Annotated in this window: 55 protein-coding genes and 1 pseudogene (2 of these 56 only partly in view); 23 read left to right on the forward strand and 33 right to left on the reverse strand. The window is 65.0% G+C overall.

All coding sequences use genetic code 11. The features are described 5' to 3' along the window. On the forward strand, positions 1-1580 hold the 3' portion of the coding sequence (locus ING15_RS01395) for an ABC transporter permease (protein ID WP_206452973.1). Its footprint begins 112 nt before the window's first position; the window shows 1580 of its 1692 coding nt (coding positions 113-1692); the start codon falls outside the window, past its left edge; it ends in the stop codon at positions 1578-1580. Positions 1581-1634: 54 nt separating this feature from the next. Here ING15_RS01395 and chrA read toward each other — a convergent pair whose 3' ends face one another. Then, positions 1635-3044 carry a chromate efflux transporter gene (gene chrA / locus ING15_RS01400; protein ID WP_206452974.1) on the reverse strand — a complete coding sequence of 470 codons (1410 nt, stop codon included), beginning with the start codon at positions 3042-3044 and terminating at the stop codon, positions 1635-1637. A gap of 142 nt (positions 3045-3186) precedes the next feature. Continuing rightward, on the reverse strand, positions 3187-5139 hold the full coding sequence (locus tag ING15_RS01405; RefSeq protein ID WP_206452975.1) for an acetoacetate--CoA ligase: 1953 nt from the start codon (positions 5137-5139) through the stop codon (positions 3187-3189). Between the two features lie 230 nt (positions 5140-5369). On the opposite strand from ING15_RS01405, the gene ING15_RS01410 reads away from it, so the two are divergent. Beyond that, positions 5370-7124 (forward strand): AsmA family protein, encoded by a 1755-nt coding sequence (locus ING15_RS01410; RefSeq protein ID WP_206452976.1) that lies wholly within the window; start codon positions 5370-5372, stop codon positions 7122-7124. 93 nt (positions 7125-7217) lie between these two features. Continuing rightward, complete coding sequence (locus ING15_RS01415; protein WP_206452977.1) at positions 7218-8366, forward strand: hypothetical protein; 1149 nt, start codon at positions 7218-7220, stop codon at positions 8364-8366. A gap of 6 nt (positions 8367-8372) precedes the next feature. Here ING15_RS01415 and ING15_RS01420 read toward each other — a convergent pair whose 3' ends face one another. From ING15_RS01420 to ING15_RS01455, 8 genes are all read right to left on the reverse strand, one after another. Next, on the reverse strand, positions 8373-9191 hold the full coding sequence (locus ING15_RS01420) for an ABC transporter permease (RefSeq protein WP_206452978.1): 819 nt from the start codon (positions 9189-9191) through the stop codon (positions 8373-8375). After that, positions 9191-10132: an ABC transporter permease subunit gene (locus ING15_RS01425; protein WP_232845483.1), complete on the reverse strand. Its 942-nt coding sequence runs from the start codon at positions 10130-10132 to the stop codon at positions 9191-9193. Before ING15_RS01425 ends, ING15_RS01420 begins: the two co-directional genes overlap by 1 nt. Next, complete coding sequence (locus ING15_RS01430; RefSeq protein WP_206452979.1) at positions 10133-11287, reverse strand: ABC transporter ATP-binding protein; 1155 nt, start codon at positions 11285-11287, stop codon at positions 10133-10135. It abuts the gene before it with no gap. Positions 11288-11345: 58 nt separating this feature from the next. Next, the gene (locus tag ING15_RS01435; protein ID WP_206452980.1) at positions 11346-12449 is read right to left on the reverse strand and encodes a polyamine ABC transporter substrate-binding protein; all 1104 of its coding nucleotides are present in this window, start codon (positions 12447-12449) and stop codon (positions 11346-11348) included. 141 nt (positions 12450-12590) lie between these two features. Next, positions 12591-13070: a GNAT family N-acetyltransferase gene (locus ING15_RS01440; protein WP_232845484.1), complete on the reverse strand. Its 480-nt coding sequence runs from the start codon at positions 13068-13070 to the stop codon at positions 12591-12593. Positions 13071-13559: 489 nt separating this feature from the next. Further along, positions 13560-14354, reverse strand: a complete 795-nt coding sequence (locus ING15_RS01445) for an aspartyl/asparaginyl beta-hydroxylase domain-containing protein (RefSeq protein WP_206452982.1) — start codon at positions 14352-14354, stop codon at positions 13560-13562. Positions 14355-14500: 146 nt separating this feature from the next. Continuing rightward, a complete protein-coding gene (locus ING15_RS01450) occupies positions 14501-15922 on the reverse strand; it encodes a helix-turn-helix domain-containing protein (RefSeq protein ID WP_206452983.1) in 1422 nt (473 codons plus the stop codon). 97 nt (positions 15923-16019) lie between these two features. Continuing rightward, on the reverse strand, positions 16020-16169 hold the full coding sequence (locus ING15_RS01455) for a hypothetical protein (protein ID WP_206452984.1): 150 nt from the start codon (positions 16167-16169) through the stop codon (positions 16020-16022). Between the two features lie 391 nt (positions 16170-16560). Here ING15_RS01455 and aceA point away from each other — a divergent pair, with 391 nt between their 5' ends. The 5 genes from aceA (at position 16561) to ING15_RS01480 (ending at position 23447) form a co-directional block, all read left to right on the forward strand. Further along, positions 16561-17865: an isocitrate lyase gene (gene aceA, locus ING15_RS01460; protein WP_206452985.1), complete on the forward strand. Its 1305-nt coding sequence runs from the start codon at positions 16561-16563 to the stop codon at positions 17863-17865. A 111-nt stretch (positions 17866-17976) separates the two neighbouring features. Further along, on the forward strand, positions 17977-18237 hold the full coding sequence (locus ING15_RS01465) for an SMc00767 family acetate metabolism repressor (RefSeq protein ID WP_206452986.1): 261 nt from the start codon (positions 17977-17979) through the stop codon (positions 18235-18237). A 258-nt stretch (positions 18238-18495) separates the two neighbouring features. Then, positions 18496-19926 (forward strand): glutamine synthetase family protein, encoded by a 1431-nt coding sequence (locus ING15_RS01470; protein ID WP_232845517.1) that lies wholly within the window; start codon positions 18496-18498, stop codon positions 19924-19926. A gap of 2 nt (positions 19927-19928) precedes the next feature. Further along, positions 19929-21212: an NAD(P)/FAD-dependent oxidoreductase gene (locus ING15_RS01475; RefSeq protein WP_206452988.1), complete on the forward strand. Its 1284-nt coding sequence runs from the start codon at positions 19929-19931 to the stop codon at positions 21210-21212. 1041 nt (positions 21213-22253) lie between these two features. Further along, the gene (locus ING15_RS01480; RefSeq protein WP_206452989.1) at positions 22254-23447 is read left to right on the forward strand and encodes a D-alanyl-D-alanine carboxypeptidase/D-alanyl-D-alanine-endopeptidase; all 1194 of its coding nucleotides are present in this window, start codon (positions 22254-22256) and stop codon (positions 23445-23447) included. Here the strand turns inward: ING15_RS01480 and ING15_RS01485 are convergent. The 3 genes from ING15_RS01485 to metX all read right to left on the reverse strand — a co-directional run bounded on the left by ING15_RS01485 (position 23444) and on the right by metX (position 27353). Then, positions 23444-24541, reverse strand: a complete 1098-nt coding sequence (locus tag ING15_RS01485; RefSeq protein WP_206452990.1) for a helix-turn-helix transcriptional regulator — start codon at positions 24539-24541, stop codon at positions 23444-23446. The two genes, ING15_RS01480 and ING15_RS01485, sit on opposite strands and share 4 nt — an antisense overlap. A 977-nt stretch (positions 24542-25518) precedes the next feature. Next, entirely contained in the window at positions 25519-26172 is a 654-nt protein-coding gene (gene metW, locus ING15_RS01490) for a methionine biosynthesis protein MetW (protein WP_206452991.1), read from the reverse strand. After that, positions 26172-27353: a homoserine O-acetyltransferase MetX gene (metX, locus tag ING15_RS01495; protein ID WP_206452992.1), complete on the reverse strand. Its 1182-nt coding sequence runs from the start codon at positions 27351-27353 to the stop codon at positions 26172-26174. The genes metW and metX overlap by 1 nt, the downstream gene beginning before the upstream one ends. A 203-nt stretch (positions 27354-27556) precedes the next feature. Between metX and pheA the strand changes: the two genes are divergently transcribed. The 3 genes from pheA to ING15_RS01510 all read left to right on the forward strand — a co-directional run bounded on the left by pheA (position 27557) and on the right by ING15_RS01510 (position 30454). Then, positions 27557-28354: a chorismate mutase gene (gene pheA, locus ING15_RS01500; protein WP_206452993.1), complete on the forward strand. Its 798-nt coding sequence runs from the start codon at positions 27557-27559 to the stop codon at positions 28352-28354. A gap of 64 nt (positions 28355-28418) precedes the next feature. Next, positions 28419-29516, forward strand: coding sequence for a histidinol-phosphate transaminase (hisC, locus tag ING15_RS01505; RefSeq protein ID WP_206452994.1), 1098 nt, complete (start codon positions 28419-28421; stop codon positions 29514-29516). After that, positions 29513-30454: a prephenate/arogenate dehydrogenase family protein gene (locus ING15_RS01510; protein WP_206452995.1), complete on the forward strand. Its 942-nt coding sequence runs from the start codon at positions 29513-29515 to the stop codon at positions 30452-30454. The genes hisC and ING15_RS01510 overlap by 4 nt, the downstream gene beginning before the upstream one ends. 492 nt (positions 30455-30946) lie before the next feature. Here the strand turns inward: ING15_RS01510 and ING15_RS01515 are convergent, their stop codons facing one another. The 3 genes from ING15_RS01515 to ING15_RS01525 form a co-directional block, all read right to left on the reverse strand. After that, positions 30947-31234, reverse strand: a complete 288-nt coding sequence (locus tag ING15_RS01515) for a GIY-YIG nuclease family protein (RefSeq protein WP_206453233.1) — start codon at positions 31232-31234, stop codon at positions 30947-30949. A 120-nt stretch (positions 31235-31354) separates the two neighbouring features. Beyond that, positions 31355-31729, reverse strand: coding sequence for an EAL domain-containing protein (locus ING15_RS01520; RefSeq protein ID WP_332873755.1), 375 nt, complete (start codon positions 31727-31729; stop codon positions 31355-31357). Positions 31730-31756: 27 nt separating this feature from the next. Beyond that, on the reverse strand, positions 31757-32728 hold the full coding sequence (locus ING15_RS01525; protein WP_206452997.1) for a DUF2125 domain-containing protein: 972 nt from the start codon (positions 32726-32728) through the stop codon (positions 31757-31759). Positions 32729-32848: 120 nt separating this feature from the next. Here ING15_RS01525 and ING15_RS01530 point away from each other — a divergent pair, with 120 nt between their 5' ends. After that, positions 32849-33361: a gamma-glutamylcyclotransferase gene (locus tag ING15_RS01530; RefSeq protein WP_206452998.1), complete on the forward strand. Its 513-nt coding sequence runs from the start codon at positions 32849-32851 to the stop codon at positions 33359-33361. Between the two features lie 44 nt (positions 33362-33405). Here the strand turns inward: ING15_RS01530 and ING15_RS01535 are convergent, their stop codons facing one another. The 4 genes from ING15_RS01535 to ftsE form a co-directional block, all read right to left on the reverse strand. Next, on the reverse strand, positions 33406-34200 hold the full coding sequence (locus ING15_RS01535; RefSeq protein ID WP_408628659.1) for a lysophospholipid acyltransferase family protein: 795 nt from the start codon (positions 34198-34200) through the stop codon (positions 33406-33408). Between the two features lie 139 nt (positions 34201-34339). Beyond that, entirely contained in the window at positions 34340-35044 is a 705-nt protein-coding gene (locus ING15_RS01540) for a YdcF family protein (protein WP_232845485.1), read from the reverse strand. A gap of 98 nt (positions 35045-35142) precedes the next feature. Then, positions 35143-36132: a cell division protein FtsX gene (locus ING15_RS01545; protein ID WP_206453001.1), complete on the reverse strand. Its 990-nt coding sequence runs from the start codon at positions 36130-36132 to the stop codon at positions 35143-35145. Next, positions 36125-36784: a cell division ATP-binding protein FtsE gene (ftsE, locus tag ING15_RS01550; protein ID WP_206453002.1), complete on the reverse strand. Its 660-nt coding sequence runs from the start codon at positions 36782-36784 to the stop codon at positions 36125-36127. Before ftsE ends, ING15_RS01545 begins: the two co-directional genes overlap by 8 nt. Before the next feature lie 164 nt (positions 36785-36948). Here ftsE and ING15_RS01555 point away from each other — a divergent pair, with 164 nt between their 5' ends. The 3 genes from ING15_RS01555 to ING15_RS01565 all read left to right on the forward strand — a co-directional run bounded on the left by ING15_RS01555 (position 36949) and on the right by ING15_RS01565 (position 38836). Further along, positions 36949-37752 carry a hypothetical protein gene (locus ING15_RS01555; protein WP_206453003.1) on the forward strand — a complete coding sequence of 268 codons (804 nt, stop codon included), beginning with the start codon at positions 36949-36951 and terminating at the stop codon, positions 37750-37752. After that, positions 37749-38285: a hypoxanthine phosphoribosyltransferase gene (gene hpt / locus ING15_RS01560; RefSeq protein ID WP_206453004.1), complete on the forward strand. Its 537-nt coding sequence runs from the start codon at positions 37749-37751 to the stop codon at positions 38283-38285. The genes ING15_RS01555 and hpt overlap by 4 nt, the downstream gene beginning before the upstream one ends. A 119-nt stretch (positions 38286-38404) precedes the next feature. After that, complete coding sequence (locus ING15_RS01565; RefSeq protein ID WP_206453005.1) at positions 38405-38836, forward strand: response regulator; 432 nt, start codon at positions 38405-38407, stop codon at positions 38834-38836. A 24-nt stretch (positions 38837-38860) separates the two neighbouring features. Here the strand turns inward: ING15_RS01565 and ING15_RS01570 are convergent, their stop codons facing one another. Beyond that, complete coding sequence (locus ING15_RS01570) at positions 38861-39310, reverse strand: MarR family winged helix-turn-helix transcriptional regulator (RefSeq protein ID WP_206453006.1); 450 nt, start codon at positions 39308-39310, stop codon at positions 38861-38863. Positions 39311-39389: 79 nt separating this feature from the next. Here ING15_RS01570 and ING15_RS01575 point away from each other — a divergent pair, with 79 nt between their 5' ends. From ING15_RS01575 to ING15_RS01590, 4 genes are read left to right on the forward strand one after another with little or no spacing between them, the layout of a single operon-like run. Then, positions 39390-39794, forward strand: a complete 405-nt coding sequence (locus tag ING15_RS01575) for a VOC family protein (RefSeq protein ID WP_206453007.1) — start codon at positions 39390-39392, stop codon at positions 39792-39794. Beyond that, the gene (locus ING15_RS01580; protein WP_206453008.1) at positions 39791-40261 is read left to right on the forward strand and encodes a VOC family protein; all 471 of its coding nucleotides are present in this window, start codon (positions 39791-39793) and stop codon (positions 40259-40261) included. The genes ING15_RS01575 and ING15_RS01580 overlap by 4 nt, the downstream gene beginning before the upstream one ends. A gap of 13 nt (positions 40262-40274) precedes the next feature. Beyond that, positions 40275-40760 carry a VOC family protein gene (locus tag ING15_RS01585; protein WP_206453009.1) on the forward strand — a complete coding sequence of 162 codons (486 nt, stop codon included), beginning with the start codon at positions 40275-40277 and terminating at the stop codon, positions 40758-40760. Between the two features lie 25 nt (positions 40761-40785). Then, positions 40786-41139: a DUF1428 domain-containing protein gene (locus tag ING15_RS01590; protein ID WP_206453010.1), complete on the forward strand. Its 354-nt coding sequence runs from the start codon at positions 40786-40788 to the stop codon at positions 41137-41139. Positions 41140-41161: 22 nt separating this feature from the next. Here the strand turns inward: ING15_RS01590 and ING15_RS01595 are convergent, their stop codons facing one another. From ING15_RS01595 to argH, 4 genes are all read right to left on the reverse strand, one after another. Continuing rightward, positions 41162-43768, reverse strand: a complete 2607-nt coding sequence (locus ING15_RS01595) for a TIGR02302 family protein (RefSeq protein WP_206453011.1) — start codon at positions 43766-43768, stop codon at positions 41162-41164. Between the two features lie 96 nt (positions 43769-43864). Further along, on the reverse strand, positions 43865-45139 hold the full coding sequence (lysA, locus tag ING15_RS01600; protein WP_206453012.1) for a diaminopimelate decarboxylase: 1275 nt from the start codon (positions 45137-45139) through the stop codon (positions 43865-43867). 213 nt (positions 45140-45352) lie between these two features. Then, positions 45353-45655 (reverse strand): hypothetical protein, encoded by a 303-nt coding sequence (locus ING15_RS01605; RefSeq protein WP_206453013.1) that lies wholly within the window; start codon positions 45653-45655, stop codon positions 45353-45355. A gap of 88 nt (positions 45656-45743) precedes the next feature. Further along, the gene (argH, locus tag ING15_RS01610) at positions 45744-47183 is read right to left on the reverse strand and encodes an argininosuccinate lyase (RefSeq protein WP_206453014.1); all 1440 of its coding nucleotides are present in this window, start codon (positions 47181-47183) and stop codon (positions 45744-45746) included. Positions 47184-47209: 26 nt separating this feature from the next. Here argH and tlpA point away from each other — a divergent pair, with 26 nt between their 5' ends. The 3 genes from tlpA (at position 47210) to ING15_RS01625 (ending at position 48610) form a co-directional block, all read left to right on the forward strand. Continuing rightward, on the forward strand, positions 47210-47884 hold the full coding sequence (tlpA, locus tag ING15_RS01615; RefSeq protein WP_206453015.1) for a thiol:disulfide interchange protein TlpA: 675 nt from the start codon (positions 47210-47212) through the stop codon (positions 47882-47884). 79 nt (positions 47885-47963) lie between these two features. Next, positions 47964-48218, forward strand: a complete 255-nt coding sequence (locus ING15_RS01620; protein ID WP_206453016.1) for an AbrB/MazE/SpoVT family DNA-binding domain-containing protein — start codon at positions 47964-47966, stop codon at positions 48216-48218. Beyond that, a complete protein-coding gene (locus ING15_RS01625) occupies positions 48215-48610 on the forward strand; it encodes a type II toxin-antitoxin system VapC family toxin (protein WP_332873744.1) in 396 nt (131 codons plus the stop codon). Before ING15_RS01620 ends, ING15_RS01625 begins: the two co-directional genes overlap by 4 nt. Positions 48611-48668: 58 nt before the next feature. Here the strand turns inward: ING15_RS01625 and ING15_RS01630 are convergent, their stop codons facing one another. From ING15_RS01630 to ING15_RS19345, 7 genes and pseudogenes are all read right to left on the reverse strand, one after another. After that, positions 48669-49550 carry a 3-hydroxybutyryl-CoA dehydrogenase gene (locus ING15_RS01630; protein WP_206453017.1) on the reverse strand — a complete coding sequence of 294 codons (882 nt, stop codon included), beginning with the start codon at positions 49548-49550 and terminating at the stop codon, positions 48669-48671. Between the two features lie 84 nt (positions 49551-49634). After that, positions 49635-50564, reverse strand: a complete 930-nt coding sequence (locus tag ING15_RS01635; RefSeq protein ID WP_206453018.1) for an electron transfer flavoprotein subunit alpha/FixB family protein — start codon at positions 50562-50564, stop codon at positions 49635-49637. Positions 50565-50692: 128 nt separating this feature from the next. Next, entirely contained in the window at positions 50693-51442 is a 750-nt protein-coding gene (locus ING15_RS01640) for an electron transfer flavoprotein subunit beta/FixA family protein (protein WP_206453019.1), read from the reverse strand. 197 nt (positions 51443-51639) lie between these two features. Next, positions 51640-52377, reverse strand: coding sequence for a rhomboid family intramembrane serine protease (locus ING15_RS01645; protein ID WP_206453020.1), 738 nt, complete (start codon positions 52375-52377; stop codon positions 51640-51642). A 34-nt stretch (positions 52378-52411) separates the two neighbouring features. After that, positions 52412-52984, reverse strand: a complete 573-nt coding sequence (locus tag ING15_RS01650; protein ID WP_206453021.1) for a cob(I)yrinic acid a,c-diamide adenosyltransferase — start codon at positions 52982-52984, stop codon at positions 52412-52414. A 109-nt stretch (positions 52985-53093) separates the two neighbouring features. Beyond that, a complete protein-coding gene (locus ING15_RS01655) occupies positions 53094-53486 on the reverse strand; it encodes a GFA family protein (RefSeq protein ID WP_206453022.1) in 393 nt (130 codons plus the stop codon). A gap of 74 nt (positions 53487-53560) precedes the next feature. Further along, positions 53561-53659: pseudogene (locus ING15_RS19345) on the reverse strand (cob(I)yrinic acid a,c-diamide adenosyltransferase); the annotation flags it as partial. A 300-nt stretch (positions 53660-53959) separates the two neighbouring features. Here ING15_RS19345 and ING15_RS01660 point away from each other — a divergent pair. Then, positions 53960-56020 (forward strand): ATP-binding protein, encoded by a 2061-nt coding sequence (locus ING15_RS01660; RefSeq protein WP_206453023.1) that lies wholly within the window; start codon positions 53960-53962, stop codon positions 56018-56020. 282 nt (positions 56021-56302) lie between these two features. Here the strand turns inward: ING15_RS01660 and ING15_RS01665 are convergent, their stop codons facing one another. Then, a protein-coding gene (locus ING15_RS01665; RefSeq protein WP_206453024.1) for a hypothetical protein crosses the window boundary here: on the reverse strand, positions 56303-56349 show its 3' portion. 373 nt of this gene lie beyond the right edge of the window; the window shows 47 of its 420 coding nt (coding positions 374-420); the start codon falls outside the window, past its right edge; it ends in the stop codon at positions 56303-56305.

A 56349-nucleotide genomic window follows, 5' to 3' on the forward strand; every position in this document is an offset into this window, starting at 1 on the left:
TCCTGCCGCTGGTCGCGCTGGTGGTCATCGCGGCGTCCGGCACGTCGACCAACTGGCGGCATCTGGCCGAGACGATCCTGCCGGAAGCCAGCCGCGTGACGCTCGCCCTGATGCTGGGGATCGCTCTCGTCGCCGGCTCGATCGGCGTGGTGACGGCTTGGCTCGTCGCCAGCTTCCAGTTTCCCGGAAGGCGGATTTTCGCCTGGGCGCTGGTGCTGCCGCTGGCCGTTCCGACCTATATCGCCGCCTACAGCGTCGTCGAATTCCTGCATTTCGCCGGGCCCGTGCAAACCGCGATCCGCGATCTCTTCGGCTTTCAAAGCGCGCGGGAATACTGGTTTCCGGAGATCCGCTCGCTCGGCGGCGCGATCCTGATCCTGTCCTCGGTGCTCTACCCTTATGTCTTTCTCACCGTGCGGCTGGTGTTCGTCATGCAGGGCCGCAAGGCCGGCGACGTGGCGCGCACGCTCGGCGCCTCACGGACCGCTGTGTTCGTCAAGATCCTGCTGCCGATGGCGCGGCCGGCGATCGCGATCGGCATCGCGCTGGCGCTGATGGAGGCGGTCAACGACATCGGCGCTGTGGAATTCCTCGGCGTCCGCACACTGACCTTCGCCGTCTATTCGACCTGGCTCAACCGCGGCGATCTCTATGGCGCGACGCAGATCGCCCTGTTCATGCTCGCTGTCATCGTCTTTCTTGTCCTGGTCGAGCGCTTCGCCCGGCGCCAGCAGCGTTTCACCATCCATCGCGGCGACCGTCCGCAGGAGGGCCATGAACGACTGCGCGGCTGGCGCGGCTGGCTCGCCGCCCTCGCCTGCGCCGTTCCCATCGCGGTCGGCTTCGGCATTCCGATTCTGGTGCTCGGCGACTTCGCCCTGCGGCGGCTCGACCAGCTGGCCGATCCGCAGCTCTGGCGGGCGCTCCAGCATACCGTCGTCATCGCCACAGCCGCTGGCCTTGCGACCGTCGGCGCCGGTTTCGCGATGGCCTACGGCATCCGTCTCACCGGCAGCCGGCGACTGGCGGCGCTGGTGCGGGTCGCCGCGCTTGGCTACGCCGTGCCGGGCACCGTGCTCGCCATCGGCATCCTGATCCCGCTCGCCGCCTTCGACAACGCCGTCGACGCGGTGATGCGCGACTGGTTCGGGGTCTCGACCGGTCTGCTGCTGTCGGGCTCGGGCTTTGCCATCGTCTATGCCTGCTTCGTGCGGTTCATGGCGATGGGCCACGGCGCCATCGAGAGCGGCCTTTCCAAGCTGTCGCCGCATCTCGACATGGCGGCGCGCACGCTCGGGCGCGGCCCCGGCGGCACGCTCCGGCAAATCCTGCTGCCATTGATGCAGCCGGCGCTGCTCACCGCGTTTCTCCTGGTCTTCGTCGATGCGACCAAGGAACTGTCGGCGACGATCCTGTTGCGCCCCTTCGATTTCGAGACCCTGGCGACTTTCGTCTACGCGCAGACCTCGCGCGCCGCCTTCGAGGACGGTGCCCTGGCGGCAGTGATGATCGTCATGGTCGGAATCCTGCCGGTGATGCTCTTGACCCGCTCGATCCTGAAGGAGACCGATCGGGCATAAGGGCGCGGCCGATCGGTGGCATCGAACCGCGCGGCTTGCCGCATCCCTCTCGCATTAGCCAAGGCCAAACAGAAGATACCACGCGACGCCGGCGACGGAGGATGCGGCGAGCACCTTGATCATCCCGATCCGAAAGCCAAGGACGGCGATGGCGGCGGCCAGCGAAAGGACGAGGGCCGGGCCGTTCACGCTGCTCCACACCGGCAGATCGATCGTCCCGCCCAGGAGAGATATCTCGCGCACCTTGCCGAACAGGACGTGCAGGCCGAACCATACGGCGAGGTTGAGGATCACCCCGACGACGGCCGCGGTGACGGCGGCGAGCGCCGCCGACAGCGCCCGGTTGCTTCGCAGCTTCTCGATGAAAGGCGCGCCGAGGAATATCCACAGGAAGCAGGGCACGAAGGTGACCCAGGTGGTCAGAAGACCGCCCAACGTCCCCGCGACGAACGGGTTCAACGTGCCGGGATCGCGGAAGGCGCCGAGGAAACCGACAAATTGCGTCACCATGATCAGCGGCCCCGGCGTCGTCTCCGCCAGGCCCAATCCGTCGAGCATTTCGCCGGGCGCCAGCCAGCCGTAGCCGTCGACGGCCTGCTGGGCCACGTAGGCAAGAACCGCATAGGCGCCGCCGAAGGTCACGACCGCCATCTGCGAGAAGAACAGGGCGATGTCGGTGAAGACGTTGCCGGCGCCGAGGGTGAAAAAGAGCAAGGCGACAGGCGCGAGCCAGAGCACCAGGAGCACGCCGGCAACGCGGATCACCCAAGCCAGGCTCGGGCGGGCGTGTTTCGGAATCGTCTCCCCCAGCGCCGAGTCGGCATCGGCGAGCACGGCGCCCTTCGTCGTGCCGTGTCCGCCACCGACGAGGAAGGCGCGGTGCCCGGAGCGACCGCCGGCATAGCCAATGGCTCCGGCCGCGAGGATGATCAGCGGAAACGGCACGTCGAAGTGAAAAATCGCGACGAAGGCCGCAGCGGCGATGCCGAGCATCACCCGGTTCTTCAGCGCCCGCCGACCGATCCGCACCACCGCCTCCAGGACGATCGCCAGCACGGCCGCCTTCAGCCCGAAGAACAGCGCCGCGACGATTCCGACATTGCCGAAGGCGGCGTAGATCCAACCGAGGACCATGATGCTGATGAGGCCAGGCAGCACGAACAGCGTGCCGGCGACAAGGCCGCCCTTCGTCCCGTGCAGCAGCCAGCCGACATAGGTGGCCAGCTGCTGCGCCTCCGGGCCAGGCAGAAGCATGCAGTAATTGAGCGCGTGCAGAAAACGGTTCTCGCCGATCCACCGCTTCTCCTCGACCAGGATGCGGTGCATCACGGCGATCTGTCCCGCCGGCCCGCCGAAGGAGAGCGCGGCGATGCGCAGCCAGACCCGTGTGGCCTCGGCGAAGGATATGCCATGGCCCTGCCCCAATGCCGGAGAAGGCGGCTCGCCGCGGAGACTGTCCATCATCTTATGTGTTCCGATCGGCGATTGGCGGGAAGCCGCCGCTTAGAGCGCCGGGCTTCCATTGAGAGGCACAAGGGACGCTCTGGCACTTTGATTGTGCACCGGAATGATCCACAAATCGGATTCCACTTTTTGATCCGATGCTCTAGCTCGCCAGCTCCTTCCGTCCTGCGAACTCGTGCAGCGCTTCTGGATTGGCCAGCGCCTCCTTGTTTTTGACCTCCCGGCCCTCGACCACTTCGCGCACGGCGAGTTCGACGATCTTGCCGGACTTGGTGCGGGGGATATCGGCGACCTGAAGCACCTTTGCCGGCACATGGCGCGGCGAGGCGCCGGCACGGATCCCCGACTTGATGCGCCGGGTCAGGTCCTCGGTCAGCGCGACCCCGTCGGCGAGCCGCACGAACAGGACGACGCGCACGTCGTCGTCCCAGGGTTGGCCGATGCAGATCGCCTCCTGCACCTCGTCCATCTGCTCGACGATGTTGTAGATCTCGGCGGTGCCGATCCTGACCCCTTGCGGGTTGAGCGTGGCATCCGAGCGGCCGTGAATGATGATGCCGCCATGCTCGGTCCATTCGGCGAAGTCGCCATGACACCACACGCCGGGAAACTGGTCGAAATAGGCGTTCTGATAGCGTTCGCCGGTCGGATCGTTCCAGAAGCAGACCGGCATCGCCGGGAACGCTTTCGTGCAGACGAGATCGCCCTTTTCGCCGCGCACCGGCATGCCCGCCGCGTCCCACACGTCGACCGCCATGCCGAGGCCCGGCCCCTGGATCTCGCCCTCATAGACCGGACGCCAGGGAACCCCGAGAACGAAGCAGGACACGATGTCGGTGCCGCCCGAGACCGAGGCGAGATGCACGTCGGACTTGATGCCCGCATAGACGTAGTCGAAGCTTTCCGGCGACAGCGGCGAACCGGTCGAGGCCAGCATCTCGACCGCCGACAGATCATGGGTTTCGATCGGCGTCAGTCCGTGTTTGCGGGCCGTATCGATGAATTTGGCGCTGGTGCCGAAGAACGTCGCCTTCTCCTGGGCCACGTAGTCGAAGATGACGTTCGGATCGGGATGGAAGGGCGAGCCGTCATAGAGCAGCAGCGTCGCGCCGGTGGCGAGCGCCGAGACCAGCCAGTTCCACATCATCCAGCCGCAGGTGGTGAAGTAGAAGACGCGGGAGTCCGGCCCGGCCCCGCAATGCAGGCGGAGCTCCTTCAGGTGCTGGAGCAGCGTGCCGCCGGCCGAGTGGACGATGCATTTGGGGATGCCCGTCGTGCCGGAGGAAAACAGGATGTAGAGCGGATGGGCGCAGGGCAGCCGCTCGAAAGCGATCTTCGCCGGCGCGAAGGGCGCGAGGAAGGCGTCGAGGGCGACGCCGTTGCTTACCTTGGACGCGATCGCTTCGGCTTGGCCGAGATAGGGAACGACGATGGTGCGCAAGGGCCGCAATTCCGCGGTGATCGGGACGAGCTTGTCGGCGATCTCGATGGCCTTGCCGGCATAGTAATAACCGTCGACCGTTACGAACAGCTTCGGCTCGATCTGGCCGAAGCGATCGAGCACGCCGCGTTCGCCGAAATCGGGCGAGCAGGACGACCAGACCGCGCCGATCGACGCGCAGGCGAGCATGGCGGCGACGGTTTCCGGCATGTTTGGCATCATTGCCGCGATCCGGTCGCCGGCGACGACGCCCTCGGCGCGAAAGGCCTGCGCGAGGCGCGAGACGAGGTCGGTGAGCTCAGCCCAGTTCACCCGCCGTTGCACCTTGTCCTCGCCGCGAAAGACGATGGCGTCGCCGGACTGCGGCCGTCCCAGAAGGTTTTCCGCGAAGTTCAGCCGCGCGTCCGGGAAGAAGCGATCCTCACGCATCGAATCACCTTCGGCGAGAATGGTTTCTCCACGCTCCCCGGCAACGCCGCAAAAGTCCCAGACCGCGCCCCAGAAAGCCGACCTGTTGTCCACAGACCATCGATGCAGCGCTTCATAGTCGGCGAATTCGAGGCTCTCGCGCGCTCCGGCCATGGCCGCAAACGCTGTCATCGGATGGCGCGCGACGCGCTCTTTACCGGGTGTCCAGAGCAGTTTGCCGCCCATTGTCTATCCCTCTTCGTGGCGCCTTTGCTGGTGCCATAGCCCTTCCCCGATGGCAACGATCGGCGCGATGTCGATCCTTTGCCCGAGGGACCGCGACCACGACGCCCTTGGCTTTACATTACGCCGGGGTCTAGAAGGGACGAATTGAAGAAGGAAGCTTCGTGACGCCCATTTCTCCCCGGGACAGGCTCGAATCGCAGCCCGAACCCTTGCGCGGAAGATCTCGGTTCATGCGCCTTTCGCGGATGGCGGCCGCGATCATGATCTTCCTCGTCCTGATCGCGCTTGCGGCCACGCTTCCCGGCCTTGCGCTGGGTTCCGACGCGGCGCGGCGCGCCGTCGTTGCCCGGCTGGAACACATGACTGGCGAACCCGTCACCATCGAGGGTGACATCGCGTTCTCGCTGCTTCCCCGAACCCGCATCATTGTCGACCGCGTGCGCATCGGCGCCACGGGCTCGCTCACCATCGGCCAGATCGTCGCCGATCTCGACGCCATGACGGCCTTGACAGGGTCGGCGAACATCTCGCGCATGGTGCTGATCCGGCCCGACATCAAATCGTCGGCGGATCGGCCGAAGGCGAACGCGGCGCCGTCACGGAGCGACGCCAAGCCGCGGCAGCTCGCCAGGATGCTCCTCGGTCGGATCGAGGGATTGCGGCGCATAGAGATCCGCGACGGCGCCATCCATCCCTATCCGAAGGTAGCGGGCGGAGGGATCAGCGATATCAATCTGATCGTCGCACGGGCCTCGAGCGGGGCTGCGCTACGCCTGTCCGGTTCGTTTCTGTGGAACGGGCAGCCAGCCGATGTGGATATCGATATCGGCGCTCCGGACGCGCTTGTGGCCGGCGGATCGAGCGGCGTCGACATCAACCTGTCCTCGGCGCCGTTGACCGCGAATTTCGATGGTACCGCGAGTCTCGACAACAACGCCACGATCAACGGCAGGATCGAGCTGACGGGCGCTTCTCTGCGCAACGGCATCGGGTGGTTTGCCGACCCCGACCTGCGGATACCCGATGTCGGTCCGTTTTCACTGAAGGGCGACCTGCTGCTCGCCGGCCTCCACGCCAATCTGCAGCAGGCCGACATATCGATCGCCGGCAGCCGGGGACATGGCGCGCTTGAGGCGAGTTTCGCCCCGGCTGCGCCCGTCATCGGTGGCACACTGGCCTTCGCAAGCCTCGACTTCAGCCCGTTTGCCCGCGCGGTATTGCCATTACCGGTCGATCCCTTCGACCTCAAACGACCGATCGACATCGACTTCGCCAAGGCAGTGAAGCTCGACATCCGCCTGTCGGCGGCGCAGGCAAACCTGGGTCCGCTACCGTTGAGGGATGTGGCAGCGGTCGTCAGGCTCGGCGATGGCCGGGCGGAGCTCGATATCGGCGATGCAGCCGTCTTCGGCGGCCGTAGCCAGGCCAAGCTCGTCTTCGACGCCAATGCGGCGACGCTCTCCGCAACGGGCCATCTTTCCGCCACCGGGATCGATACCGCCAGCTTGCTGAAAGCCCTGAAGATCGAAGCGGTCACCATGACCGGGCGCTCCAGCCTCTCCGCCGACGTGACAGCGCCCTTCCGCGACTGGGCATCCATTCTCGGCCGTGCCCGTGTCGAGGCCGAATTTGTGTCGCGCGACGGGACGATCCGCGGGTTTTCTCCCAAGGTTTTCGCCTTATCCGGGACGCGGCCACTCGCGGACGGTCTGGCGGGAACCACTGTCTCCTATACGGGCCTGGAGGCAACCATCGCGACAGACGGCGCCGGCGTTCGGTTGAAGGGCATGACGATCGAAAACGGCACCGGCGTCCTCGCAGCCTCCGGAGACCTGTCGCTCATCGCTGGCGACGTCACCATTCGCGGGCGTTACGATCCCCGGGCGCCCAAGACGGCCTCTTCCCAAGCCGCATTCACCACATCGAAACCGATTGCATTCACTATCGGGGGCAAATGGCCCAACCCGGACGTGACGACGCAGTAGGCTGACGACCCGGTCTGACACGTATCGAACGTGATGACCGGACGATCGATCGAGCTTGCGGCCGGCGCCCGACAACCGGATCGAAAACGTCGCATGTCAGGTAAATCCCTCGCCGACGCCCCGCACCGCGCCCGCCGCCGGATTGCGCCGATGCTCGCCGGAGCGTTCATGCTGACGGCGACCGGGACGGCATTCGCCGCACCGTCGACGGCCGAGGCGAGCGCCGATCCGAGCGCATGCGTCAGCCGCTATCACGCCGCGCTCGTCACAATCCGACAGTCCGACTACCCGAAGATCAAGGCGGCCCGCACGATTGCCTTCAAGGGCGACGACAGCCTACCCGGATCGCTGATTTTCGCACCGCCCTCCCGGCCTCGCGATCCGGAAGAGATGGCGGCGCTGCGGCAGGCCGTCGCCCAGGCCCGCGCCCGTGGCCGCGCCGCCTGGCTCGCCAGTTCCGACAAGCGGTGGATCGCCGACCGGATCGTGACCGAGCTCGGCGAATATCTCACCCAGGACGAATCCCCCTATCTGTGCGGCGGCGTGCCCGACTACCTCGCGACGGTGCGCGATTTCGCCCATCGGATCGCGTCCGCGCCGGCCGAGCCGGCGGAGCACCTGACGATTCAGCGCGAGGTGGCGCGGCGCGCGATCCGCCAGGCTTACGCGGCGATGCAGCCGGTGCCGGCGCCACATTTCGCTCCAACGGCGAGAGGCGGCGACCCCATCGCCGAGCTTCGCCCTTCCAAAGGCGCCGAGCGGATGAGTGCGTTCCTCACGCCCGCCGCGTATTCGACCAAAAAGCGCGTTTACGGGCCGGTCATCGATCCCGATCTGCCGCCGCTCGCAATGGCCAAAGTGACGCCGCTGGTGAGCGACCGCGACCGGCTTGCTGCGCTCGATGATCTCACCGAGGCGGCCGAGACGGGCGGATTCACGACCCCGCCAAAACGCGCCGTCGCGGCAACGGGCTCCGTCGGCGAAAAGCGCGATGCTCCGCAAACCCGGACGCGCCCGGTGCTGGCACGGCTGGCCGCGCTGAAACCCCTGGTTGTCGGCAAGCAGGCCACGATCGGCGATCCGCTTGTCCGGCGCGTGCTCCTCGCTGCCTTCGCCGAGATCGAGGCGCTCGACTATCTCGCCCACCGCCCGGCTGGAGGCGACCCGATGCTCGCGACGATCGAAGCCACGCTCGGCGCGATCGAGGCCGCGCACACGAAAGCCTGTGACTGCGCCGATTAACCCCTATCAGCCGCCTGCGGCCAACCGTTCGTCCCGCCGTCTGCGCACCTCCCGGCGTTTGGTAACCAGCGCCGCGGCGATGACGCCCACGGCCACGACCGCGACGAGGAGCGTGCTGACGGCGTTGATCTTCGGCGTGACGCCGAGTCGGACCTGACTGTAGATCTTCATCGGGAGCGTCGTCGCGCCGGGACCGGAGGTGAAGCTGGCGATGACCAGATCGTCGAGCGAAAGGGTGAAGGCGAGCATCCAGCCGGCGGCGACGGCCGGCCAGATCACCGGCAGGGTGATCACGAAGAACGCCCTCCAGGGCGGGCAGCCGAGATCCTGCGCCGCTTCCTCCAGGCTGCGGTCGAAGGTCACCAGCCGCGACTGGACCACCACGGCGACGAAGCACATGGAAAAGGTGATATGGGCGATCGTCACGGTCCAGAAGCCCCGGTCGAAATCGAGCGCCACGAACAAAAGCAGCAGCGACAGGCCGGTGATCACCTCCGGCATCACCAGGGGCGCATAGACCATGCCGGTGAACAACAGACGGCCGCGAAAATCGAAGAACCGCACCAGCGCGGTGGCGGCGAGGGTGCCGAGGATCGTCGCGACGCTCGCCGACAGCAGCGCCACCCGGATGGTGACCCAGGCGGCGTCGAGCAGCGCCTGATCGTTCCACAATTCCCGGTACCAGACCGTCGAGAAGCCTGCCCAGACGGTCACCAGCCGCGAGGCATTGAAGGAATAGATGATCAAGAGCACGATCGGCAGATAGAGGAACGCGAAGCCGAGAACGACCGAGGCGATGTTGAACGGGCTCCAGCTCTTCGACATCACGCGTTTCCGGTGGCTTTTGCCTGCGCCCGCTGGAACCAGACGATCGGCAGCACCAGGGCGAGCAGGAGGAGGATCGCCACCGCCGAGGAGACCGGCCAGTCGCGGTTGGAGAAGAACTCGTTCCACAAGGTCTTGCCGATCATCAGCGTGCGCGAGCCGCCGAGAAGGTCCGGAATGACGAACTCGCCGACGGCCGGAATGAACACCAGCATGATGCCGGCGAGGACGCCCGGTCGCGACAGTGGAAAGGTGATCGTCCAGAACGCCTTCACCGGCGGACAGCCGAGATCGTTCGCCGCCTCGACGAGGCGATGATCCATCCGCTCCAGCGAGGCATAGATCGGCAGCACCATGAAGGGCAGATAGGAATAGACGATGCCGATATAGACGGCGAGATTGGTGTTCATGATCACCAACGGCGAGGAAATCACGCCGAGCCACATCAGGAACTGGTTGAGCAGCCCGTCGGTCTTCAGGATGCCGATCCAGGCGTAGACCCGGATCAGGAAGCTCGTCCAGAACGGCAGGATCGTCAAAAGGACCAGGATCGGCCTGAGACCGCGCGGCGCCTTCGCTATGCCGTAGGCCAGCGGATAGCCGACGAGCAGTGTGACGGCCGTCGCGATCGCGGCGATCTTCAGGCTGGACAGATAGGAATTGATGTAGAGCGGATCGCCGGCCAGCCACCGGTAATTGTCCAGCGACAACTGTTTCAGATTGCTCCAGAATTCCGGCAGGTTCCGCAGCGGGAAGGCCGGCAGATAGGGCGGCTGCGCCAGCGCGATCTGCGACAGCGAAATCTTGAAGACGATGAAGAACGGCGCCAGGAAGAAGACCAGCAGCCAGAGAAACGGGAGGCCAATGACCAGCTTGCGGTAGAGCCGGCCGGTTCTCGTTGGAAACGGCTTCGTCGCGGATGCCGCCTTGACCGACATCATCTAGTTTCCCAGCACTATGCCGGCGTCGGCCGGAAAGGTGAGCCACACCTCCTCGTCATAGCCGATCGGCTCGTCCGAGCCGCGGGCCGCGTTGAGCGTCGCGGTGCGGACGATGTCGCCGCTTGCCAGCTTGACGTTGAACAGGGTCATGTCGCCGAGATAAGCAATGTCCCAGACCTCGCCGCGAAGGGCATTGAGGCTCCGGTCGGCCGGCGCGTGACGGGACAGGCGAAGCTTCTCCGGCCGGATCGCGAAGAACACCGTTTCGCCGGGTGTCACGCCGAGGCTGCTTTCGGCTTCGATCGTCACGCCGGTCTTCGCCGCGATGCGGGTCAACCCGTTGCGGCTATGCTCGACCTCGCCTTCCAGGATGTTCACGCTGCCGATGAAATCGGCGACGTAGCGTGTCGCCGGCGCCTCGTAGATGATCTCCGGTGTCGCGACCTGCACGATCTTGCCGTCGCGCATCACCGAGATGCGGTCGGCCATGGTCATCGCCTCTTCCTGGTCGTGGGTAACGATCAGGAAGGTCAGATGCATCTCCTGCTGAAGGTCCATCAGCTCGAACTGGGTCTCCTCGCGCAGCTTCTTGTCGAGCGCGCCGAGCGGCTCGTCGAGCAGGAGCACCTTCGGCCGCTTGGCCAGCGAGCGGGCCAGTGCCACCCGCTGCTGCTGGCCGCCCGAAAGCTGCTGCGGTTTGCGGGTTGCGAAGCCGTCGAGCTTCACCAGCTTCAGCATCTCGGCGACGCGATCGTCGCGCTCCGACTTCGCCATGCCGTCCTGCTTCAGGCCGAAGGCGATGTTGGCGGCCACATCCATATGCGGAAACAGCGCATAGCTCTGGAACATCATGTTGACCGGCCGGCGGTGCGGCGGCATGCCGAGCAGGCTCTGGCCGTCGAGCCGGACATCGCCCTGGCTCGGTTCCTCGAAGCCCGCCATGATCCGCAGGAGCGTCGACTTGCCGCAGCCGGATGGCCCGAGCAGCGCGTGGAATTCGCGCCGGTAGATCGTCAGCGAAAGATCGTCGACCGCCTTGAATTCGCCGAACCGCTTGGTGACGCCGTCGAACGCGATCAGCGGCGTTGCGGACGGCTCGTTCCAGGGCTCGAAGCTGCGGCGAATATTGCCAAGGGATTTCTGCGCGCTCGCCATCACCGTCCGAACCGAAGCCTCAAGCGCCCCCGGCGGTAAGCGCCCGGGGCGGCCATTGTCACTGACCGGTGGTCACCGTCGTGAACGCGCGATTGACCAGACGCTGAGTCCGCGCGTCGTAGGCCTCCTTGGTATAGAGCTTGGCCAAGGTGGCGTCGTCGGGATAGACGGCCTTGTCGTTCAGAATCGCCGGATCGATGAACTCCTGACTAGCCTTGTTGCCATTGGCGTAGACGACGTAATTCGTCGCCTTGGCGATCACGTCGGGCCGCATCAGATAGTTGATGAAGATGTGGGCGTTACCAGGATGCGGCGCGTCGGCCGGGATCGCCAGCTGGTCGAACCACATGCGGGCGCCCTCCTTGGGGATCGAATACTTGATCTCGACGCCCTGCCCGGCCTCGGCCGCGCGGTCGCGGGCCTGGAAGATGTCGCCGGAATAGCCATAGGCGACGCAGATATCGCCATTGGCGAGCGCGTTGATGTATTCCGAGGAGTGGAATTTGCGCACATAGGGCCGCACCTTGAGCAGCGCGTCCTCGGCAGCCTGAATATCCTCGGGCTTGGTCGAATCCGGATCGAGGCCGAGATAGTTCAACGCGGCCGGGATCACCTCTGTCGCCCCATCCAGCATCATGATGCCGCAATCGGCAAGCTTCTCGGCATATTGCGGATCGAAAATTAGGTCCCAGGAGTCGGTCGGCGCGTTCGGAAGACGCTCGTCAACCATTTTTTGGTTATACCCGATTCCCGTGGTCCCCCACATGTAATTAACTGAATAATCGTTGACCTTATCATATTCAGCGACGCGATCGGAAATGACATCCCACATATTGTCCAGATTGCTCAGCTTCGACTTGTCGAGCGGCTGCATCAGCCCGGCCTCGATCTGGCGCACCAGAAACTCGGTCGATGGCACCACGACATCATAGCCGCTGCCGCCGGCGAACAGCTTGGTGTCGAGAATGTCGTTGGAATCATAGACGTCGTAGACGACCTTGATCCCGGTCTCCTTGGTGAACTCCTCGAGGATCGAGTCGTCGATATAGTCCGACCAATTATAGACGTTGACGACCTTTTCCTCCTGCGCGGAGGCCGCGCCGATTCCGGCGGCGCCTATGGTGAGCACGGTCGCTCCGATCATCGCGATGGTTCGTCTCATCTGGTCCGACTCCCTATCCGTATTGACGCACCGATCTTGCCATCGGCAGGACCCGGTTCGCATCCCGGCGGAGAGTTAAGAACATCGGCGGGCCGATTCCTAGTGGCTTGGATCGGGAGCAGCGGAAGAATTGCGGGGCGGCTATTTCCGCCCCGGTCGCTGCATGAACCGCGCATCCGCCCCATAGGCGCCGAGAGCGCCGGGCGGCAGCGTCTCGCCGGCATCGCGAAAGCCGAAACGCGACCAGAACGGTACTGTGCCGTAGACGGACACCAAGGTCGCGCTGGGATAGGAGGCGGCAAGTTCGAGGAGCTGGTCCACGACCACGCGCGAATGGCCAGCCCCCCTCGCCTCCGGCGCGATGACGACATCATGGATGTAGAAGCAGTCCGCCGGCTCGGGCAAGACGCCGAGAACGCTATCGAGCTTCGGCGGCGCACCCTTTAGCCAGGGATGACCGACGGCATAACCGGCGATTGGACTGTGCGCGCCGTCGCCGAGAACCAGGCAGCCGCGCGGATAGAGGCGCAGCCGGTCCTCGAATACCGCCGAATCCTCCGGCAGATCGGGATGGACGCGCTCGGCCAGCGCAACGACCGCGGATAGATCGCCCCCGAGCATGGGCCGCCAGATAGGCATCATCCGAGCATGGCAAGGAAACGCCCAACCTGGTGACGAACAACGACAGAGAGGCGTGGGGCAGCGACGGCCGTCGCCTCACGCGTGATGCTTGGCATACCAGGCAAGCACCAGGGCGGAGCCCAACATGAGGGCTGGCGCGCCGAAATATGCGAAAAGCTCGAAATTCGACATCGGTCGAGCCTCCTCAAGAGCGATCGTCCCGCTGAATGTAGGAGATAACCTACGGCCAAGCAAATGAGCGAGCCCAGTGATCCTCCCGCCAAACTGACGACGGATGTCTGGAAGATGGCCGCGACAAGCGGAGCAACGCCACCCGTGATGACAGTGCCGGCGGCCAGAATATTCAGGAAATTCGCAGTGAGCTTGAGACGCTCCCTATCGCCCTCGGTCATTGCGTCCCGAGACCTTCCCTAAAACCGTTCTCACGTCGTCAATGGCCGGATGGAAGGCCTCTGTATTTGCCCGCCCTCACCGGTGTTTCTGGCCCTCGCCGTAGAACAGCTTTTCCCAGGCCTTGTGCGCCTTGTAGCCCTCGCGGATGAAGGGTGTGAACACCGCCATATTCAACACGGCCTTGTTGGTCAGATTGGCCGGAAACCGCGTCGGCTTCTCGAAATCGACGAACAGCACCACCCGCACCTGATCGGAGTGATTCCAGGCCTCGTGCTCATAGGCGTCGTCGAAGATCAGCGCCTCGCCCTCGCGCCAGTGGCGGGTCTGGTCGTCGATGCGGATACCAACCTTGTCCGGCGCGTCCGGCACGATCAGCCCCAGATGAAAGCGCAAGACGCCGTTATACGGGCCGCGATGCGGCGGCAGATGCTTGCCCGGCTCGAAGATCGAGAACATCGCCGATTTGAGCCCCGGGATCTTCTGCAGGATGCGCCAGGTTTGCGGGCATTGCCGGATCGCCTCCTCCGACTTGATGCCGTAGCCGCACAGGAAGAAGGTCTTCCAGTTCTGGTCCGAGGAAATCGAGCGAACCTCAGACGAGATCTCGTGAAAGGCCGGCAATTCGCCCTTGCGCACCAGAATTGTGTCGAGCTCGGCGCGGATCAGCCGCCACTCGGCCTCGACTTCGCGCGCCCAGGGAAAATCGTCGGTTTCGAACACCGGCGGGTTGCCGACCGCCGAATGCTTGAGGTTGAGCTTTTCGGCGCCGTCGACGAGGCGCTGGACCGAACGGGCGACAAACCCATCGCCCCCCATCGTGTCCTCGAGCCCGTCGGTCTTCTGGTTCTGCTGGCTGACGCTCTTGTCCATCGGTTCCCGCTCTGCATTGGTCGGCTTCGGCCGGCGACGCTGCTCGCGCTTGCCGCCTCACCCCGCATCCCGGGGCGGCGGCGCGCCGGACTCCTGACGATCCGGTAATGGCGACGAAGCGTTACCCGCAGGCATTTGGGCATCCCCTACTGGAAATCAAATGCGCTCAGCCCGGTGACCATCTCGTCGAGGCCGAGCGGCCGGGTCAGCGGCGGCTCGGCGCGCGCAAGGCAGCCTTGCCGCTCGCACAGACGGCAGGCCGGCCCGATCCTGGACGCCACGGATTTCGAGCCGAGATGGCGGCCATAGACCGTCTCGTCCTTGAAGCCGATGTCGCAGCCGATCAGGATCGCGGTCCGCCGGGGGCGTTCCTCGAAGCCGGCCTGGAGACCCTCCAGGGTTCGCGCGAACAGCAAAAACTCGGCCCCGTCCGGCATTTCGGCGGTCTCGACCAGAATCTGCCCCGGCTGGGCGAAGGCGGCATGGATCGGCAGCTTGGGACAGCCGCCGCCGAAACGCTGCACCGGAAAGCCACGCGCGCCGGCGCGGCGGAAGCGGTTTCCGGCATTATCGACCTCCAGCATGAAGAAGGGCACGCCCGGCGCGCCCTGCCGCTGCAACATGGTCAGCCGGTTCGCCGCCTGCTCGAACGAGACCTGGAAGCGCCCGCGCAAAACGTCGATGTCGTAGGCCGCCCGCTCCGCCGCCGACTGAAACGCGCCATACGGCATCATCAGCGCATGCGCGGCATAGCGCAAAAGCTCGAAACGGCCGAGCCGCCGGGCCTCGTCGCTGGAAAAGCCGAAGGTCTCGGTCTCGGCTGCGATGACGTCGCCGAAGGCGAGCTGACAGGCCTCGAGGGCGGTCTCGCGGATGCGGTCGGCCGGCGCCAGCCGCTCGGAGAGAAACAGCCGACGGGAATGCCGGTCGAAGCGGCGGCGCCAGTTCGGCATGGTCTGCACCGGCAGGACGCGCACGGCGACGTCGTGCTCCTTGCGCATCCACGCCCTCAACGCGGCCATCAGATCGTCACCGGGGGCGAGGCTTTGATGAAAACCTTCGGCCGCGGTCTCGATCGCCGCGAAATAGTTCGGCCGCGTCTCGAAGACCTCGCGCACCTCGTCGATCGGCAACCGCGCTCCGGAAAGCCGCGTCTCGCGGCCCTCGCGCGCCAACAGCTCGGACAGATCGGTGAGCCGTCCCTGCTGCTCGCGATAGGCCCGATGCAGCTTGACGATTCCGGCGGCGGCATTGGGCGCCGCATCGGCGATTTCGAGGAGTTCCTGTTCGCCCGGCAATTCACCCGCCAGCAACGGATCGGAGAAGACCGCCTTCAGCTCGTTGACCGAACCGCGCGACTCTCCGCTTTGAAGATCGCTCAGATCGATGTCGTAGGATCCCGACAGGCGCAGGATCAGCTGCACTGTCAGCGGCCGCTGGTTGCGTTCGATGAGATTGAGATAGGAGGGCGAAATGCCGAGCCCTTCGGCCATCGCCGTCTGGGTCAGGCCGAGCCCGTTGCGAATGCGCCGGATGCGCGGCCCGGCGAAGATCTTGTTCTCGGCCATCAGCGGCGGCCATCGACAGCGGTGATCGCCGACGCGGCGCCCGCGCCAACGATCCTACTACCTCTGCCGCCTCGCCAACGCCAAAGTGCAGCGGGCCTCAGCCGCCCGCCTGCAGACCATCTCCACCCATGCGCCTTACGCAGGCTGGGCCGGGACCGCGCATGTAATAGCGCTCGGGGTGATAGGTCGGCCGCAGCAAACCGCGAACCACCTGGACGTAACGCGTCAACACAGAAACCGTATTCATTTTCCGCTCCATCGGTCGATCGACCGTGTCTCGTGACAGAGTTGGAGGATCGCAGGAAAAGATTGAGATTCATGGAATCCGTGGCGAATGTGTGTGGCGACAGAGCCGCTTAGGGGCAGCGGGTACGCAATTCCGAGGCGCCGTTGCGCGGCGGACACAGAGATCCGAGCCGCGATCGGCGCACCAAGCCTGCTTCTAAAGCAATATTACATTCTTTACAATTTTACAAGATCGCCTTGTTAAAGCTCTGACAAGACGACCAGAATTGCGCACACCACGTTCATATACTTGTAGACAAGGCATTTCTGCGGTGCGATCTCAATCGTCAGATGCTGTCAAGATCATGTCAAAGATCCTTTCCGGCAGCGATCTAGCACAGAGGATTTTCACAATGACCGATTTTTACAATCTCGTTCCGTCCGCTCCGGAAGGCCGCTTCGACAACATCACGCGGGATTACTCGGTCGAGGATGTGCAGCGCCTGCGCGGGTCCGTGCAGATCAGGTACACGCTCGCCGAGAACGGCGCCAACCGGCTCTGGCAGCTGATCCATTCGGAGGATTTCGTCAATTCGCTCGGGGCGATGACCGGCAACCAGGCGATGCAGCAGGTGCGCGCCGGCCTCAAGGCGATCTATCTTTCCGGCTGGCAGGTCGCCGCCGATTCCAACACCGCCTCCGCGATGTATCCCGATCAGTCGCTCTATCCGGCCAACGCCGCGCCGGAGCTTTGCCGGCGCATCAACCGCACCCTGCAACGCGCCGACCAGATCGAGCACGCCGAGGGCGAGATGTCGGTCGACACCTGGTTCGCGCCGATCGTCGCCGATGCCGAGGCTGGCTTCGGCGGCCCGCTCAACGCCTTCGAGATCATGAAGGCCTTCATCGAGGCGGGCGCCGCCGGCGTCCACTACGAGGACCAGCTCGCATCCGAGAAAAAGTGCGGGCATCTCGGCGGCAAGGTGCTGATCCCGACCAAGGCGCATATCCGCAACCTCTCGGCCGCGCGGCTCGCCGCCGACGTCATGGGCGTGCCCTCGCTGGTCATCGCCCGCACCGACGCCGAGGCCGCCAAGCTTTTGACCTCCGACATCGACGAGCGCGACCGGATGTTCGTCGACTACGACGCCGGCCGTACAGCGGAAGGCTTTTACCGGGTCAAGAACGGGCTCGAGCCCTGCATCGCCCGCGCCATCGCCTATGCCGACTATTCCGACCTGATCTGGTGCGAGACCTCCAAGCCCGATCTCGACCAGGCGCGGCGCTTCGCCGAAGCGGTGAAGAAGGAGCATCCGAACCAGATGCTGGCCTATAATTGCTCGCCCTCCTTCAACTGGAAGAAGCATCTCGACGACGCCACGATCGCCAGGTTCCAGCGCGAGCTCGGGGCAATGGGCTACAAGTTCCAGTTCATCACGCTCGCCGGCTTCCACCAGCTGAACCACGGCATGTTCGAGCTCGCCCGCGGCTACAAGGACCGGCAGATGGCGGCCTATTCGGAGCTGCAGGAGGCCGAATTCGCGTCGGAAGCGGACGGCTATACCGCCACCAAGCACCAGCGCGAGGTCGGCACCGGCTATTTCGATGCCGTGTCGATGGCGATCAGCGGCGGCCTGGCCTCGACGACCGCCATGGGCGAGTCGACCGAGAGCGACCAGTTCAAGCCGGCAACGCCGGTCCACGAAGCCGCGGAATAAACACCAGTCGGGCCGCATCGCCGTCGGCGGCGGCCCGCTCTACCGAGAAGCTTGGATCATCGAAGGCTGGCCCGCCTGACCGGCAACCCAGCGAAACCTTGGAGAACAACGATGAGCGCAGTCGCAAACGACCAGGAACGCCCGCGCACCCGCGTCAAGGAACGCGCCGAGGAGCAGTCGTCGGCCATGGACGACGCCCAGCAGACCGCGATCCGGATGCTGGCCAACGATTTGCACCGGCTCAACCAGTCGGTGATGAAGGCGGTCGAATCTGGCGTGTCGGTCGAGCTGGTCCGCTCCGCCCGCCACCATTCCGGCAACGGCAATTGGGGCGACCTGCTGATCCCTGTGGTGGTCAAGACCGAGGTTTAAGCTTTCGGGGCCAAAAGCGACAAGGTGGGCACCCTCATGGGTGTCCGTCTTGCATCCGGCGATAGTCCGATCGCCGTCCCTTCCCCCGCCTGCGCCGGCCGGCTATGCTGGCAGCCCAGCCGCATGGCGCCGAAGGACTGCATGGCCGACACTTCCACCACGAAATCACCGCGTAGCGGCGTTCCCGCGCGCATCGATCGCAACAAGACCAAAGCGAAGGCCGGCGGCAACGAGGCCAGTCCGATCCGTGGCGCCAAAATGCCGGTCAAGCGCGACCTCGGCCCGCTGCATCTGTCACCGGACGAACATCCCGCCTATCTGGAATCCAAACGCGGCGTCGCGTCCATGCAGGAGGCGGGCGATTGGCTCCGCGCCCGCGGCATCGACGATCTCGAATGCATCACCCCGGATCTCGCGGGCGTCGCGCGCGGCAAGATGATGCCGGCGAAGAAATTCGTCGCCAACACTTCGCTGGCCTTGCCCTCGGCGCTGTTCATGCACACCATCTCCGGCGAATACCCGGAAGAGAGCGGCGACTTCCGCTATTCGCCCAATGACGGCGACCTGAAGCTGGTGCCGGATCTGTCGACGCTGTCGCTGGTTCCCTGGGAGAGCGACCCGACCGCGCAAGTGATCTGCGATCTCGTCGACCAGACCGGGACAGCCGTCGCCTATACGCCGCGCAACGTGCTGAAACGCGTGATGGCGCTGTACGAAGCGCGGGGCTGGAAGCCGGTCGTCGCGCCCGAGATCGAATTCTATCTGGTCTCCAAGAATGTCGACCCCGACTATCCGCTGGTGCCGCCGATCGGCCGCTCCGGCCGCCAGATCCAGAGCGGACAGTCCTATTCCATCGCCGGCGTCAATGAATTCGACGAGCTCATCGACGACATCTACGACTTCTCCGACGCGCAAGGGCTGGAGATCGACACGCTGATCCACGAGGAGGGCGCCGCCCAGCTCGAGATCAATCTGCGCCACGGCGACCCGCTGGAGCTCGCCGACCAGGTGTTCATGTTCAAGCGCACTATCCGCGAGGCGGCCCTTGGTCAGGACATCTACGCCACCTTCATGGCCAAACCGATCGCCGGGCAACCGGGTTCGGCCATGCACATCCACCAGTCGGTGATCGATCGCGCGAGCGGCCGCAACGTGTTCTCCAACGCGGACGGTTCGGCCTCGGACCTGTTTTTCGCCTTCATCGGCGGCATGCAGCAATACGTGCCCTGCGCGCTGATCATGATGGCGCCCTACGTCAACTCCTACCGCCGCCTGACCTACGGCATGAGCGCACCGACCAACAACGCCTGGGGCTACGACAACCGCACCACAGCCTTTCGCGTTCCGACCTCCGACCCGGCCGGGCGGCGGGTGGAGAACCGGCTGCCCTCCTCCGACGCCAACCCCTATCTCGCCATCGCGGCCTCGCTCGCCTGCGGCTATCTCGGCATGGTGAACGGCCTTCGGCCCGACGAGCCGACGGACCGCACGGTGAACGAGGGCGGCGGCATCTCGCTGCCGCGCGGCCTGCTCGAAGCCGTCGCCGCCTTCGAGGCGGAGGAGGCGTTCCACGCGGTGTTCAGCCGCGAATTCGTCGGCACCTATGCCGGCATCAAGCGTGGCGAGCACGAGACCTTCATGCAGGTCATCAGCCCCTGGGAACGCGAGTTCCTGCTGTTGCAGGTCTGACCGTGACTGCCTATCAGTCCCCCATCGCGCCGGGCCGCTCCTGGTACGAGGACAGTGTCGCGCGGCCGGCCTATCCGAGCTTGAGCGACAGCCTCGCCGTCGACGTCGTGGTGGTCGGCGGCGGCTTCACCGGCTTGTCGGCAGCCGTTCATCTGGCCCAAAGCGGCGTGCGCGTCGCCGTCCTCGAGGCGTATCGCTTCGGCGACGGCGCCTCCGGCCGCAATGGCGGCCAGATGGGCACCGGCCAGCGGCTGGCGCCGTCGGAGATCGAGGCAGCCTACGGCTTGGAACGGTCAAAAGCTCTGTTCGACCTCGCCGAGTCGGCAAAGGCGCATCTCACCGACTTCGTCGCGGCCAACGGCATCGACGTCGACTATCGCCCCGGTCAGCTGTCGGTCGTCCACAAGCGCCGCTATCTCGACGAATATCGCGCCGAGGTCGACGATCTGGCGACCCGCTATGGCTACCCGCATATGCGCTATATGGACGCCGAGGAGACCGCCGAGCGGCTGGGTTCCCGCCGCTATTTCGGCGGCATCCGCGACACCGGCACCGGCCACATCAACCCGATGAAGCTCGTCGTCGGCAGCGCGCGCGTCGCCGCCGCAGCCGGAGCCCTTCTGTTCGAGGGCACCAAGGTCGAGCGGCTGGAGCGCCGCGGCGGCAAGGTCGTCGCGACGACGGCCGCCGGCACGGTCACCTCCGAGCGGGCGCTGATCGCCACCAACGCCTATGGCACCGGACTGCATCGCGCCATCGATGCCCATGTCATGCCGATCGGCTCGTTCATCGGAGCCACCGAACCGCTCGCCGACTCCGATGCCATTCTGCCGGGCGGCGAGGCCTGCAACGATTCACGCTTCGTCGTGCGCTACTTCCGCAAGAGCCGCGACGGGCGGCTGCTGTTCGGGGGGCGCGAAGCCTATACCTCGGCGACCGGCGATATCGCGCGGCACATCGTCAAGCAGATCGCCGAAGTCTATCCGCGGCTCGCCGATGTCCGCCTCACCCATGCCTGGGGTGGTGCCGTCGGCATCACCATGACGCGCCTGCCCTACATGCGGACCCTGGAGCCGGGCATCACCACCATCGGCGGCTTTTCCGGCCATGGCGTGATGCTGGCGAATTTCGCCGGCCGGCTCTACGCCGAGCGGGTCACGGGCCGGGAGGACCGGCTCGCCGCATTCGAGGCGCTGCGGATTCCGGCGTTTCCGGGCGGCAGGCTCGCCCGCGCGCCGCTCCTGTTCCTGGCGATGACCTGGTTTTCCCTGCGCGACCGGATCTGACGGGACACCTGGCCGATGGGCCTGCCCCGAGCGCCGCTTGCTACCCGAACGTTCCGCCGCGAACCGTCCCCCGCATCGTCGAATGACCGTGTGCGAGGCCTGCGTGTCTGCTATGCTGCCAGGACTGACGAGCCGATCATGGCTCGCTGCACCATAGGCGGAAACAGATCGATGAAGGAAAGCAAGGGAAAGTCGAAGAAGGAGCAGGCGCCGAAGCCGAACGCCTCCCAGCCCAGTCAGAAGGGAAATGTCGCAACGCCACCGAAACCGAAGAAGTAGTCGGTTACCGCTTCGTTCAGAATTCCGGCCCGGACGCGAAAGCAAACGGCCTCCACGTCCTTCATGAGCTGGTAACCGCGGCTCAGATTTTCTCCCACGCCTTTGGCGACATTGGCGCGGTCGGACTTATTGGCGCTGCGGACCTGCTCACCGCCGCTGCACGAACACCGCCTGCTGGCCGAACAGGTTCCAGAACGCCTAGGGCATCTTCATGCCCATTTTCTGGCCGGTGGTGTCGATCGTCATGGTGACGAGATCGTGGATGGTACAAAGGCATCGCCCTCGATCACCGGCAGGCCGCGCGAGACGCGCATCTGCCTTCGCGCCGCAAGGCCCTGACGTTCGATGCCGAAGGCCAAGGCACCGACGGCCGCTGACGCCAGCGCATCTCGCCTGAAGCGCCCGGTGCGCACACGATTCCGCGCCGCACGGCTCGAGCGTTTCGGGCGAGACCCACGGCCACTCGTCACTGCCGGGCGCGGATGCGGATGCGGATGCGGGATTGAGGGTAATCGCGCGGCAAGGCCCTGGCGTCGAGGCGAGGGGCGGACCTTGTAGCCGGCTGTCGAGGGGACGAGGATAAGCGGACCGACACGTCTGTCTGGCGTGGCCGTCTCGCAAGACCATCGTGGAGACCCGGCCGGATACAACTGCTGCCCGCTGCGCGCCGTCGACGTATGGTCTGCGATCCGACTTGCCTGACGCTCGCGCGCCGTTAGTGTAGGCCGGCAAGTCGCACATCTAGCCGAAGCTGGAACCGCCATGTGGTCTCGTCTATTTGCCGCGGGTTTCGCGGCGCTCCTCCTGTCTGCCCCCGCCGTCGCCGACGTGAAGGACAGGATCGCGGCCCTCGCGCCTTCCGGGCTGGTGCTCGTTCTGGACGAGGACGGCAAGGAGCTGGTCGCGCGGAACGCCGACGAACCCTTCGTTCCCGCGTCCGTCGCCAAACTCGTCACGGCATGGCTGGCGATGGAGGTCCTGGGCGCCGACTACCGCTTCAAGACCCGCTTTTTTCTGGACGACGACCGGGTGCTTTATGTGCGCGGCGGCGGTGACCCCTTTCTGGTCTCCGAGGAGCTGGCGCTGCTCGCACCCGAACTCCTCTCCAGGACCGGCACGGAGCCGTTCACCGGCATCGTGATCGACTCCAGCTACTACCCCGACGATCTTCGCATTCCGGGCATCGAAGCCACCGACGAAGCCTATGATGCGCTGAACTCGGCGCTCGCGGTGAACTTCAACACGATCAATGCCGTGCGCAAGGGCAAGACCGTGCGCTCCGCCGAGGAGCAGACCCCGATCACGCCGCTGGCGATCAGCCAGTTCCGGGCGCGGGCACGCAACGGACGCAGCCGGATCAGCCTGACCCAGGAAGACCCGAGCGTCGGCGTAAAATACGCCGGCGAACTGGTCGCCGCCTTCATCGAGAAGGCCGGCGGCAGCGTCACGGGCGAGATTGCGATCGGCTCAGTCCCCGCCGGGCTGGAACCGGTCTACGTGCACCGCCAGTCGCGCGACCTTGCGGAAATCTTGCGGCAGATGCTCATCGGCTCGAACAACTACATGGCAAACCAGATTTTTCTGGAGATCGGCGCCCAGCGCAGCGGCGGGCCCGTCAGCCTGGAAAAGTCGCTCGCGGTGACGCGGAAGATATTCGCGAAACACGGCCTGGCGGACGCGATCCAGCTGGTGGAAGGCTCCGGCATCAGCCGCGACAACCGCTTCACGGCGCGGGGCCTCGCCAAGGTGCTCGACAGTTTCGCGCCCCACGCTGAACTGCTGCGCAGCACCAAAAAAGGCTCACGCTACAAGACCGGCACCTTCTCCGGCGTCCGCACACTGGCCGGCTATGCCAAGACCGCCGACCACGGCGACGTGCGCTTCGTCATCTCGCTGAACAGCGGCCCCGGCAAGCTGCGGTTCCGGCTACTCCAAGCCATCGAGCGCGGGCTTTAGAATGTATGCAGCAAAGCGACGAGTTGGCTCTGGCGATGCGTCCCGGTCTTGCTGAAGATGGCCTTCAAGTGTGTGCGGACCGTATGGACGGAATTGCACCGCCTCTCGGCAATCTCAGCAAGCGATAGCCCCAAGGCAAACGCCGCCGCGATTTCCCCTTCTGCTTGGGTTAACCCATAGCGGCGTCGAAAATTGAGAACCGATGTATCTCGGGCCTTGGCATGGAGATTGATGGCGAACACCCGCCTGTTACCCATATCTGTAAGGGCTCGGGCTGCGGGAGCAGGTAGTTCCTGGAAGGTATAATCCTGGCCATCGTCGCCGGGGACGACGATCGGGACATCATTCTTCGCGAAAGCGTCCGTGAAGATTGCACCCAACGCGGCATCCGCACCCGGATGGCAGGCGCGGAGCCGGCCTTGCGTTGCGTAGATGGCTGCCGCCGAACCAAGGGCTTCCTTGCCCTTGCCGGTTGCCCCGATGACGCGTCCGACCCGATCGGTCGTGATGAGGCCGCCGGCGACTTTTTGCAGCAATTGCTGCGCTTCTCGCACCTGTTCCGTCATCTCTTGCAGGTGTCGGCGAATTGCGAGAGCCCGTTTCAGATGCGGTGCCAAAGCGTTGATCAGGCGCAGTTCGATGGCGGAGAAAGCCCCCGCTCGCTCTCCCCTGTAAATCAGCAAGTCGCTGAGCCGACCTTCGTTCCTCTCCAAGACGAGGAGCTGACCTTCCGTAATCCTTTGCGGCTTGAGGATGGCGGCGACGGAAGGATCACGATCCCACTCACCCGGCTCAAAGCCGGACCGCATGTCGAAGGCTCTGGACACGGGCCCCGTCAGAAGAGACCGCACACCGGCATTCTCATCGGCGGTCGCAAATTGCTCAAAATGCGTCTGGACCCGCTCCAGATCGAACCGACTCGTTCTTAAGAAATGATCCTCCTGGCCCGCGATCCCATTGTCATCGATGACGACCGCAGCCCCCAAAAAGGCTTCGCTCAAAGCGTCCAGTACTTGCTGCCATCCATCCTCGGGCGCCACCGAAGCCTCATAGATGATGGAAGTGATCCGCTCGAATTTGTCGGCGAATATCAAGGAAGCCTCCGAACCCTATGCCCCGGCGAGAGCGATCCGATTTAAGTCAGTATAGACAGCAAATGGCGTGAATGGGCACTACCGCACGTGCGCTGCCGCCGAAGTCTCTGACGGCGCGATCTCCGGTGCGCCACTCCTGCAGCTTTTGGTGGTGCAGCAGCCATCCGTTCTCCGGCCAAGAGGCGTTGGCTTCGCGCGAATTGGGTGCGCGAGGTCGCAGTATAATCAAATTTTTCTTCTTCTTTTCCACAATACCACAATTGGGGGATGACCTAGAGGAGTGTTGATCAGAAACTCCTCTACTGAGAGATCGTCTCTCTCATTGAGTTCCAGATTTTCTCCACGAGACACGGCGCGTTCAACCTGCGGCGGACCGCTCCATCTTGTGGAAGCATAGCAGACAGCGCTCCGACCGGAGCGTAGACAGCAGCAATCAATCGCGGTGAGTAAATGGGGCGAGCAGGTCAGGAGTTTGAAACCATGGACCGACAAGCTTTCAAAAACGTCGCGCAGTCACGGCAGAGGGCGCTCACGGACGCTGTTCATGAAGGCCTTGATCTTATCCTCGCAGCGACCCGACATCGGCTCAGGGTCATCATCTCGTTCGTCTCAGTCCTGGCAATCGCCTGGACTCAGGCCGCCCACACCATGGGTCCCATACGCAAGCGTTTTTTCAATTATTCCGAATGATCTTTCATGGCGATACTCACCGACGAAAACTACGGCGTTGTCATTCGGTTTTGGCCACTGTTCCGCCCTCTCACACGGTCCGCACTCGCGATCCGACAAGGGCCCTTGGCTGTCCAAGAATTAGCGCCGTGGAACGTGGCACTTTCGGACGGGGAACGGGTCGCAACTGAACCCGCTCGCGCCACCCGAAAACCGTCCTGCGATTATGCCATGGTGGCGCCGAAGCGCGCTCAGCTCACTTGACGGGCCTTTCAGCTGACGGACCTTTCAGCAGCGCCACCCGCCTCCTACCGCCGCAGCACGAACACCGCCTGCTGGCCGAACAGGTTCCAGAACGCCCAGGGCATCTTCATGCCCATCTTCTGGCCGGTCGCGTTGATCGCCATCGCCAGCTCGACCTTGGCGCCGATCTCGTCGGCGAGCGCCACGAAATCGCGGATGGTGCAGAAATGGATATTCGGCGTGTCGTACCAGGAGTGCGTCAGGTTCCGCGTTACCGGCATCCGGCCATAGAGGCCCAGCGACAGGCGGATCGACCAATGGCCGAAATTCGGGAACGACACGATCGCCCGCTCACCGATCCTGAGGAGTTCGGTGAGCACGGTCTTCGGATTGCGCGTCGCCTGGATGGTCTGCGACAGGACGACGAAATCGAAGGCGTCGTCCGGATAATGGATAAGGTCGCGGTCGGCATCGCCCTGGATGACCGACAGGCCGCGCGCGACGCATTCGTTGACCCCGGCCTGGCTCAGCTCCAGGCCGCGCCCGTCGACCCCCCGGCGCCGCTCCAGCAGCGACAAGAGCGAGCCGTCGCCGCTGCCGACGTCGAGCACCCGGCTTCCGGGCGTGACCAGACCGGCGATCAATTCCAGATCGACACGGGTCGAGGCGTTCGCCGTGACGGTCTCGCTGGTGGGAACCGGGGTCTCCGGAATCGCCATCACAGCCCCCTCGCCCGCGCCGCCGACGAGATGAAGCCGTCGATCGCCGCGAAGAATTCCGGCTCATGGAGGAGGAAGGCGTCGTGCCCCCGGTCGGTCTCGATCTCGACGAAGGACACCGATGCGGCGGCGGCGTTCAGCGCGTGAACCACGGCGCGATTCTCCTCGGTCGGAAACAGCCAGTCCGACGAGAACGACACCAGGCAAAAGCGCGTCGCCGCGTCGCGGAACGCCTCGGCGAGGCTGCCGCCATAATCCGCCGCGATGTCGAAATAGTCCATCGACCGGGTCATGTAGAGATAGGAGTTGGCGTCGAAGCGGTCGACGAAGGTCATCCCCTGATGCCTGAGATAACTCTCGATCTGGAAATCGGCGTCGAAGCCGAAGCCGAGCGTTTCGCGATCCTGCAGATTGCGGCCGAACTTCCTATGCAGCGCCGTCTCCGACAGATAGGTGACGTGTGCCGCCATCCGCGCGACCGCCAGTCCCTTGTGCGGCCGCTTGCCGACCGCGTAGTAGCGCCCGCCATGCCAGTCGGGATCGGCCATCACCGCCTGCCGGCCGACCTCGTGGAAGGCGATGTTCTGGGACGAGTGGCGCGCGCCGGTGGCGATCGGCAGGGCGGCGAAGACCCTGTCGGGGTAGCTGACCGTCCATTGCAGCACCTGCATGCCGCCCATCGAGCCGCCGATGACGGCGAACAGCGTGTCGATCCCGAGTCGTTTCACCAGCATCGCCTGCGCCCGCACCATGTCGGGAATGGTGATCACCGGCAGGTCGAGCCCGTAGGGCTCCCCGGTCGCCGGATCGATCGAGGCCGGGCCGGTGGAGCCCATGCAGCCGCCGATGACGTTCGAGCAGATGACGAAATATTTCGACGTATCGATCGGCTTGCCTTCGCCGATGATCGAGGTCCACCAGCCCGGCTTGCCGGTTACCGGCGACTGGCTGGCGACGTAATGATCGCCGGTCAGAGCATGGCAGACGAGGATGGCGTTCGATTTGTCGGCGTTCAAGGTCCCGTATGTATTGTAGGCGATCTGGAACGGCGCCAGCTCCCGGCCGGCATCCAGACGCAGCGGCTCGTCCGCGCCGAAATAGGCGACGGGGCTAGACGGGTGGTTCGCCTCGCGGCCGCCGGCGGCGTATTCCAGATCTTCGGTCGAGGGCTCGACGCTCATGTCCATCCCGCTTGATGATACGCGCCGGCCGGCGCGACGGGTGTCGCGGCGACCGGCGGTGTTCGGGTTCAGGGGGCACAGATACGCATTCACGCCCGCTGCGGCAATCGTCGCGCCGGCCGGCGTGCGCGACGCGCCGCTTTGCCAAGCATGCGCGGGGTCGGTAGAAGCGCTGGGCAAAGCCAAGAGGGAGCCCGAAGCGCATGAGCGGAACCGTCACTGCCGATCCATCGCGGCTCGCCGAGCTCAGGGCGAAAATCGATGCCATAGACGAATCCGTGCATCGGCTTTTGATGCAGCGCGCCAGCGTCATCGACGAATTGATCGAGGTGAAGGGCACGGCGAAGAATGGCGCCGCCTTCCGGCCGGGTCGGGAGGCGGACATGATGCGCCGGCTGGCCAAGCGCCATGAGGGGCATCTGCCGCTGACCGCGATGGAGCATCTGTGGCGCGAGATCATCTCCACCTTCACCGCCCTGCAGGCCCCGTTCGAGGTGGTCATCGCCGGCGATGGCGACCGCGTCGCCAGCGCCGAGACGGCGCGGTTCTATTTCGGCTTTTCGGTCCCGCTCGCGGTCGCGGCATCGAGCCAGGCGGTGGTCGCCGCCATCGAAGCCGGCGGCGACAAGCTCGGCATCCTGCCGATCGGCGCGACCGGCCATCCCTGGTGGCAGGGGCTCGGCTCGGCGCAGATCGTCGCCCGGCTGCCCTTCTTCGACGAACCGGGCCGCCCGGCGGCGACGCCTGCGCTGGTGATCGCGCCGCCGCTCGCCGACCCGGTGTCGCCGGAGATCGCCTGTTTTGCGGTCGACGGGCTGACGGCGATGCCAGAAGTTGCCGACGACCTGACGATCATCGCCGAGGCGCCTTACGGGACCGACCGCTTCAGCGTCCTCGTCGCAACCGAGAAAGACGCGGCTTCGGTGGCGGCGGCAATGGGTCCGGGCCTCGACATCAGGCCGATCGGGGGCTATGCGGCCCCGTGCCGGTCCCTATCCTGATGCGCCTGTCGTGGCGCGAGGGCGTCGCGATCGGCCCGCAATCACCAGCGAAAGTACACGGACGATGAGACCCGTTCCGAACAAGGGCGTCCTCGATATCGAGGCCTATGTGCCGGGCAAGAGCAAGGCACCGGCCGGCGTGACGCTGCACAAGCTCTCCTCCAACGAGACGCCGCTCGGCGCCGCACCGGCGGCGCGCGGGGCGGCGATCGCGGCGCTCGCGCATCCCGAGCTCTATCCCGACGGTCAGGCAACCGAGCTGAAGCGCGCCATCGCCGAGGTGCATGGTCTCAACCCGCGAAACATCCTCTGTGGCAACGGCTCGGACGAGCTGCTCGGGCTCTTGTGCCAGTGCTATCTGGCGCCAGGCGACGAGGCGATCCACACCGAGCACGGCTTTCTGGTCTACCGCATCCAGATCCTGGCGCGCGGCGCGACGCCAATTGCCGCGCCGGAGACCGACGCCACCGCCAATGTCGATGCAATCCTGGCGCGCGTGAGCGAGCGCACCAGGCTGGTCTTCCTGGCCAACCCGAACAACCCGACCGGCACCTATCTGCCCTTCGAGGAGGTCCAGCGGCTGCATGCCGGCCTGCCCGGCAACGTCGTCCTCGTCCTCGACGCGGCCTATGCCGAATATGTCCGGCGCAACGATTACGGCGCCGGCATCGAGCTGGTCTCGTCCTCCGAAAACGTCGTGATGACCCGCACCTTCTCCAAGATCTACGGCCTCGCCGGGCTCAGGATCGGCTGGCTGTACGGACCGGAGGCGATCGTCGACGCACTCGACCGGGTGCGCGGGCCATTCAACCTGAATGCCGCGGCGATCGCCGCCGGGGCCGCCGCCGTCCGCGATCGCGATTTCGTCGAAAAGGCGGCCGACCACAACGCGCGCTGGCTGGAATGGACGACCGACGCGCTGACCGGCCTCGGCCTGACGGTGACGCCGAGCGTCGGCAATTTCGTCCTCGTCCACTTCTCCGACGCGCCCGGCCGCACCGCGGCGGAGGCCGACGATTTCCTCACCGCGCGCGGCTTCATCCTGCGCCGGGTCGGCGGATACGGTTTCCCCAATGCCCTGCGCATGACCATCGGCACCGAGGAAGCCAGTCGCGGCGCCGTCGCGGCGCTCGGCGAGTTTCTCGGCAAGGGGGCAGCATGAGCGAGCCGCTGTTCGACCGCGTCGCACTGATCGGCATCGGCCTGATCGGGTCCTCGATCGCCCACAACATCCGCGCTCACGGCCTCGCCCGGCATATCGCCATCACCACGCGGCGGGCCGAGACGTTGAAACGGGCCGAGGAACTGAAACTCGGCGACAGTTATCATCTCGACGCCGCCGAGGCGGTGCGCGACGCCGACCTGGTCATTCTCTGCGTTCCGGTCGGCTCCTGCGGCGCCGTGACCAAGGAGATCGCCGGGGCGCTGGAGCCTGGGGCGATCGTCTCCGATGTCGGCTCGGTCAAGGGCGCGGTGGTCCAGCAGATGCTCCCGCATTTGCCGGAATCGGTCCATTTCGTCCCGGCCCACCCGATCGCCGGAACCGAGCAGTCCGGCCCCGACGCCGGTTTCCGCGAACTCTTCGAGAACCGCTGGTGCATCCTGACCCCGCCCGAGGGCACCGACGCCGACGCGATCGACCGGCTCAAGCGCTTCTGGGAAGGCTGCGGCTCAACCGTCGAGATCATGACGCCCGACCACCACGATCTGGTGCTCGCCATCGTCAGTCACGTGCCGCATCTGATCGCCTACAACATCGTCGGCACAGCCGCCGATCTGGAGACGGTGACGCAGCAGGAAGTGGTAAAATTCTCTGCCTCCGGCTTTCGCGATTTCACCCGCATCGCCGCCTCCGACCCGACCATGTGGCGGGACGTGTTCCTGACCAACCGCGACGCCGTCCTGGAGATGCTGGCGCGGTTTTCGGAGGATCTCGCCTCGCTGCAACGGGCGATCCGCTGGGGCGATGGCGACACGCTGTTCGAGTTGTTCACCCGCACCCGCGACATCCGCCGCGGCATCATCGACGCCGGCCAGGACACCGCCGAGCCCGATTTCGGCCGCGAGCATGGCAAGCATGAGGCGGGGACAAAGGAGTAGACGCATCCTTTGGGTCGTGAACTCCCGCGTTTCAGGGGAAAGAGAAAGAAGCGTCCGGCCCGCCATCGCAGGGCACGCGCCTTTGTCTTCGCGCCCGGTTGTCGGGGCGAAGGATCGGGAAGCGGACGCATGGCGAACGTCGCTATGCTGATGAGTGGATGACGCTTGCCATGCGCCCGCCGGCTGCTTGCCCCGGACCCGACGCTTCGCTTGTGGCGAAGCCGGTCTGCAAAGGGCCCGGATGTGGGGGTTCATCACCCAGCCGCGCCACCGCAGCGCGACCCATCCGGCACCGTCCTCCCTCCACGCGCATCCGGTTCATGACCCGTGTTCCCGCGAGGGCGATGGGCAAAGGATAAAGGGGGCGCTGGGGGTGGGGAGAGATTTTTTCATGCGGAAGCACCAAAGGCGTTGGATTGCAACGGTTCGGCGGTTCCAACAGCTTGGAATGGGTCCTCGGCATTGCCATTGCCGCTCCGGTGGAGAACAGCGCTACCAGCCCATGCCGCGATAAAGCTCGGTCCAGTCCGGGTTGATCGATTCGATCAGATCGATCTTCCACCGCCGGGGCCAGCGCTTCAGCGACTTCTCGCGCTGGATGGCGTCGCGAATGTCGTCATGCTCCTCGTACCAGACGAGGCGTGTCACGCCATAGGCTTTGGTGAAGCCGCGCACCTGACCGGATTTATGCTCGAAGACACGGCGGGAGAGGTCGGCCGTGACGCCGATATAGAGCGTGCCGCCTTTCTTCGACGCCATGATGTAGACGTGGCCGGATATCGCCAAAGCTTCGATCGGGCAACGAACGGCGTCAAGCGGTGCCGCAAGCCGTCCTCACCCCGGCGCCGGCCTCCGCCCAGGGATGGCGCGCTCGCATCCGGAGGCAGGCCACAGGCTGGATCAGCCCGTCGCCTCGATCATCGGCGGGGCCGCGACACGCGGGGCCGCCATCATCGCAATGACGGCGTCGCCGGCGATCGGCCTGGCGAACAGATAGCCCTGGCCGTCGTCGCATCCCGACAGCCTGAGCATCGCGGCCCTTTCGGGCGTCTCGATCCCTTCCGCGATGGTGCGGATCTTCTGGCCATCGGCCAGGGCCCCGATCGAGCGCAGCACTGCGATCGAATGCTTGCTGGTCAGGATATCCATCATAAAGCTGCGGTCGACCTTGATCTTCCCGATCGGGAAACGGTGGAGATAGCCGAGCGACGAATAGCCGATGCCGAAATCATCGAGCGCGACGCTGACGCCGATCGCCAACAGCTCTTCGAAGATCGGCTTCCTCGCGGGCGCCGCTTCGCCTCACCGTATCGCCGGCACCTGGCCCAGGGGAATCACGCCGGCGGAGAGATTGCCGTCGCGCAGGGTCAGGGCAACGATGTTGCGGCCGTTGTCCTGACGACCGACGAAGCCGATCGCCGAGGCGAGCGTGTTGGCGACGGACTGAAACTGCGGCATCGCCTCGGCCACCAACGCCGCGATTCGCTGCGGGTCGGCGACGGCGAGTTCGAAATCGCCCGAGATAAGGCCATCCGCCGCGACCGCGAAATCACCCGACAACTCGGCGCTGGCGTCGCCGAGATCGAGCCTCAGCGAGCGCAGCGTCCCCTCCCGTCCCGCCAGCGCCTCGCCGGGCGTGTTTGCGTCCATGCCCCCGGCGAGCCAGTCAGCGGCGCCGGTGACGGTGAGATCGGCGCTGGCGTCGAATGCCGGCAGGGCGGGCGCGTCCGGCGCGACAATGCGCGCGTCAATGCCCGAGAACGCGAGATCGAGGTCGCCGTCGCGGCGGCGCGCATGGGCCTCGAACCGGCCGGCCTCGAACAGCGGCAGGCGACCGGCGGCGGGCTGTGTCAACGCCACCACCGGCCGATCGGCGACCAGCGCCAGGCGATCCATGCCGTCGGTCCAGAAGCTGGCGCTTGCCTGGACCAGTTGCCAGCGGATGTCGAGGGGCGCCATTTGCTGCGCGTCGACGAGCAGCGGGCTGTCGAGTTCCGCGACGACGCGATTCGGCCGGTAAATCTGGGCCGCGGTCCTGAGTGCTCCGGCGGTCGCCCGCAGGCCCTGCCCGCGCGCATCGCCCGGCGCCTCGATCGTGACCGCGTCGCAGCGAAGGCCGAGCCGGAACGGATAGCCGAAGACCGCGCGGCCGGGGCAGTCGATTTCCGTTCCCTGCGCACGCGTGGTCGCGATGAGCCCCGCCACCCGCGTATCGAGCTCTCCGGCCAGATAGTACCACGCACCGCTGAGGCCGGCGGCGAGAAGCAGCGCCACCACGACGACCCCGACATAGGCTCGTCTTGCTCGAGAAGTCTTGTCGCTTGACGCGGCCATGCCATTACCCTTTGTGAGCCCCGGTCGGGCAAAACCGACGGACGGGGCATTTTGAGGGCAATGGACGATTTCTGGGTGTTTGGCTACGGCTCGCTGATCTGGCGGCCGGGCTTCGAATTCGAGGAGCGGGTCAAGGCGCGGCTGGCGGGCTATCATCGTTCGCTCTGCGTGCGCTCCTTCGTGCATCGGGGCACGCCGGAGCGGCCGGGCCTCGTCTTCGGCCTCGACCGGGGCGGCTCCTGCGTCGGGATGGCGTTCCGGGTCAGGGGAGCGGCGCGGGAGGCGGTGGTCGACTATCTCAGGGCACGCGAACTCGTCACCCATGTCTATCGCGAGCAGACCCTGCCGGTACGCCTCGCCGACGGGCGCGGCGAGCGTGCGCTGACCTATGTGGTCGACCGCGGCCACAGCCAATATGCCGGCCGCATGACCGCCGAGCATGCCGCCACGCTGGTTCGCCGCTCGCATGGGCAATCCGGCCCGAATGTCGATTACGTCACCAGTGCCATCGACCACATTCGCGAGATGGGGCTGACGGACCATTGGCTGGAGGATGTCGTCGCCAGACTGTGAGCTTGGATCGCGGACGATCCCAGCCGGTTGCGGCCGCTGGTCACTCAGCCCTTCGCGGACGACGCGGGACGGGCGATCCGCTCGCGCAGAACCGGGTCGGCCGGCAGATGACCGTCATTGGCGTAGGCTTCGGCCAGAAGCTCGCTCGACCGTGTCTCGATCGCCTGGCGCAACCGGTCGAGAAAATCGACTCGCGTCAGGCCCGGCTCGATAGGCTCGAGAATATCCGCCCGGATCGTCCCCGGACGGCGGATGAACCGGCGCCGGGGCCAGTACAGGCCGGAATTCAGCGCCACCGGCACGACGGGCAGCTTCAAAGCCTCGTAGAGGCGGAACACACCCTGGCGGTAGTCGGCCTCGGCGCCCGGCGCCGTCCGGGTACCTTCCGGAAAGATGACGATCTGGCGGCCTTCGGCCACCGCCTTTTGGGCGCCTTCGATCATCGAGGCGACGGCCCCGCCGCGGCGCGCCCGGTCGACCGGGATCATCGCCATGCGGCTAGCGTACCAACCGAAGAAGGGGATCGCCAGCAGTTCCTTCTTGAGGATGAAGGTCGGCCGGTCGAGATCGGGCAGGAGCGCGAAGACATCCCAGAACGACTGGTGCTTCGCCGCAATGATCGCCGCGGCAAACGGAACGTTCCGCTTGCCGGTAATCGACGCGCGGATGCCGGCGACATGCCTCAGCAGCCAGAGGCTGGACCGCGCCCAGTTCTTGACGATCCGCCAGGCCTTCTCCTCGGAGATCACGAAGAAGACCGGCGAGAAGAGCAGCAACTGGCCGACGAGGTTGAGATAAAACAACACGTTGAAGACGAGCGAGCGCAGCATGGTCATCAAATGGATCGCTCCAACGGCAATCGGTAGGGCCGCACGACGCGACAGGGGCCGCTGAAGGCCACCGGAGGCTTTACGACGCCATTGTCGGGAAATCGAGAGCCATCCGCCGAGCATTCGCGGTCGTGACGATCGCCGGCCCTTAGTGGTCGAGGCGCGCGAGCTGGGTGGACATGCTGCCCGGCTGGCCGATGCCGAGCAAGGCCCGGAACCTGGCCGCGACCAGCTTCGCATATTCGGTCACCAACACCCGCATTCCCAACCCGTTGGGCAAATTGTTTCCGCCCCACAGATCGTCGCGCTGCACCGCGTAGGGGGTCACCGAGCGAATGTCGTCGATCCGCTCGAATTCCCGCAGCGACCGCGGCATGTGATAGTCGCTGGTCACCAGAATGAGATCGCGGAAGCCGCGTTCGCGCGCCCACAGGCTGGCCATTTCGGCGTTACCGACAGTATTCAGCGCGTCGCGGTCGATATCGACGCAGCATTCGAACCAGGACGGGTCGGTGCCGGTCATGCGCGCCAGCGTGTCGGCGCTGGTGCCCGGATTGACGCCGCTGATGAGCAGGCGCCGACCGCGCCCGTCCTTCAAAAGATCGATGGCCTGATCGATGCGGAGCGCACCACCGGTAAGCACGACAATGCCGTCGGCTGGCTCGACCAAGTCGGAGCGCGACAGCAGGCCGACCTCCTCCGTGAAGCGCAGAAAGCCGCCGGCGAGATAGCCAAACACCGTCACGCCGATGGCCGCGATGGTCAATGTCAGCCATCGCCGACCGAACCAACTGCGCGTGCGCCGCTGCGCCCGGTCGGCGCCGGACTCCATCTCGGGGGACCAGGCCGCCATTGTCATCCTATCACTCTCGTCCCGGAATACGGCATCGTGTGGGCAAGACCTTTGTCGTGGCGCTCCGCGCAGCCTGTGGCATTGTGGTTAACACCATCTTACCGCTCCACCGGCGACAGCATGTCGATCGCCGCCAGATGGCGCATGACCGTCAGGCGAGATGTAAACGCGGTCAGCCCACCGACGGTTGCAATCAGCACGATGACCCCGAAATAGCCCATCCAGCCGATCGAAAACGACCCGAACAGCGCGCTGATCTGGTCGGCTTCGGGGGTGGCGCGGTTGCTTGTCGTCCACAACCCCATGGCGGCGAACAGGACCAGCGCCACGGCGCCGCCGGCCACCGCCCCCACAAGCCCGAGGCGCAGGAAATGCCGCTCGAACTCGCCGGCGATGAAGGACGACCGGGCTCCGACGAAATGCAGGACCTCGATGATCTGGCGGTTGCCCGACATCGCGCCACGGGTGGCGAAGACGACGGTGAGCACGGTAGCGATCAGCACCAGGGTTAGCACCGCGACGCCGACGAAGACGGTTGCCCGGGCCATGGTGACGAGGCGCGAGACCCAGGCCCGGTGATCGTCGAGCTCGGCCGCGGGAACCGTCGCGCGCAGCCGCGTCGCCAGCGCGAAGAAATCCGGTGGCGCATCCTGATCGATGGTGATGACGACGAGGCGCGGCACCGGCAGATCCTTCAGATCAAGCCCCTCGCCCAGCCACGGCTCCAAGAGCCGGGCAGTCGCCGCGTCATCCAGGATCGTCGCATCGGCGATGCCCGGCGTCGCCAGCGCCAGATCGCGAATGGCGCCCAGCGTCGTCGCCATGTCGAGGCCTTCGTCCGGCTTCACCTGAACGGTGATCTCGCGGGAAATGTCGTTTTGCCACTGGGACGCGGTATCGGAGACGAGGGTGACGGCGCCGACCGTGAGGCTGGCGAGAAACGTCATGATCGCGATCACCGTCATCAGCGCGCGACCGGCGACATTGGCCGGCGGCACGATCGGCGTCTGGTGCTCGCGGCCCGATCGCCCGGTGATGCGCTCGAGGAAGTCGCGAAAGTCCACCCATCGTTCCGCCAAATCAGTCATAGATATCCAGACGCCCGTCGGCGAGAACCAGGCGGCGGGCGGAGACCTGCTCCATCAGGTCGAGGTCGTGCGTGGCGATGACCACCGCCGTCCCGGTTCGGTTGAGTTCGAGAAAAAGCCGCAGCAGCCGGCGGGCGAGCGGCGGATCGACATTGCCGGTCGGCTCGTCCGCCAACAGGATGTCGGGCTGGTCGATCAGCGCGCGGGCGATCGCTGCGCGCTGCTTTTCGCCGCCAGACAGGACCACCGGCGACGCGTTCAGCCGCTCGCCGAGGCCGACCCATTTGATCAGGTCGATGACGTCCTGGCGGTAGGATGCCTCGTCCTTGCCGCGCACGCGCAGCGGCAACGCGACATTCTCGTAGGTGGTGAGGTGCTCCAGTAGCCGGAAATCCTGGAACACGACACCGATCCGCCGCCTGATCGACGGCAGGTCCTTGCGCGCCAGCGTCGAGGCGTCGCGGCCGAGAACCGTGATCAGGCCGCGGGTGGGCTTGAGCGCCAGAAACAGCATGCGCAAAAGGCTGGTCTTGCCCGCCCCCGAGGGGCCGGTGAGGAACTGGAAGGATTGCCGCTTGACCTCGAAGGACAGGTCGCGAAGCACTTCCGGCCCCATATCGTATCGCAGCCCGACATTTTCGAACCGAATCACGTCGGAGCGCTCCCATCTCGTCGTTGTCGTCCGCCCAGCATGCGTGCGACTGTGTTGTTTGTTGGTCGCGCAAACGTCAACCCCGCACCGCGAACGGCGTGGCTTCACGGTTTGTTAAGCATGATTCCTTACCGGTTCATAAACACGGCAGGACAGAGGATGCGATGACCGAATTTGGCGGCCCATCCCGGGCGAAGGCGGGCCGGGCGACGGCGGGACCACGAAGCGCGCTTTCCCTCAAATCCTTTCACACCGGTCCGCTCATCGATGGAACGGCCGAGGTGACGACCCGTCGGACATTGCCAAAATCCGCCGCCGAGATCGAGGCCGTGCGCCGTGGGCTGATGATCGAGCCCGACCCCGCCGAGCACTCACCGGCGCGGGCGTTTTTCGGACAGCGCGCCCCGGGTGCGTTTGGCGCCGAGACGGGATTTTCCGGCCAGCGCAACGCCGGCCCCGACCTCTTCTCCCAAGCCTTCGCCCCGTCCCATTTCACCGCGTCCACAGCGCATGACGCCACAGAACGATCGATCCTGGCCCGGGGCGGCGCCGCCCGCTTGCGCAACGGCGCCCTGATCGCCGGCGGCTTTCTGGTCGGCCTTCTCGCCGTCCCCGCGCTACTTTTATCCACCCCGCAATCGCCGATCGCCGCGCCTTTGAGCGATCCGAGCCTTTCCGGTCTCCTCATCCGTGACGTCGACGCGAACGTGGCGCCGCGCGGCGACGGCGCCGTTCTCTCGGTCGCCGGGACCGTGGCCAACGACACGAAGATGTCGGCGCTGCTTCCGCCGTTGCGCATCGTCTTGACCGGGCCGGAGGGCGACCTTCTCAGCAAGCCTGTCCGGACCGCCGTCGAGCGGCTGGCGCCGGGTCGTGCGGTGCGCTTCGTATCGGCCATGGCCGTGCCCGTCGGTCTTTCCGGCGACGTCAGCGTGCGTTTCGATTCACCCGGAAAGCGCCGCCCATGATCACCGTCCGGGGGAAGCAGATCGCGACGCTGTTCGACCAGGATCGGATCGCCGCGGAAGTGGCGCGTGTCGCGGACGACATCGCCGCGACACCGTCGACGGACCTTCTGGTGATTTCGGTGCTGAAGGGCTCGTTCGTGTTCGCCGCCGACCTGATTCGCGCGCTGCACCGTGCCGGCCTGGCACCGGAAGTCGAGTTCATCACGCTGTCCAGCTATGGTGCGGGGACCGAAGGCGGCAAGGTGCGGGTGCTGCGCGATATCGAAAGCGCCGTCGAGGGCCGCACGGTCCTGCTCATCGACGACATCCTGGAATCGGGCCGGACCGTCAAATTCGCCCGCGACCTGATGCGCTCGCGCGGCGCCAAGGAGGTGAAGATCGCCGTCCTTCTCGACAAGCGGATGCGGCGCAAGGCCGACATCGAGGCCGATTATGTCGGCTTCGACTGCCCCGACCATTTCGTCGTCGGCTACGGCATGGATGTCGGGCACGCCTTCCGCGAGCTGCCATTCGTCGGCCGCGTCGTCGAATGAGCCCGCGGGCGACGTGAAACCATTCGTCAGCGATTGGTATGTACTGGTCAGTTTCACGTCAGTCTCGACGTTTACTGGCATAAGGTGGTTTTGCGTATGATCAAAGCAGGAGGCTTTGAGTGGCACGAATTCTGATCGCGGAAGACGATCCGAGTGTTCGCGTGCTGGTGTCGCGCGCCCTGGGGCTCGAGGGTCACGAGGTGACCGTCGCCGAGGACGGCGAGCTGGCGCTCGATATCCTGGTCGAACGCGACGGGGATTTCGATTTCGTCCTGTCCGACATCCGCATGCCGGCAATGACCGGAATCGAACTCGCGCATGAGATCGGCGCCTCCTGGCCCGACCTGCCGGTGCTGTTGATGACCGGCTACGCGGAGCAAAAGGAAGCTGCGGAGGATCTGGCGGCGATCATCGAGGGCGTCGTCGAAAAGCCGTTTTCCATCGCCGAGATCCGCCGCGAAGTCGGACGCATCCTGGCCGAGCGCGAGGTCGAGAAACAGGCGGACGACACCGGCGACGCGGGCGATTTGCCGATCCGCCGCTGCGCCTGAGGACAGGCCAGGCTCCTCCCCGTCTCATTGGGGAAACGTCAGCGCGAGAAGATCGCCCCGCAGGGCCTCCTCGTCCCGACCGCCCAGCAGACGATCGACATCGTCGTGAGTGGCCCGCCAGATCGGCACTGCCTCCACGAGCAGGTCGCGGCCGGCCTCCGTCAGCGTGAGGCGGCGGCTGCGCTTGTCCCTCGTATCGGGCAGGATCGTCAAAAGCCCCCGCCGCTCGAGCGGCTTCAGATTGGCCGTCAGCGTCGTGCGATCCATCGCCAGCAACACCGCGACATCGCCGAGGCGCGGTGGCTCCGGCCGGTTAAGCGAGACCAGCAGCGAATATTGGCCATTGGTCAGCCCAACCGACTTCAACGCTTCGTCGAAGCGGCGTCCGATCGCCCGCGCCGCGCGCTGCAGATGCAGACACAGGCAGCGGTCGCGAACTTCATGGGTCGTGGCCAGGGGCAAATCGTCTCGCATGGTTCTCATATTAGGTTGACATCAACGTTTTTGTCCACTTAGTATTCGGGACCACCACAAGAGGGAGCCCGGTTCGTCCATGCACGTCTATATCAATCTGCCGGTCGCCGACCTTGATCGATCGCGGCGCTTTTTCAGCGTGCTCGGTTTCGATTTCAACGATAAATTCAGCGACGCCACCGGGCTCGCCATGCGGATCAGCGAGACCAGCACCGCGATGCTGCTGACCCACGAGAAATTCGCCAGTTTCACGCCGAGGCGGATCGCCGATTCGCGCGAGGTCAGCGAAGTGCTCACCGCGCTACAACTCGCTAGCCGTGAGGCGGTCGACCGCATGACCGATCAGGCGCTGGCGAGCGGCGGTGAGCCGGTTGGCACCGCCCAGGACCACGGCTTCATGTACGGCCGCGCATTCTCCGATCCCGACGGCCATATCTGGGAGCCGATCTGGATGAACCCGGATGCGATGGGTGACGAAGAATGAGCGACAAGCCGAAGGTGCGCACCTGCCTCTGGTTCGACGGCCGGGGCGAGGACGCGGCGAAGTTCTACGTCTCGCTGCTGCCCGACAGCCGGATTGAGGACATCGTGCGCCCCGACCCGGACGGTCCGGCGCTGATCGTCGAATTCGCCCTCGCCGGCGCGCCCTACATGGTGCTGAACGGCGGGCCGCAATACCGGCATACGCCGGCGGCGTCGATTTCGATTCTGACGAAGGATCAGGCGGAAACCGACCGGCTCTGGGATGCGCTGATCGAGGGCGGCGGCAGCGAAGGACAGTGCGGCTGGCTCACCGACCGCTTCGGCGTCTCGTGGCAGATCGTCCCCGAAGCGGTGCCGCGCCTCCTCGGCGCAGACGACAAAGCCGCCGCCGGACGGGCCTTTGACGCGATGAAGTCCATGGGCCGGATCGACATCGCGAAACTCGAATCGGCCTTCGAAGACGCTTGAACGGAGACGTGAGATGACCACCACCGAACTCAAACCCGCCGCCGAGCTCGCCGCCCGATCCGGCGTACATCCCGTCAGCCCGCATCTCGTGTGCCGGGGCGCATCCGACGCCATCGCCTTCTACGAGAGGGCGTTCGGCGCGACGAAGATGATGGTCCTGCCCGGGCCGGACGGCAAGATCATGCATGGCTGCATCGCGATCAACGGCTCGTCGGTCATGCTCGTCGACGAGAACCCCGAATATGGCCTGAAATCGCCCATGCTGCTCGGCGGCAGTCCGGTGACCATGCACCTGATCGTCGACGACGTCGACGCCTTTACCGACAAGGCCCTCGCCGCGGGTGCGACCGTGGTGATGCCCGTCGCCGACATGTTCTGGGGCGACCGCTACGGCGTCATCGAGGACCCGTTCGGGCATCATTGGTCCATCGCCACCCCCACGCGCGAACCGATGACCGAAGCGGAGTTGCAAGAGGTCGCCAAAAGCGCCTTCGCCTGAACGATAGCAAACCGGGAGAAAACCAATGAGCTATGTCGACGGAATGATCGCCGCGGTCCCGACCGCCAACAAGGAGACCTACCGCGAACACAGCACGATGGCGGCTGCGGTGTTCAAGGAACATGGTGCGTTGTCGCTGACCGAGTGCTGGGGCGACGACGTGCCGGAGGGCAAGCTGAACTCCATGCACACCGCCGTGATGCGCAAGCCGGATGAAACGGTGGTGTTTTCCTGGATCGTCTGGCCATCGAAGGCCGTGCGCGACGCGGGCATGCAGAAGGTCATGGAAGACCCGCGCATGAGTCCGGACGCAAACCCCATGCCCTTCGACGGCAAGCGCATGATCTTCGGCGGGTTCCAGGTGATCGTGGAGGGATAGCGGCCCGCAGCCCGAAACGCCCCTAAGGCGTCTTGAGCAGCCGCTCCAGATAGTCTCGTTCGAGCTGCGGTGACAGGGCGTCGCCGAGGCGGTTGCGGATGGCGTCGAGAATGCGCCGGGCGCGCTGGGTGTCGATCTCGTCCGGCACGCCGACATCCTGGCCGAAGTCCGGTCCCTCGGTCTGGCGCTGCCGGCCGAGCGGATCGCGGCCGGAGCGCTGCTGCTGGCCGCCAAAGCCCTGCCCCATCTGCCCTTGCGCGCCCTGGCTGCCCTGCCCCTGCATGGCTTCCTGCATCTGCCGCATCATGTCCTGCCCGCCGCGACGCAGCGCCTCCATGGCGCGGCCCTGCTCGCCGACGGCCTCGCCGTCATTGCCCTGGCCGAGCGCGCCTTCGGCCTTGCCCATGGCCTCGCCGGCCTCGCCGAAGCCGTCGGACGGCTCCATGCCCATGCCCTCCAGCTGCTGCTGCAAGGCCTCCAGCTCCTGCTGGAGCTGGCCCTGCTGCTCCTGCAACTGCTTCATCATTTCCTGGAGCTGTTCGGCGGTCATCGGCTCGCCCTGCTGGCCATCCTGCGGCTGGCCCTGTTGAGGCTGGCCTTGCTGGCGGTCCTGCTGCTGGCGCTGGAACTGCCGGCGGCCGAGATCGAAGGTCTGGTCCATCAACTGCTGCTGACGCTGCAACATCTCCCCGAGCTTGTTCATCTGCTGCTGCATGGCGCTTTGTTCGCCCGACTGCTGCTGGCCCGGCCGCATCGCCTGGAGGTTGTCCATCATCTGCTGGAGTTCGGACAAGAGCTGCTGCGCGGCGTCCTTTGAGCCCGATTTCGCCAGATCCTCGATCCGGTCCAGCATCCGCTCGAGATCCTGCGGTCGCAGCTCCTGCATGTCGCCCAACTGTAGCTGATCCTGGCTCATCGGCGGCTGGTTGCGCATCGCTTCCGCCAAGGCCTGCATGTATTCGCGCATCGCCTCGCGCAGTTCCTGCATCAGCCGGTCGATCTCGGCGTCCGACGCGCCCTCCTCCAGCGCTTCGGCGAGCTGCTCGCGCGCGTCCCGCAACCGCCGTTCGGCCAGCGACAGATTGCCGTCCTCGATGCCGAGGGCGATCTCCCACAAAAAGTCGACCGACGACAGCAACGCCTCGTCATTGTAGGCGGTGGCGATGCGGGTGCGCGCGGCACGCAAGGCCAGATAGTCGGCCGGATTCTCGATGAACTCCTCGCCGCGCAGGGTGATCGCGTCGAGCATCTCGACGACGCGCGGCACCGTGTTCGCATCGAGCGCCAGCATTCGCCGCTGCTCGATGACCGCGCGAGCGAGCGGATTGGTGAACCGCCGCTCGGGCAATGTCAGCGGCATCGTTTCGGAACGGCCGGACTGGCCGGCGTCGTCGGTGGCAACCAGCGTCATCGCCACCTTTGCCCCGGCATAGGGGCTTTCGGTGAGATCCGCGCTGGTACGCCCCTCGGCGGAACCCTTGGTGCGGCGGGGCAGCGCGAGGTTGATCTCGGGCGCGGCGACCAGCGGCCGGGCATTCGCGGCGGCGACATCGTCGGCGACGACGATCTCCGCCCGCCCCTTGCGCACCCCGTAATCGTCGGTGACCGTGTAGGCGAGTTGCAGCGCGCCGTTGCGCGCTTCGCTCGGCTCCTCCTTGAAGGCGATCCCCGGGTCGTCGTCGGGGGTCACGGCGAAATCCCAGCGGCCCAGCGTCGAGAAGGCGGTAGCAAGCACGGCCTCGCCGCTTTCTTCCAGGGCGAAGGCGTATTCGCGCGGACCGGCCGCGACCGTCGCCGGCTTCGGCGCCTCGCCATCCTCCGCCAGATCGGCCGTTTCGTCGGCGCCGACCGGCGCGACGGTAACCGACTCGGCCGCCGCGCCGGTCGGCGTGAAGACGAGGTCGGCGGCGGCGCCGTCGGACAAACGAACGGACAGGAGGCTACCCTCGGGAACGCCGATCGGGCCCTCGCCCACGCCCCGGGCATCGGTCAGGAAGATCGGCGCCCGACCGGTATAGCTCGGCGGCGTCACCCAGGCGTCGACGCGGGCGACGGCCACCGCTTGCGCGTCCGCCGGGGCGAATGCATCGAGAATCCGGCCGCCGCCGGGGCCGAAGGAAAAGGCAAAGGCGGTGACCAGGAGCAGCGCCACAAGCGCCCTGAGGCCAAACGGGTCCAGCCGCTCGGTCCGGGTGTTGGGGGAGCCGCCGCTGAGATTGCGCAGCCGCTCGGCCATGCGCCGCTGGTGCTCATGCCAAAGGGCTTTGGCGAAGGGATCGTCCGAGACGGCGTGGTCGCCCTGCACACGCAGCGGCTGGTGGGTTAGCCGGCTGACGCTCTCGATCCGGGCATCGACGTCGCTACCCGTCGGCAGTCTGAGCCCACGGTTGAACCACAGCGCGGCGACGGCAAGTGCGGCCAGAACCGCCAGAACGGCGACGCGGCCATAGAACGGCATCGCGGCGAACAGGCCGAACCAGGACAGGATCAGGAAGATTCCGGCGAGACTGGCGAAGGCCAGGACGAGCGGCCACGCCCGCTCGACGAGAAGCGCCGTGGCGGCAAACTTCCGCGTCAACGCGATCCGTCCGGCCTTGGTCCAGTCGTTGTGCCGGTCGGTCTCGGCCATGGGCCCGCTCTCGTTGTTTCTCCGTGCGTGGAACCTTACCCGATTTTACGGCGAAGGCGAGGCGGTGACGCAGGTGTGAAGGCGTAGCAGCCGCGATCAAACGCCGCTCTCCAACCATGGCGGCAGCCGGTCGAGGCCGATCAACGCATCGATCGTCTGGCGCGGGCGGACGACATGAAAGGCGTCGTCCCGGACCATGACTTCCGCGATCAGGGGACGGGAATTATAGGTATTCGACTGCACCGCGCCATAGGCACCGGCGGACGAGACATAGACGAGATCGCCGGCTTCGACGTTCGGCAGGTCGCGATCCTTGGCGAGGAAATCGCCGCTCTCGCAGACCGGTCCGACCACGTCGGCGACGATCCGCCCTGCGCCCGGATCATCGACGACCGGGTGGATGTCGTGCCAGGCGTCGTAAAGCGTCGGGCGAATCAAATCGTTCATCGCCGCGTCGACGATAACGAAAGTCTTGTGCTCCGCCTTCTTCACATAGAGGACCTTGGTGACGAGAATACCGGCATTGGCGGCGATCAGCCGGCCGGGCTCGAACACCACCTGACAGTCGAGGTCGCGCACATGCCGCTTGACGATCTCGGCATAGGCTGGCGGTTCCGGCGGCGGCGCATTGTCGCGGCGATAGGGCACGCCGAGGCCACCACCAAGGTCGATGTGATCGATCCTGTGACCCTTCGCGCGCAGCCTGCGCACTAAATCGGCGAGGCGGTCGAAAGCCTCGTCGAAGGGCTTCAGCTCGACGATCTGGCTGCCGATATGCATGTCGATGCCGGAAACGTGAATGCCCGGCAGCGAGCGGGCATGATCGTAGACGGCTTCCGCCCGCTCGAAGGCGATACCGAACTTGTCGGACTTCTTGCCGGTGGAAATTTTCGCATGGGTGCGCGCGTCGACGTCGGGATTGATGCGGAATGACACGTTGGCGGTCAGCCCCGCCGCCGCCGCACGGGCCGAAATCGCGTCCAGCTCGGGTTCGGATTCGACGTTGAAGCAGAAGATCCGCGAGGCCAGCGCAAGATCGATCTCCTCGATGGTCTTGCCGACCCCGGAGAACATGATCTTTTCGGGCGGAATGCCGGCCTTGAGCGCGCGCAGCAATTCGCCGCCCGACACGACGTCCGCTCCGGCGCCGAGCCGGGCCAGCGTCGCCAGAACCGCCTGGTTGGAGTTCGCCTTCATGGCGTAGCAGACCAGTGCGTCGATATCGGCGAAGGCGCGGGCGAAGACCTCGTAGTGCCGGGTCAGGGTCGCGGTCGAATAGCAATAGAACGGCGTGCCGATGTCGCGCGCGATTGCCGCCACGCTGACGCCCTCGGCGTGGAGGGCGCCGTCCCGGATTTCAAAATGGTTCATGACAAGGCTTGCGGTGGTCGAAGCGGAATGACCGGCTCGGTTTCGGACCTAGTGGTTCGATTTCGACATCTGCATCCCGCTTGGAGCACCCGGGCAAGCAAATGTCGAAATCAAAGGACCACTAGCAACTTTATGACTCTCGTGGATTTTTCAAATTTGACATTTGATTTTCGAGCCCGCCGCACGTGCGTATCAAATGTCAAATTTAATCCACTAGTTCAGCAACGGATCGAGGAAGAACCGTTTGCCGGAGGCGTCTTTGTTGCGGGTGACCTCGGCGGCGCTGACCATATTGTCGTTCTGGACATCCGAGATTCGCGCGGCGCGAACGGCTGTGCCGGTCTCGCCGCTGCCGAGGACGTTGGTCGTCCCGCCCTGGGTCTGTTCGGCCACCACGGAAGGCACCTCATTGGTATCCGGCGCCACGGGCAGGTTCTTCACGCCACAGCCGCCAAGAACCGACAGCGCGGCCAGAATCAGCACCGGCTTGGCCGCAACACTCGATCGCTCCGTCATCTCGTCACCCCTCAGCCCGTCGCCCGCCGTCGATCCCCATCCTGCCGGTGATAACGGTTCGCGACGAAGAAATCACCACCCGCCGGAACTATTCGCCCTTGCCGCCGCGTCGATCGCGCCAATAGGCGATCTGGGCGCGGACATTGGCGGGCGCCGTGCCGCCGAAGCTCGTCCGGCTGTTCACCGAGGCATCGACGCCGAGGACGGAGTAGACCGCGTCGGTGATCCGCGCCTCGAGCGTTTGCAGAAGGTCCAGGGGCAGATCCTCGAGCCCGACGCCCCGCTCTTCGGCGAGCGCTACCGCCCGTCCGGTCACATGATGCGCCTCGCGGAACGGCAGGCCGAGTTCGCGCACCAGCCAATCGGCGAGGTCGGTGGCGGTGGAAAAGCCGTGGCCGGCCGCCCGGCGCATCGCCTCAGTTTCGATGCTCATGTCGCGGACCATGCCGGTGGCGGCGGCCAGCGCCAGAGCGAGCGAATCGATCGCGTCGAAGACCTGTTCCTTGTCTTCCTGCATGTCCTTGGAATAGCTGAGCGGCAGCCCCTTCATCACGGTCAGCAGCGAGATCAGCGCGCCGTTGATGCGGCCGGGCTTGGCCCGGACCAACTCGGCGGCGTCCGGGTTCTTCTTCTGCGGCATGATCGAGGAGCCGGTCGAGAATGCGTCGGACAGCCGGACGAAGCCGAACTGCGGCGTCGACCAGATGACGATTTCCTCGGCGAGACGCGACAGGTGCGTTCCGCAGATCGCCGCGACCGAGAGGAATTCCAGGGCGAAGTCGCGGTCGGACACGGAATCGAGCGAGTTGCGGGTCGGCTCGCGAAAGCCCAGCGCTGCCGCCGTCTGGTGCCGGTCGACGGCAAAGCCGGTGCCGGCGAGCGCGGCGGCGCCGAGCGGACATTCGTCGAGACGGGTGATCGCGTCGCGGCAGCGCGACAGGTCGCGGGCCGCCATTTCGACATAGGCGAGGCAATGGTGGCCGAAGGTGACCGGCTGGGCGACCTGGAGATGGGTGAAGCCGGGCATGACCGTGTCGGCATGCGCCTCGGCCTTGTCGAGCAGCGCGTCGATGAAGGCCTCGAGCGCTTCCGCGAGCGAGCCGAACGCCGTCTTCACATGCAGGCGGAAATCGACCGCCACCTGATCGTTGCGCGAACGGGCGGTGTGGAGCCGGCCGGCGGCGGGGCCGATCAGCTCGGCTAGCCGCGCCTCGATGTTCATGTGGATGTCCTCGCGCTCTCGCGAGAAAGTGAAGCGCCCGTCGGCGATCTCGGCGCGGATGTCCTCCAGACCCGCTATGATCTGGCTGGCATCCTCCGCCGAAATGATGCCTTGATCGGCCAGCATGGCGGCATGGGCTTTCGAACCGGCGATATCCTCGTCATAAAGCCGTCGATCGAAATCGATGGAGGCGTTGATCTCCTCCATGATGGCGTCGGGTCCGGAAGCAAAGCGACCACCCCACATGGCGTTGCTGGACGTGGGGGCGTTGCTTGATTTCGGGACGTTGCTGGTCTTCTGGCGCATGAATACTCGAAAGGGCTTTTGACGGTATGTCCGAGGAAACACGACAGGCTTCGAACGGGCGGCGGCTCGGTGTCATCGCCGGGATCGCGCTGATCTCAGGCATCGCGGCGGGCGGTGTCGTCCTATACGTGAGCGAGACGGGGTCTGGCAACGAAGTCGCCGCCACGTCCTGTCCGGCCGACGCGGCGATCTATGCCGCGATCGACGGGGCGGCGCGCGGCGAGGTCGCCGCCGTGCAGGCGCTCGATGAACCCTTCGACATCTCGGCGATGGCGTTCACGGATGGTGACGGCCAGCCGGCAAGCCTGAAGGATTTTTCCGGGAAGACGCTGCTGGTCAATCTCTGGGCGACCTGGTGCGTGCCCTGCCGCGAGGAAATGCCGGCGCTCGACGCGCTGGAGCAGCAGGAGGGCGGCGCGGACTTCGCGGTGATCCCGATCAACATCGACACCGGCAGCATCGACAAGCCGAAGAAGTTCTACGCCGAGACCAAGCTCACCGCCCTGCCCCTCTACCGCGACGAAACGATGGGCGTCTTCGACGATTTGAAGGGCCGCGGGCTGGCTTACGGCCTGCCGGTCTCAGTGCTCGTCGGACCCGACGGCTGCGCCCGCGCGGCGATCAACGGCCCGGCGGAATGGGCGAGCCCGGACGCCGTGCGGCTGATCGAGGCAGTCAAGGAGAGCGGGCGCACGGTGTGAGGGGGCGCTCCACATCACCAGGGCATTGCAAGTAAGGCAATGATGCCTTACATTGCAACTTCAACACGAGGATGCCCCCATGTCGATGCTAACCGTAACCGCCAAAGGCCAGGTCACGTTAAAAAAGGACCTTCTCCAACATCTTGGGGTGAAGCCCGGCGAGAAGATCGAAGTCGACATGCAGCAGGACGGAAAGGTCCTGCTGCGGAGCGAACGAAAAACCGGTTCGCTGGAGAATTTCTTCGGAAGCCTAAAGCACAAGGCTACCGGGCCCGCGCCGACGATCGAGGAGCTGAACGAGATTATCGCGGACGGTTGGGCAAAGCGGCGGTGATCATTATCGCCGATACGAATGTACTCATCCGCGCGCTTGTCGGCGATGAGCCGAATCAAAGTCCAAAGGCGGTTGAATTTCTGAGGCGTGCATCTTCAGTTGTACTGACGCTTCCAACACTCTGCGAAGTTGCCTGGTCCTTGCGGCAACGATATCGGCTGAGTTCCGCGGAGCTATTCGACACGATTACTGGAATCCTGTCGGATCAAAAAGTCGTCTGCGACCGGGCGGCGGCCGAGGCCGGCCTTGCCATGCTGGTAGCCGGCGGGGATTTCGCCGACGGCATCATCGCCTTCGAGGGACGCAGGCTGGGCGGAGACATCTTCGTGACCTTCGACAAAAAGGCGGCGCGCCTGATCGCGGAGACAGGCGGGCGCGTCGAACTGCTCTGAGGAGCGGCCGCCTACGCCGACCGGGCCTCTGGCCTTGCGCTCGCCGGAACCGAGAGTGCTACCGCGTCGGCACCGGATGCTCGCCGCGATAGTCGTAGAAGCCGCGGCCGGTCTTGCGGCCGAGCCAGCCGGCCTCGACGTATTTCACCAGCAGCGGGCACGGCCGGTATTTGGAATCCGCCAGCCCGTCATAGAGCACCTGCATGATCGACAGGCAGGTGTCGAGGCCGATGAAATCGGCAAGCTGCAACGGCCCCATCGGGTGGTTGGCGCCGAGCCGCATCGCCGTGTCGATGGATTCCACCGAGCCGACGCCCTCGTAGAGCGTGTAGATCGCCTCGTTGATCATCGGCAGCAGGATGCGGTTGACGATGAAGGCCGGAAAATCCTCCGAAACGGTGATCGTCTTGTCGAGCGCGGTGACGAACTGCTTGGCGCTCTCGAAAGTCGCATCATCCGTGGCGATGCCGCGCACCAGTTCCACCAGCTTCATCACCGGCACCGGGTTCATGAAGTGGATGCCCATGAACCGTTCGGGCCGGTCGGTCGCCGAGGCCAGCCGCGTGATCGAGATCGACGAGGTGTTGCTGGCGAGGATCGCCGCCTCGGACAGATGCGGGCAGATGTCACGATAGATCTTGCGCTTGACCGTCTCGTCCTCGGTCGCCGCCTCGATGACGAGGTCGAGGCCGGTGAAGGCGGCGGGATCGGTCGCTGTACGGATCCGTCCGAGCGCCTCGGCCCGCTCGACCTCGGTGATCTTCTGCGAGGCCAATTGCCGGTCGAGCGCGGCGCTGACGCGCTCGATGCCGGCAGCCGTGCGATCTTCCGCGATGTCGTAGAGCGTCACGTCATAGCCGGCGAGCGCGGCGACATGGGCGATGCCGGCGCCCATCTGGCCCGCGCCGACCACCCCGACCTTGCTGATCCTGTCCGCCATCTCGCCTTCAACCGCCTCCCGGAATTTGTTGCGCCGCAACAGTAATGCTCACCCCTCCCGCCGTCAAAGGCGGCGCGGCGACGCTCAGAGCTTGTCTTTCAACTCCGGCAGGATCTGGAAGAGATCGCCGACCAGGCCGTAATCGGCGACCTGGAAGATCGGCGCCTCCTCGTCCTTGTTGATCGCCACGATCACCTTGGAATCCTTCATGCCGGCCAGATGCTGGATCGCGCCGGAAATGCCGGCGGCGATGTAGAGATCGGGCGCCACCACCTTGCCGGTCTGGCCGACCTGCCAGTCGTTCGGAGCATAGCCGGCGTCGACCGCCGCGCGGCTGGCGCCGATCGCCGCGCCGAGCTTGTCGGCGACGGGCAGGATGAATTCATCGAACTTTTCCTTCGAACCGAGCGCGCGGCCGCCGGAGAGGATGATCTTCGCCGACGTCAGCTCCGGCCGGTCGCTTTCCGCGAGACGTTCGCCCACAAAGACCGAGAGCCCCGGATCGGCGGCGGCATCCACCGCTTCGACCGAGGCCGAACCACCCTCACCAGCGGCCTGAAAGCCGGCGGTGCGCACGGTGATCACCTTCTTGGCGTCGCCCGCCTTCACCGTCTGGACGGCGTTGCCGGCATAGATCGGCCGCTGGAACGTATCGTGGCCGTCGACCGCGACGATGTCGGAAATCTGCATCACGTCGAGCAGCGCGGCAACGCGCGGCATGACGTTCTTGCCGGACGTGGTCGCCGGAGCGACGATGGCGTCATAGGCATCCGCCAGCTTGACGACGAGGTCGGCGAGCGGCTCGGCAAGGCGGTGCGCATAGGCCTCCGCATCGGCATGCAGCACCTTGGCGACGCCGGCAAGCTTCGACGCGGCCTCCGCGACGGCGCCGGAGCCGGAACCGGCGACGAGGACATGCACGTCCCCGCCCATCTGGGACGCCGCCGCAAGCGCCTTGGCGGTCTGGTCGGAAAGGGCCGCGTTGTCGTGTTCGGCGATGAGAAGCGTGGTCATGCTATTGTCTCCCGATCGAGGGCAGTTTCCGTCGCTCGTCTGGACGGAAAATCGAACTTACCGGCGGAACCGGTCTTCTCGTCGCAAGTCCGGACGGAAAACCGGTGCCCACTTTTCCTGGACTGGCTTTAAAGAACCCCGGCCTCGTTCTTCAGCTTGTCGACCAGGTCGTCGACGCTCGCGACCTTGACGCCGGCTTCGCGCTTTTTCGGCTCGACCGTCTTCAGCACCTCCAGCCGCGGCGCGATATCCACGCCGTAATCGTCCGGCGACTTTTCCTCCAGCGGCTTCTTCTTCGCCTTCATGATGTTCGGCAGCGAGGCATAGCGCGGCTCGTTGAGCCTGAGATCGGTGGTGACCACCGCCGGCATCTTGATGTCGACGGTCTGCAGGCCGCCATCGACCTCGCGCGTCACCTTGGCCCGGCCGTCGGCGAGCTCCACCTTGTTGGCGAAGGTGCCCTGGCTCCAGCCGAGCAGCGCGGCGAGCATCTGGCCGGTCTGGTTGCAATCGTCGTCGATCGCCTGCTTGCCGACGATCACGAGGTCGGGCTTTTCCGCGTCCACCACGCCTTTCAGGATCTTGGCGACGGCGAGCGGCTCGGTCGGCTGATCGGTCTTGACCAGAATGCCCCGGTCGGCGCCCATCGCCAGCGCGGTGCGGATGGTCTCCTGGGCCTGCTGCGGGCCGACGGAGACGGCGACGATCTCGGTGGCCGTGCCGGCTTCCTTGAGGCGGATCGCCTCTTCCACCGCGATCTCGTCGAACGGGTTCATGCTCATCTTGACGTTGGCGAGATCGACGCCCGATCCGTCCGGCTTCACCCGGATTTTCACGTTGTAATCCACCACACGCTTGACGGCGACGAGAACTTTCATCGGCGAAGACTCCCCCTTGGTCGACCCGGAGCGATCCGGACGCTTGTTCAGTTGAACTCGGCCTGACTCGTCCCTCGCATGCGCCCGTGATTGCGACACGAGTTCGGCCGATTGTCGCAATGCGATAAATGACGTCTACGTAAGTGTCAAAAACCCTTGCGTCTCTGGCCGCTTAGTGACGCCCCGGCCGGCATCTTTCAAGCCCCGCGCTCGTCTTTCCGCTCAAGCTCGACGGAGCGCGGCGTTTCGATCCGGCTGTCGAACAGTGGCACGCCTTTTTGCCGCAGCACCAGCGTCAGCGCCGCCCCGGCGAGAATGCCGCCGGCATGAGCCGCGTAGGAGACGTCCTCGCCGCCGGCAATGAACAGCGCGAACTGCCAGCCGATCCAGATCGCCAAAAGCAGCCAGGCCGGCAAGTACAAGGGGATGCGGCCGAAGGCGAGCACCCACACCCAGACGCGCGGATGCAGCATCAGATAGGCCGCCGCGACCCCGGAGACGGCGCCCGACGCGCCCACCAGCGTCGCCTCGGACTCCGGCATGGCGAGAGAATGGGCAAAGGCGCCGGCCGCCGCGCAGGCGAGATAGAACAGGAGAAAGCGGAGATGGCCGAAGGCATCCTCGACATTGTCGCCGAACACCCAGAGAAACAGCATGTTGCCGAGGAGATGCCAGAAATTCAGATGCAGGAAGGCGTAGGTGACGAAATTCAGCGCCTCGGGCACCGCCACATAGTGCGGCGGCAGATCGGCATAGCCGTTCACCACCGCCGGAATGAAGCCGTAGGTGATCTCGAAGGCCGACAGCAAGGCGCCGGTCTCGCCGGTTGCCGTGAACACCAGATAGATGACGACGTTCACGGCGATCAGCCCGACCGTCACATACTGGAATCGGATGCGCCGCAGCCGGTTGGCGTCGTAGATGGGAACGAACACGGGCGATCCTTGCTGCGCGGGGCAGCCCCCTCGATTACCGGCTCTGGCCGGGCACCCACAGAACGTCGCCCTTGCCGTCGTCATTGGCAATGCGGGCGGCGACGAAAAGATGGTCCGACAGCCGGTTGATATAGGTGAGCGCCGCCGCCGAAACGATCTCACCCTCCTTGCGGGCGAGCTCCACCATCAGCCGCTCGGCCCGGCGCGCGACGGTGCGCGCGTGATGCAGATGGGTGGCGGCGGGCGAGCCGGCCGGCAGCACGAAGGAGCGCAGCGGCTCCAGCCGGGCGTTCATGGCGTCGATCTCGCGCTCCAGCCGCTCGACCTGTGAGGGCACGATCGCCAGCCGCTCATAGGGCAGTGGCTCGGCCGTCTCGGGGGTCGCCAGATCGGCGCCGAGGTCGAACAGCTCGTTCTGGATGCGGGCGAGCATTTCGTCGAGCGCTGAATCGGCGGCAAGCCGCACGAGGCCGACGACCGCGTTCAGCTCGTCGACCGTGCCGTAGCTCGCGACCCTGACATCCGATTTCGCCCGCCGCTCGCCGGTGCCAAGCCCGGTGTCGCCGGCATCGCCGGTTTTTGTGTAGATCTTGTTCAGCTTGACCATGATGTCTCCGTTCGGCGGGGATCATAGGGGACGCGGCGGCGGGGGATAGGGGCGTGGCGCGAAGAGGGCGCCGGGGTGGTCAAATGCGTCGTCGCTCTGTTCCGGCGACCTACCCCTCGAAGCGGCCCGTATCGTCACGATCGCGCGCGTAGCGCCGCGTCAGCGGAAACGCCGGCAACCAGGCTTCGCGGCGGACGGTCCACAGTTCATAGGTCGGCATCAATTGATCGGGGGCGTCCAGCGATCCGAGATTCACCTCGATCTCGTCGCCGCTGCGGCCGAAAACCGGCGAGCCGCAGCGCGGACAGAAGAACCGCCCGGCATAGTCGCGGGTGTCGCCCGCGATCGTCACCGCATCCTGAGGGAACACCGCAGAGGCGTGAAACAGCGCCCCATGATGCTTGCGGCAGTCGAGACAGTGACACAGGCCGACCCGGTACGGGCGTCCCGATGCCACGATGCGGACGTCGCCGCACAGGCAACCGCCGGTGAATCGGTCCATGTTGCGCCTCCTCTCAGATCAGGGGTCGACCACTTGCCGACGAAACCGCATTCAGCGCGTCGACAGCGCCGCGCGACCCGCAAATCCGATTTCGCCCGCCGCTCGCCGGTGCCGAGCCCGGTCTCCCCGGCATCGCCGATCCTGGCGTCGATCTTGTTCAGCTTGACCGTGATGTCCCCCGGTTTGGCGGCATCATAGGGGATGGGTGCGTGGGGGATAGGTCTAGGTGAGGAGCGCGGGCGAAAAGGGGGGCGCAGGGCTCGTTGTGGGGCGAGAAGGATTGGCTCGTGGCCAGCGGGATGTCGAGATGGTTCAGCGCCTCCATTTCGCGGCCACAGTCGTCCTCCAACCGACGAGACCTCAATCTCGAAAATGGATGTTCGGCAACCGAGAGAAGTCGTGAGCAGGAGCCACTTGCGTGGGGAGATTTCTGCGAACTTGCCCGGCATCTCGACACCGAATAGACCGGGTGCATGACGATCCTTACCGTGAAGGCCCAACAAGATCACCTACAGAAGGTCGCCAGTACGCGCGACCCTGTGAAGGCGCTCGCGGAGTTTGTATGGAACGCTCTGGACGCCGATGCTACGGCTGTGGATGTGGAGTTCGAACGAAATGCCTTGGGCGGGCTGGAAGCGATTGTGATTCGCGACACCGGCAATGGCATCTCCCACAAGCGGGCGACCCAGGATTTCGAGAATGTGGGAGCGTCTTGGAAACGTCAGGCCCGGCGGACGCGAAAGCAGCGCGCCGTGCATGGAAAAGAGGGACAGGGACGGCTGCGGTTCTTCTCTCTGGCGAGGAAGGCGTTATGGGACAGCTGCTATGAGGAGGAGGGGCAGAGATTCCGGCTAGCAATCGAGATATCGGCGGACGCATTGAAGACGGCGGATGTTTCCGACCCGGAATCGACTAGTGACTGTGCTACCGGGACTGTTCTCAGGCTCGGACCTCTCAAGGAAACGTTCGATTGGCTGACGGATGAGGAGATGCGTTCAGATTTCAGCGCGATCTTTGCGCCTTACCTGCTCCAGTATCCAGATGTCACCATTACTTATGACGGTCGGCGTATAGATCCAACAACGACGATCGACAGAGCGATGGATTTTCCCGCTCAGGTAGTTATTTGCCCCAACCGCGTGGTCAAGGATGTCACCATTAAGGTGATCGAGTGGAAGGTGAATGTTGAGCGTCGGAAAATCCATTTTGGCGGTGAGAGCGGCGTCGTGCTGGGATCGCAAGCCGCGAATGTTACGGCGCCTGACTTCAATTTTTCCGCATATGCCTATTCCCCATTTTTTCAGGAGATCGCCGACGCGAACCTGCTTGATTTCGACGGACTTAACGATCCCGACTTCACCCGGGTCGTCGATTATGTGCGCGAAACACTCACCGACTACTTCCGGATGCGGCAGGCTGAGCGGAGCGGCGAGTTAATCGAGGAACTGAAGGCGGCTGGCGTCTATCCATACGTGGGGGATCCGAAAGATGCGGTTGAGAGTCGTGAACGCCAAGTTTTTGACATCGCCACGCACGCGGTTTCGTCGTACTCGCGTGAGTTCAAGAAGGCGGACAATTCATTAAAGAAGATGACGCTGAGCCTTCTTCGAGAAGCCATCCGACACAATCCGGAATCCATCTCGAACATCCTACATGCCGTCTTCAACCTACCAAAGAATCGACAGGACGAATTCGCAGGACTCCTTAATAAAACTGCACTAGCGAGCATTATATCCGCCTCTAGCCTTATCGCCGATCGCGTTGTGCTTCTGGAAGTTCTGAAGGGAATCGTTTTCGACCCAAAGCATCGGAGAACGGTTAAGGAGCGCGGCGAGCTCGACATTCTCATCCGGGACAATACGTGGGTCTTTGGCGAGAACTTTCACATCACTCTCGCGGAGCGCGGGCTTACAAAGGTAATGGCACGCGTTTCGCAAGAGCTGGCTATCAAGACAGGAAGTAAGAAAACGCGGAAGCCGGACGGAAAGATTGGCCGAGTCGATTCTTTCCTAGGACGTGTTGTCCCCTATCCTGACAAAAACCATCGCGAATTCCTGCTTCTCGAACTCAAGCGCCCATCCCTTCGAGTCGGTCGCAAGGAATTGGACCAGCTCGAGGATTACGTCAACGCGATTAAGAGTCAGCCTGACTTCATCAATACACAGACTGACTGGAATTTCTTCCTTGTCACAGGCGAATACGACGACGCCGTGAGAGAGAGGATTACCCAGAGCGGTCGCCCTGTTGGCCTCTTTTTAGAGAAACCAAACCATAAAGTATGGGTGAAGTCGTGGGCGGAGCTTATTCGAGAGTGCGAAGCGCGGCTGCACTTTATTCAAGAACAGTTACAGATCGAAGTTACAACTGAAGAGATAGAAGATCGCATCTCGCATTTGAAATCTTCCATCCTGCGGGGGGAGAAATCAGCGCAAGATGCCAGTGAGGGGTCGGCTGGCAAATCCCATCCGGAGGCTGGAACAGAATTCCAGCACCGTCAGGCTGGTCCTCTCGAGTATCCTTCATCGCCTTCGTAGAGTTTTGATTTTACACGCTTCGCAATTGATGCCGAGCGTCGCTTGACTGTCAAGCTTCGGCCATATCCCGGCGCAGGCAGTTGCTTCATACAGCCGCTCACCCCCATCCAAGCAGCAGTTGCAACCCAGCCGCTGCCGCCTGCTACCGTACCAGCAGCAGCACGTCCGCGAAGACGAGCCGGCGTCCCCGGAATCACCGGCCTTGGTATAAATCTTGTTCGGCTTGACTATGATACATAATGCATGGCGCCATCAACGCGCACTTATGAACAGAAAATCCCGTTAAATAAAACTAGCGATATTAATACTTTTACTGATTGCATAAATTA

The sequence above is a fragment of the Aurantimonas marina genome (assembly GCF_017183135.1).
Classification (GTDB): Bacteria; Pseudomonadota; Alphaproteobacteria; order Rhizobiales; family Rhizobiaceae; genus Aurantimonas; species Aurantimonas marina.

Excerpts from the sequence above, each read along its gene's own strand:
- chrA (WP_206452974.1), bottom strand. The coding sequence starts at position 3,044 with ATGATGGACAGTCTCCGCGGCGAGCCGCCTTCTCCGGCATTGGGGCAG.
- ING15_RS01405 (WP_206452975.1), bottom strand. The coding sequence starts at position 5,139 with ATGGGCGGCAAACTGCTCTGGACACCCGGTAAAGAGCGCGTCGCGCGC.
- ING15_RS01410 (WP_206452976.1), top strand. The coding sequence starts at position 5,370 with ATGCGCCTTTCGCGGATGGCGGCCGCGATCATGATCTTCCTCGTCCTG.
- ING15_RS01415 (WP_206452977.1), top strand. The coding sequence starts at position 7,218 with ATGTCAGGTAAATCCCTCGCCGACGCCCCGCACCGCGCCCGCCGCCGG.
- ING15_RS01420 (WP_206452978.1), bottom strand. The coding sequence starts at position 9,191 with ATGTCGAAGAGCTGGAGCCCGTTCAACATCGCCTCGGTCGTTCTCGGC.
- ING15_RS01425 (WP_232845483.1), bottom strand. The coding sequence starts at position 10,132 with ATGATGTCGGTCAAGGCGGCATCCGCGACGAAGCCGTTTCCAACGAGA.
- ING15_RS01430 (WP_206452979.1), bottom strand. The coding sequence starts at position 11,287 with ATGGCGAGCGCGCAGAAATCCCTTGGCAATATTCGCCGCAGCTTCGAG.
- ING15_RS01435 (WP_206452980.1), bottom strand. The coding sequence starts at position 12,449 with ATGAGACGAACCATCGCGATGATCGGAGCGACCGTGCTCACCATAGGC.
- ING15_RS01440 (WP_232845484.1), bottom strand. The coding sequence starts at position 13,070 with ATGCTCGGGGGCGATCTATCCGCGGTCGTTGCGCTGGCCGAGCGCGTC.
- ING15_RS01445 (WP_206452982.1), bottom strand. The coding sequence starts at position 14,354 with ATGGACAAGAGCGTCAGCCAGCAGAACCAGAAGACCGACGGGCTCGAG.
- ING15_RS01450 (WP_206452983.1), bottom strand. The coding sequence starts at position 15,922 with ATGGCCGAGAACAAGATCTTCGCCGGGCCGCGCATCCGGCGCATTCGC.
- ING15_RS01455 (WP_206452984.1), bottom strand. The coding sequence starts at position 16,169 with ATGAATACGGTTTCTGTGTTGACGCGTTACGTCCAGGTGGTTCGCGGT.
- aceA (WP_206452985.1), top strand. The coding sequence starts at position 16,561 with ATGACCGATTTTTACAATCTCGTTCCGTCCGCTCCGGAAGGCCGCTTC.
- ING15_RS01465 (WP_206452986.1), top strand. The coding sequence starts at position 17,977 with ATGAGCGCAGTCGCAAACGACCAGGAACGCCCGCGCACCCGCGTCAAG.
- ING15_RS01470 (WP_232845517.1), top strand. The coding sequence starts at position 18,496 with ATGCCGGTCAAGCGCGACCTCGGCCCGCTGCATCTGTCACCGGACGAA.
- ING15_RS01480 (WP_206452989.1), top strand. The coding sequence starts at position 22,254 with ATGTGGTCTCGTCTATTTGCCGCGGGTTTCGCGGCGCTCCTCCTGTCT.
- metW (WP_206452991.1), bottom strand. The coding sequence starts at position 26,172 with ATGGCGATTCCGGAGACCCCGGTTCCCACCAGCGAGACCGTCACGGCG.
- metX (WP_206452992.1), bottom strand. The coding sequence starts at position 27,353 with ATGAGCGTCGAGCCCTCGACCGAAGATCTGGAATACGCCGCCGGCGGC.
- pheA (WP_206452993.1), top strand. The coding sequence starts at position 27,557 with ATGAGCGGAACCGTCACTGCCGATCCATCGCGGCTCGCCGAGCTCAGG.
- hisC (WP_206452994.1), top strand. The coding sequence starts at position 28,419 with ATGAGACCCGTTCCGAACAAGGGCGTCCTCGATATCGAGGCCTATGTG.
- ING15_RS01510 (WP_206452995.1), top strand. The coding sequence starts at position 29,513 with ATGAGCGAGCCGCTGTTCGACCGCGTCGCACTGATCGGCATCGGCCTG.
- ING15_RS01530 (WP_206452998.1), top strand. The coding sequence starts at position 32,849 with ATGGACGATTTCTGGGTGTTTGGCTACGGCTCGCTGATCTGGCGGCCG.
- ING15_RS01540 (WP_232845485.1), bottom strand. The coding sequence starts at position 35,044 with ATGGCGGCCTGGTCCCCCGAGATGGAGTCCGGCGCCGACCGGGCGCAG.
- ING15_RS01545 (WP_206453001.1), bottom strand. The coding sequence starts at position 36,132 with ATGACTGATTTGGCGGAACGATGGGTGGACTTTCGCGACTTCCTCGAG.
- ING15_RS01555 (WP_206453003.1), top strand. The coding sequence starts at position 36,949 with ATGACCGAATTTGGCGGCCCATCCCGGGCGAAGGCGGGCCGGGCGACG.
- hpt (WP_206453004.1), top strand. The coding sequence starts at position 37,749 with ATGATCACCGTCCGGGGGAAGCAGATCGCGACGCTGTTCGACCAGGAT.
- ING15_RS01570 (WP_206453006.1), bottom strand. The coding sequence starts at position 39,310 with ATGCGAGACGATTTGCCCCTGGCCACGACCCATGAAGTTCGCGACCGC.
- ING15_RS01575 (WP_206453007.1), top strand. The coding sequence starts at position 39,390 with ATGCACGTCTATATCAATCTGCCGGTCGCCGACCTTGATCGATCGCGG.
- ING15_RS01580 (WP_206453008.1), top strand. The coding sequence starts at position 39,791 with ATGAGCGACAAGCCGAAGGTGCGCACCTGCCTCTGGTTCGACGGCCGG.
- ING15_RS01585 (WP_206453009.1), top strand. The coding sequence starts at position 40,275 with ATGACCACCACCGAACTCAAACCCGCCGCCGAGCTCGCCGCCCGATCC.
- ING15_RS01590 (WP_206453010.1), top strand. The coding sequence starts at position 40,786 with ATGAGCTATGTCGACGGAATGATCGCCGCGGTCCCGACCGCCAACAAG.
- ING15_RS01595 (WP_206453011.1), bottom strand. The coding sequence starts at position 43,768 with ATGGCCGAGACCGACCGGCACAACGACTGGACCAAGGCCGGACGGATC.
- lysA (WP_206453012.1), bottom strand. The coding sequence starts at position 45,139 with ATGAACCATTTTGAAATCCGGGACGGCGCCCTCCACGCCGAGGGCGTC.
- ING15_RS01605 (WP_206453013.1), bottom strand. The coding sequence starts at position 45,655 with ATGACGGAGCGATCGAGTGTTGCGGCCAAGCCGGTGCTGATTCTGGCC.
- argH (WP_206453014.1), bottom strand. The coding sequence starts at position 47,183 with ATGCGCCAGAAGACCAGCAACGTCCCGAAATCAAGCAACGCCCCCACG.
- tlpA (WP_206453015.1), top strand. The coding sequence starts at position 47,210 with ATGTCCGAGGAAACACGACAGGCTTCGAACGGGCGGCGGCTCGGTGTC.
- ING15_RS01620 (WP_206453016.1), top strand. The coding sequence starts at position 47,964 with ATGTCGATGCTAACCGTAACCGCCAAAGGCCAGGTCACGTTAAAAAAG.
- ING15_RS01630 (WP_206453017.1), bottom strand. The coding sequence starts at position 49,550 with ATGGCGGACAGGATCAGCAAGGTCGGGGTGGTCGGCGCGGGCCAGATG.
- ING15_RS01635 (WP_206453018.1), bottom strand. The coding sequence starts at position 50,564 with ATGACCACGCTTCTCATCGCCGAACACGACAACGCGGCCCTTTCCGAC.
- ING15_RS01640 (WP_206453019.1), bottom strand. The coding sequence starts at position 51,442 with ATGAAAGTTCTCGTCGCCGTCAAGCGTGTGGTGGATTACAACGTGAAA.
- ING15_RS01650 (WP_206453021.1), bottom strand. The coding sequence starts at position 52,984 with ATGGTCAAGCTGAACAAGATCTACACAAAAACCGGCGATGCCGGCGAC.
- ING15_RS01655 (WP_206453022.1), bottom strand. The coding sequence starts at position 53,486 with ATGGACCGATTCACCGGCGGTTGCCTGTGCGGCGACGTCCGCATCGTG.
- ING15_RS01660 (WP_206453023.1), top strand. The coding sequence starts at position 53,960 with ATGACGATCCTTACCGTGAAGGCCCAACAAGATCACCTACAGAAGGTC.